Source organism: Ensifer sp. GW823-FHT05D09, assembly GCF_058795755.1.
In genome coordinates this window covers 170274-226902 of record NZ_JBXAIA010000010.1, presented here as the reverse complement: position 1 = coordinate 226902, position 56629 = coordinate 170274, and the positions used below count along the sequence as shown (strand labels likewise).

The following is a 56629-nucleotide window of genomic DNA, read 5'->3' as shown; positions in this document are numbered from 1 at the left end:
AGGGAAAGATAGAGCGTTGCCTGCTCGACGCCGACAGGCGCCTCGCGCCGCCCGGAGAGCATGGCGACGAAGGGATCGCCGCTGCTGGTATGCAACTGGACGGCGAAATGGCGCGCCATTTCCGGATGCGCCAGAAGCCGGTGCACCATCGCCGCGTCGGCCGGCTTGCCGGCAACGTCGAGCAGTTCGGCACCGCCGACGACCGGCAGCTTGGTGTTGCGCAGCCGCTCGACCAGCACGCTCGACTGAAAGGTCTCGCAGGCGTCGTACTGGCGCACCAGCTCGGACGGCCAGTTACTCAGCACCAGGCGCTCGGAGAAGCGCTGCTGCTCGGCCAGGGGCAACCGCGCTATCATGAAATGGCCGAAGCCATAACGCGCGATCAGCCGCCGCAGCAAATGCAGAAGTTCATACTCGGTGCGCACGGCAGCCGTATCGATTTCGGAAATCATGTCCGCCGTCTCAGCCTCGCGTAGCAAGGCTGGTTCATTCGATTCCTTCATCTCTGATCACCACATCACCGGCGCCAACGCACCTGGTCGAGAGAATACAAACCGCCCCGAGAATCATCCGGCGCATGAACTTCACCCGGCAGCCAGAATACAGCCACCCTCTCCGGCATGCCCGCGAAAGCAACGCGACCGGTTGTGAAAATATGACGATGCACCAAGAATGAATCGGGAGCGCACAAACGTCGCTCATCCTTTATTTCGGCGTCTCGTTACCAAGAATTTTAGTTAAAGTGAAATGTGGTAATTGCATGGCTCCCATGTAAAATCCGCGATAATCCAAAGCTTTCCGGGCAAATTGACGGCTATTGTCGAACGCGACGGGCGTCGCGATCGCCGGGGCGATGTTGCGGAAGTGATCGAGGGAGCGTGCGGAAGTATTTAAAATTATGAGCAAATTGTTACCGACGGCTTAGGCAAATGTTAAATGTGGCGGGCTAAGGTCAGCCACATATGGTCTTGAGTTTGTGTAGAGAGTCCCATGACCGAAATGATGCGACCACGCGTAAAATATGTCATCGGCCCCGATGGCAGTCCTCTGACGATTGCGGATCTGCCGCCGGCGAATACCCGGCGCTGGGTTATCCGCAGGAAGGCTGAGGTGGTTGCCGCAGTACGCGGTGGCCTTTTGAGCCTTGAGGAAGCGTGCGAGCGCTATACCCTCACTGTCGAGGAATTCCTTTCCTGGCAGTCCTCCATCAACGATCACGGTCTGGCCGGTCTGCGCACGACACGCATCCAGCAATATCGCCACTAAGAGCCCACGACAGGGCCATAGGTGGAACGGCGGCTCCGGCTTTCCGGTGGCCGCCGTTTTCGTTTTCCGCCAAACCACGCCGCCCCTTCCTGTCGGCGACATTTCGGCGACAGTGCGTTTCACCTTCGCGTACGTCAAACCGGTTCCTGTTGCCGCAGTCATGCGATAGCATCGTCGACAACACGCAAACGTTGAATACGAAGGGATGCTGAGATGGATATCACCCACGAAGAAACCGGCTCGCACGGCCGCTACTCGACATCCCTCGAGGGATATACCGGCGAGATGACCTATTCGCGATCGTCGCCGAAACTTGTTATCGTCGATCACACCCTGGTTCCCGACGAACTTCGCGGCAAGGGCGTCGGCCAGGCGCTGGCAAAACATGCGATCGACGAAGCGCGCAAGGGCGGCTGGAAGATCATTCCGCTCTGCCCGTTCATGCGCGCGCAGGCGCTGCGCCATCCCGATTGGCAGGATGTCATTCAGGCGTGATCCGGCAGGCGTGATCCGGCAGGCCTGACTCGACAGGCACGATCCGGACATCACCGCTTCAGACAGTCTCGAAATGAGAAAACCCGCCCGACAGCCGAACTGTCGGGCGGGTTTTTATGCTTGTGACAATCGTGCCGGATCGGGCCATGCCATCGGCATCGCCCGACAAAGAATGAAAATCATATGCCTCGAAACGCCGAGGGGCTTACGCCCTCAGACGCGTCGTCGTGTCCCGTTCCTCGAGCGCCGCCGCCTTCGCATACTCGGCCTGCACTTCTTCAAGCGCGAGTTCGGCTGCGTCCTGCTGCATCTTCAGTTCACGAATGGAGACCTGAAGATTGTCGGCTCTTTGACGCGCAGCCTTGGCGAAAGTGGGATAGGCAAAATGCGAGGGATCGGAAATGCCCGACTTCTTTTCCTCGAAAACAATCTGATTTTCCAGATCCTTGGTCATCCGTTCGAACTCAGCCATCATCATCTGAAGCTGGCTCAGCTGACGCTGCTTCTCCCTGACCTGAAATTCCTTCAGGCGGACAAGGCTCTCACGTGCTTTCATACGCAATACTCCCGTGGATAACGAGACCCCGGTTACTGATTTGGCCCGTCGAGCCTGCCCCAACAGGCAGAAAACGAAAAATCGACAGCGATATTAACAAAAGCCTACCGCTGGTAACCTTTCGTTTACGGGCATCGTTAATCATAGGGGTGATGATTTAAGGCTCCGTAAATGCTGAGGCACGAAATATGACGGCCCCGGCATTAACGAGTCAGAAGAGTCAGATAGCGGCATTTCCTCATGTTTCGCATGAAAAGTGCCATTTTGGATTCACGTTTGAAATCAGGGAACTGCTAAAAATATTTAACAATCTCGATACACCTTGCCAGAGTGAATCAGAATTTGTTAACCATTTGATGGCAGCCTCCAAATCAGGCAACGACTGGATCCGTATCGCGTAAGGGGGCCACGATGACCTTGGGCGGCGGAAAAGGGGAAGAATATGCGGGTTCTACTAATTGAAGACGACAGCGCAACAGCTCAGAGCATTGAGCTGATGCTGAAGTCCGAGAGTTTCAACGTTTACACCACCGATCTCGGTGAAGAAGGCGTCGATCTCGGCAAACTCTATGATTACGACATCATCCTTCTCGACCTCAACCTTCCGGACATGTCCGGTTACGAGGTCTTGAGAACACTGCGTCTTTCCAAGGTGAAGACGCCGATCCTCATTCTCTCCGGCATGGCCGGAATTGAAGACAAGGTTCGCGGCCTCGGCTTCGGCGCCGACGACTACATGACCAAGCCGTTCCACAAGGACGAGCTGGTGGCACGCATCCATGCGATCGTCCGCCGTTCCAAGGGTCATGCCCAGTCGGTCATCTCGACCGGCGAACTGATCGTCAATCTCGATGCCAAGACGGTGGAAGTCGGCGGACAGCGCGTCCACCTCACCGGCAAGGAATACCAGATGCTAGAGCTGCTCTCGCTGCGCAAGGGCACGACGCTCACCAAGGAAATGTTCCTCAACCACCTCTATGGCGGTATGGACGAGCCGGAACTGAAGATCATCGACGTCTTCATCTGCAAGCTGCGCAAGAAACTTGCCAACGCTGCGGGCGGCGCCAACTACATCGAAACCGTCTGGGGCCGCGGCTACGTTCTGCGCGAGCCGGATGGTGCGGAATACGCCGAAACCGCCTGATTTCAGGCTCTCGTCCGGGCGCGGCATGGACCCGCATATCCAGGCATGACGCCAACGGACGCCTTTTCGAAAAACCCGCCCTTCGAGGCGGGTTTTTTCGTTGTAGCAATGGCTCCTCGACCGGAAATCGCGCGGCCCCTCCCCCACTTCCTCCGACTGTCGAATGCCTGGTGAAGCTGCCGACCCGCCATCGGGCAAGCGGCGGCAAGGCCTGGAGGAATTGGCGACGAGTATGCCCTGGCCTTGCTTTCCGGCGCCACGCAAGGCCGTGAAATCCGGGCAGCAAAAAGCCGCAGCAATCGCCGCGGCTTGTTCAATCCGAATGAGGATACGTCGGGCGTCAGGCCGCCATAGACTGGCTGGCAAAAACGCTGGTCAGGATCTTGCGATCGAACGGCTTCAGCAGGAAATCGTCAGCGCCGGCGCGCTTGCCCGCCATCATCTTCTTCAGATCCGCCTCGACGACACAGTAATAGATGCGCACCGAAGCACCGTTCGGCAGCCGTCGGATATTGGCAATGAGATCCAGAGCGCCTTCCAGGCCGGCATCGACCACGAGAATGTTCGGAAGCTCGGCTTCACAGCGCACCAGCGCCTCAAGGCCGCTGGGCGCTTCGTAGACAAGGAAGCCCATGCCGGACAGGATACGTTTTCCAACCTTCCTGACGACATCCGAGCCGTCGGCAATCATCAAGCGCCGCATGTCCAACTCCTTCATGCCTTACCTATACGCGCATTCGCACGCTTGAAACAACCCTATACAAATTTGGCAAAGATTTCGTTACGGAGCTTGCTTAACGCCATCTTTCGGATGACTTTTAAAGCGCTGAAAACATTAATTTTTCGGCAAACCGGCGAAAAGCCCGGATTACGGGGCGCCTAAACGGCGACCACGCAAAAAACCGGCGCAGGGGCCATGGCCACACCGCGCCGGACATGTCTCAAATCGGAAAAGACCGGTCCCCGTCTTAGGCGTCGGCAGGCGCCATGCGCGCGGTGAAGATGATCTCTTCGCCGGTGGAAACCACGTCGATCGCCATGCCGGATTCTTCGCCGAGCAGCACCGTGTAATACGGTTGGATCGAGTGCGCATCGACCGCTTCGGCCGGCGTGCCGGACAGAAGTTCGACCAGGCGCGGGGGCACCCGCATCATGCGGCCCTTGCAGACCAGCGTGAACACGGCGTCGAGCTCGGGATTTTCGAGCGTGATGTCGATGACACCGCCGCGCGGGATCGCGCCATAGGCGATGAGGAAGAGGTTCAAGAGCAGCTTGACCCGGTTTTTGGCAATGATGGCACGCGGGCCGTGCCAATTGACCTCGGTCTTCTTCTCGGCGGCGGCAAAATCCTTGGCCGCCCTTTCCGCTTCGCCGGTGTCGATCGACGCTCCGACCGAGCCGGACGCGCCGAAGGCAAGACGCGCGAACTTCAAGCGGACCGAGGCGTTGAGAGCGCTGGTGCGAATGAGGTCCATGGCGTCGGCGTCGGCGCCGCCCTCGTCGAGAAGTTCCAGGCCGTTGTTGATGGCGCCGACCGGCGAGATAACGTCGTGGCAAACCCGGCTGCACAGAAGCGCGGCCAGATCGGGTCCCGTCAATGTCAGGTTCGGATTCGTTGCCATCGTCGTTCCTTGTTCGGTTCCATCGGCATGCAGACATGAGGCACGCGCTCGAGCAGAGCCGGTAAAGCCTCAGACGCGCAGACGCAAGTCATGGGCTGCCCGGCGCAGCCGTTCATCAGTGGATCATAATGACACCACATTTGGTAAACCGATTGTTAAGACCATCGGTTCAAATTGCAGGGAAATGGTCCAGACCCCCGCTGGCCGTGTCATCGATGTTGATGCCGGCCATAGCAAACCCGCAAGCGAGTGATTTTCGCGCCTGACGGAGGAAACGATGCAGCAGATCATGATGGCAGCCAAAACGGCCAGCCGCGCTATCCTGGCGACGATGTTCCTGATGGCAGGCGCCATATCCGCCGCCCAGGCCCAGCAGGCAAACAGCCAATACTCGATGCAGGAGATCGTCGATGCCGGTCACGGCTTCTTCGGCGAAACCTCCGGCGGCCTCGCCAAGGTGGTGGAGCGCGCCTTTGAGCGCTACGGCCTGCCGAACGGCTACATTCTCGGACAGGAAGGTTCCGGCGCCTTCATTGCCGGCCTGACCTACGGGGAAGGCGAACTCAACACCAAGAATGCCGGCCAGCACAACGTGTTCTGGCAGGGCCCGTCGCTTGGTATCGACTGGGGCGGACAGGGCAGCCGCACGATGATGCTGGTCTACAACCTGCCAAGCGTGCCGTCGCTCTACAAGCGCTTCGGCGGCGTCTCCGGTTCGGCCTATGTCGTGGCCGGCGTCGGCATGACCGTGCTGACCGACGAACAGATCGTCGTCGTTCCGATCCGCACCGGCATCGGTGCCCGGCTCGGGGTCAACGTCGGCTATCTCAAGATGACCCAGAACCCGACCTGGAACCCCTTCTGATCCACTGCATGTTTCCTTGGATCCCATCCGATTCAAGGATGAAAACATGCGGCAGTTCAGTGTGCTACAGCGACCTTTGCGCGTCTGATAAGACGCGCGGCACTGTAGACGGCGGGTCCGCTTCGGCGAAATCCCGCCTCAAATACTTGCAGCGCATGAAACGTCATGTTTAGTGCAGGTAAGTAATATGAAGCGCCTTGCCCTGACCGTTACGGTCGGGTGGGGCGTTTGCTTCCGGTCCAGCTTTGAAACGGCCAGCTCGTGATTGAATTCTCGCTCCTTTTTGCCTTGGGCTTCCTGACCGCGATCATCATCGGCCTTCTCGTCGCGCCGGCCATTCACCGCCGCATCGTGCGCTTTGCCGAGGACCGTTTGAAGGCCACCATGCCGCTCAGCCCTCAGGAAGTGCGTGCCCAGAAGGACGCCGCCCGTGCCACTTACGCTGCCGAGAACGCGCGTACACTTCAGGCCCTGAAACGCGAGCGCGACAAGGGCGTGTCGCTGATGCTCGGCAACGAGAGGACGCTGCAGGAAGCACGGCGCCTCAGCGGCGAGAATGCCGACCTGCATGCCCAGCTTGCCGACATGAACGTCGAGGCCGCCGACATGCGCTCGGCGATCCGCCAGTTCGAGCAGCGGCTGGAGCGCATGAAGGCCTCGCTCGAGACCGTTGAGCGCGACAACGCCGCCAAGGCCGAGACGATCAAGGCACTGACCAACCAACTGGCGCAACATGCGGGCGATATCGACAACCTGCGCCTCGATCTTGCCGCACGCGAAACCGAGCTCGAAAACCACAAGAGCCGGATTGCGACGCTCCGCGACGAGCGCGAGGCCCTGCGTTTGGATCTGAAGACCGAAAGCGCGCACGCCAAGGAAATGGAACTGCGCCTCGCCCGTGACGACAGCCGTCTGCAACGGCTGGAGGACAAGCTCGCGCGCGAACTGGCAGCCGGTGCCGATCGCGAAAGCGCGCTCGAGCGGCGCGCCGATGAAATCGAACGCTTGAAGACCAAGGTGAAAGACGTGAATCAGGACATGCGGGATGCGGCCAAGGCGCTACGTGCGGCTGGCGTGGCCTTCCCGGCGCGCAGGGATCGTCGCGCGATCGGCAACGAGCCATCGCCGAGCGTTGCGTCCCTCTCCGCCCCCCTCACCGATCAGCCCGTCGTGCCACCCTTGGAAACCACAATGCTCTCCGATGACCTCAAGAACCGCGCAACTGCCCTGTCGGAGCGGCTGATCAACTCCAGAACCTCCGCCCATGACGACGCCTTGCGCGAGGAAGTGGCCGAAATCGCCGCCGGCATGGTGGCGCTGACCGCAACACGCGAAGGCGCTACCTCGCCGATCCCAGGCCTGCTCGCAGGCGAAGCGCCGAACGGAGCTCCAGGCCGCAAGAGCCTGGCAAAGCGGGCAAAGCAAATCCTGTCGAAAGAATAGAGCCTATCGCGCAGGCGCGTTTTCCGGCTTTGCGCAACCTGCGCAAAGCCGAAAGCCTTCGGCGCAGCAGGTGAACGCCGGAAAGCGCGGTACGTTTGACGCTCAGGTCAGATCCGGTCGTTGATCAAGGCGACCTGGTGCAGCGCGATGCCGGCCGCCATCGAGACATTGAGGCTGTCGAGCCCGGGCCTCTGACGAATGCGCGCGGTGCGGATCGATTTCAGGATGGCAGGCGGCAAACCCTCACCTTCGGTTCCGACAAGCAAGGCGGTGCGCGCCGCCGGTGGTATTCCGCCGATATCGGTTTCGCCGGCCGGCGACAGGCCCCAAATCGCAAAGCCCTCATGCTGCAGCCGTTCGATCAGCGCCGCCGCCGACCCCTCGCGCGCAAACGGCACGGTCAGCACCGAGCCGACGGAAACGCGGATCGCCTTGCGATACATCGGATCGCAGCTCGTCTCGTCCATCAGCACCGCATCGACGCCAAAGGCGGCAGCATTGCGAAACAACGAGCCCATATTGTCGTGATTGGAGATGCCGCAGGCGGCGAGCACAAGGCTTGAGGCGGGAAGCGAGGCGATGAGCGCGTCCCGGCCGAAGACGCCGTCCCGCCGCCCAAGCGCCAGTACGCCGCGGTGCATGTTGAAGCCGGCAATGGCGTCGAACACCGGTGCGGCCGCAACATAGACGGGCACCTCGGCGGGAAATTCCGCCAGAATACCCTCGACGCCGGCCACCCGGCTTTCGAGAAGCAGGATAGCCTCGGCCGCAAGCCCGCGGCCGGAGTGGTGCGCCGCCGCCAGCATGCGCAACACGACCGTGCCTTCAGCGATGAAGCGCCCCTGCCGCCCTGTCAGGTCGCGCTCCTTGATCGACACGAACCCGGCGATACGCGGGTCTGCCGGATCGTCGATGCGGATCGGGGACGGGGCGCTCGCAGCCATGCCGTCAGTTGGTCCTGACGGTGATGTCGGCAACGATGCGGCCGGCGGTAATGTCAAAGACGATGGCACGCGGCTCGGCGCCCGGCAGATTGCCGTAGAACAGCACCTGCGAGCCCGACAGCGCGACGTTTGTCACCGTGAAGCCGGCCGGAAGGGCGGCGACAGCATTGACCGGCGCTTCACTCGGAACGGCGATGGCTGCCGATTGCGCCGGCGCCTTCTCGTCCGTGCGGGTCACCTTGTAGACAATCGTTGCGAGGACAGCCATAAGCATGACCAACATCACGCCTACCGAGACGAGCTGCAGCTTCACCATCTTGCGGCGGACATTTTCCATCGCCGGGTCTAGCGGCTTGTCTTCCTGGTCATCGGGCGCGGGCGCGGTCATGATTGGCCTTTTATCGGATTTAAAACGGAATGAACGACCCCTTTAAACAAGCAGCAGCCAATAGGAAAGTCCTGACGGCGGGCGAGGACGCCGCAGGGCGGCTCGATTCCTTCCTGACCGAGGCGCTTTCGGGCGAATTTTCGCGTAATCGCATCAAGAGCCTGATCGAACAGGGCGCCGTTTCGATCAACGGCAAGCCCGTGACCGAAGCGAAGAAGAAGGTCCAGCCAGGCGACCGCTTCGAGATCGACCTGCCCGAACCCGAAGATCCGGAGCCGAAGGGCGAGGATATCCCGCTCGACGTTCTCTATGAGGACGACCATCTGATCGTCCTCGTCAAGCCGGCCGGCCTCGTCGTGCATCCGGGCGCTGGCAACTGGACGGGCACGCTCGTCAATGCGCTGATCCACCATTGCGGCAACAGCCTCTCGGGCATCGGCGGGGTCAAGCGCCCCGGCATCGTGCACCGGCTCGACAAGGAAACGAGCGGCGTGATGGTCGTCGCCAAGAACGACGCGGCCCACCGCCACCTGTCGGACCAGTTTGCCGACCATGGCCGCACCGGTCCATTGGAGCGCGCCTACCGCGCCGTCGTCTGGGGACGCCCGCGCCAGCTGAAGGGCACCATCGACGCGCCGCTCGGCCGCGCCGGGGACCGCACCAAGCGCGCCGTGAAGCGCGAGGACAGCGACGACGCCCGCGAAGCGATCACCCATTACGAAGTGGTCGAACGCTATCTCGAAAAGCCTGATGGCACGAGCCTGGCATCGACAGTCGAATGCCACCTCGAAACCGGGCGCACCCACCAGATCCGGGTGCACATGGCGCATATCGGCCATCCGCTGATCGGCGATCCGGAGTATGGCGCGGCCTTTCGCACCAAGGCCAATCTGCTGCCCGACGCGGCAAAGGCCGTCGTCAGCCAGTTCCACCGTCAGGCCCTGCATGCCTTCATGCTGCAGTTCGAACATCCGGCAACCGGCGAGACCATGCACTTCGAAGCACCGATGCCCGACGACATGGCGGCCCTGGTCGAGGCCTTGCAGGCCGCGACGTAACACAACCTCTTGAATTTTGGGCGCGGAACTCCAATCTTGACTGCGCCTCTATTCGTGATCTGTCTTGCCTCCGGCGTCACATGTTAGTGAAACCGGACTCCTTGAATCATGCTTTCGCCGTACTTATTTCATAGCCTCGTGGGGTCTTGACGAAGACCCACATGCCCGGCCTGCCGCCCGGAGGCCGGAGACTATAAAGGGGGGTGCTTCATGGCCCGAAACAATTTACCGTCCATTGCCGCTGGTGAAGGCGGCCTCAATCGTTATCTCGACGAAATCCGCAAATTCCCGATGCTCGAGCCGCAGGAAGAGTACATGCTCGCCAAGCGGTATCAGGAGCATGACGACCGCAATGCCGCTCACAAGCTCGTCACCAGCCACCTGCGCCTCGTCGCCAAGATCGCGATGGGTTATCGCGGCTATGGCCTGCCGATCGGCGAAGTCGTGTCTGAAGGCAATGTCGGCCTGATGCAGGCCGTCAAGAAGTTCGAGCCCGATCGCGGCTTCCGCCTCGCGACCTACGCGATGTGGTGGATCAAGGCTGCCATCCAGGAATACATCCTGCGCTCCTGGTCGCTGGTCAAGATGGGCACCACCGCCAACCAGAAGCGGCTGTTCTTCAACCTGCGTCGCCTCAAGGGCAAGATCCAGGCACTCGACGAAGGCGACCTGAAGCCGGAGCACGTCAAAGAAATCGCCACCACGCTGAAGGTCAGCGAGGAAGAGGTCATCTCGATGAACCGTCGCCTGTCCGGCGACGCTTCGCTGAACGCGCCGATCAAGGCGAGCGAAGGCGAATCCGGACAATGGCAGGACTGGCTCGTCGACGACCACGACAACCAGGAACAGATCCTGATCGAGCAGGACGAGCTCGACAGCCGCAAGGCTTTGCTCGCAAACGCCATGAAGGTTCTCAACGATCGTGAACGCCGCATCTTCGAGGCACGCCGCCTCACCGAAGATCCGCTGACGCTGGAAGACCTGTCGAGCGAATTCGATATCAGCCGCGAGCGCGTGCGTCAGATCGAAGTCAGGGCCTTTGAAAAGGTCCAGGACGCCGTCCGCAAGGCAGCGCTGGAACGTGCCCAGGCTCTGCGGGTCGTCGAAGGCGCATAATCCAGAACGGATGCAATAGAAACGAAAAACCCGGCGAGGTTCTCGCCGGGTTTTTTGTTGTCTTTCCGCTTTACCCAGTCCTGGCCTATTGCCCGGTCGCTGCCGTGCTGCCTGACGATCCCCAGGCACGCATGGCCTGGCTGAACGCCTCGTTGCCGCTCTGCCCCTTTTCGAGCGTCAGCAGCGCGCGGCGGCCGTTGCGATAGGTCAGCGGGATGTCGATCCAGCCGCGGCTGCGCAGCAGCTCGGTGTTGTTGCCGACCGCTTCTGCAAAATCGTTGAGCGCGATCATGTGGAAGTCGTCGGTGATCTTGGCGGGCACTGCGATCAGTGCATCGCCGCGATCCTGCTCCGTCCGCTTCATCGAAACGCGCTGCACGCCGTCGATAGCGCCGCCTTCGAAGTTCTGCGGCAGCGAGAAGACGAACTCGATCACGTGGCTCGCCGGCAGCGACGGATCCGCATTGCGCTTGATCGTCATCAGGGCGGTCAAGCCACGGTCAGGCACGTTGATCTGGGCCTGAATTGCCGGCTCCGGCTTGGCGTCGCCACCTGGAGATTCCTCCTTGACCGACCATGCGACCGTTCCCGGAATGGCCGTCGGAGAGGATTGGCCGAGCCGCTCCTCGTAGAGGAACATCTTTTCGCCACTGGCGACGGCAACGTCCGGCTGAGCCGGCTGTGCGCTTGGTTGCTGGCCGGTCGCAGGCGTTCCGGCTTCAGCACCTGGCGTGGCGGCTGCATCTTCCTGCGGCCTTCCCGCTTCAGTCTGCGGTGCGACCGACTTGCCTTCCTGCGCAACGCTTTCACCGTTCACCACGGCCGGGCCGGCATCCGTCTCCGAGCCGTCAGCCAGAAGACGCTGGGTAAATTTCGTCGATGTGTTGGCAGGAACGGCCGTGTCGTCATGCGCGCCGGGCTGTTGTTGCGTGGTGGCCTCGCCAGTCTGCGCCGGGGGCGTGCTCTGTTCAACGGGCGTCTCGCCCGTGCCGGAAACAGCCGAGGTGACCGACGCCACCATGCCGGAGATCCAGGCATTGCCCGCTTCCCGGTTCTGCCAGTAGGCAAATCCGCCGCCACCGAGCAAGAGCAGCAAGCCAGCGGCAATCACCACACGTTTGACGCTGAAGCGCGAAGGCTTCGGCGTCGTACGGTACGACGTTGGCCGCGAAGGGGCCGCAGCCGGCATCTCGACGCCGCGATCTGTATCTTTGGCCGTTGCAACTCCCGCTGCAGCACCTGCAGCAGTGGTCGCGCCGCCTTCCATACCCAGAAGATCGTCAATATGATCCCAGGCAGTAACGGCGCGCTCCTGCTGACTTGCAGGCTCGGTCACGTTCGCAGCCGTCGCTGGCGCCGACTTTTCGACCGGCCACGACCAATCGGAGATTTCGGCGTCGCTGGCCTTCGGCGCAGGGCGCTCGGTAATAGAAGCAAAGGGGTCGTCGTCGTCGAACGACCAAGACCGGCTGGCGTCCGCTTTTTGAGCCGCCGGTTCGATTTCGACAGGATTTTCCTCAACCGGATGCATGCCGAGCAACTCCGGCGTGCCGGCGTCGTCGACCACGTCGTGCAACCCTGCATCCAGCGAAGCGGATGCCGGAGCCGGCTTTGTGTCTTCCCAGTCGGGCAGTTCCCATTCCGAACGCGCCGGCGTTTCCGCGACAGGCTCGACAGCGGGCGTATCCCAGGTCGCTTCCTGAACCGGTTCGGGTTCAGGCTCGATTGGCGTTGCACCGGGAGCGTGATCGTAGATCGCGTCCGCGATCGGCTCGGCGCTCGCGACGATTTCCTCGTCATGCGGCAGCACGGCTTCTGGCCGCTCGTCCTCGACGGGAGGCTGCCAAGCAGCCTCGGCCGGTTCTTCGGTCGCCTCGACCTGTTCGGCTACGGTCTCGACATATTCAGCGGGCGCTTCGACCGGCAAGGGTTCAGCGTAGACTTCCGGCTGCTCATGAACCTCGACAGGCGCATCGGCGTAGACAGCGGCGGCATCGTCAACGATTTCGGGTGCCGGTTCTTCGGCGGCGGCCGTTACCGGTTCGCTCTCAACCTCGGGCTCCGGCTCGACCGGCTCGACAGCGGTCTCTGCGACGTCGACCGGTTCCGGCTCCACCGCAACGGGCACGACCGCGTCGACGGCTTCAGCCTTCGGCTCGACGTCGTCGATCGCCGGGAGCGCTTCAGCATATTCGCTGTCGACCTCGACGATCGCGTTTTCGAGCTTCGCCAACTGGCGATTGATCATGTCGTCCGACGGACGGGGATTCATATTCTCGAGCTGGCGACGCACGGCGGCGCGCGCCTTCTCGAAGACCTTATCCCGCATTTCAGGTGTGTTTTCCGACAGGCCGTCAACGGTCCTGCGAATAACTGCAACAAAATCCGCCATCAGAACTTTCTCATACGCTCAGGCATGTGTTTGCGATCACGACGCAATGTCAGTCCGCCGACACTAGTCCTCAAAGGGGTCCGTCACAAGTATCGTGTCGTCCCGCTCCGGGCTGGTCGAAAGAAGAGCCACCGGTGCACCGATGAGTTCTTCGACCTGGCGAACATATTTGATCGCCTGTGCCGGAAGATCTGCCCAGCTGCGTGCGCCGACAGTCGATTCCTTCCAGCCTTCAAGTGTTACATACACAGGCTTTGCCGAAGCTTGCTGCGCCTGGCTGGCCGGAAGATGATCGATCTGCTGTCCGTCGAGAGTATATCCGACGCAGATCTTCAGTTCATCGAGGCCATCGAGCACGTCGAGCTTGGTCAGCGCGATGCCGGTGATGCCGTTGGCGGCAACCGACTGGCGCACCAGCGCCGCATCGAACCAGCCGCAACGGCGCTTGCGTCCGGTAACCGTGCCGAACTCGTGGCCGCGTTCGCCCAGGAACTGACCGATCTCGTCATGAAGTTCGGTCGGGAACGGTCCCTCGCCGACGCGCGTCGTGTAAGCCTTGGTGATGCCGAGGATGTAGCCGAGCGAGCCCGGGCCCATGCCCGAGCCGGCAGCGGCCTGGCCGGCAACGGTGTTCGACGAGGTGACGAACGGATACGTGCCGTGGTCGATGTCGAGCAGCGTGCCCTGGGCGCCTTCGAACAGGATGCGCGCACCCTTGCGACGCGCCTTGTCGAGCAGCACCCAGACGGTGTCCATGAACGGCAGGACCTTGTCGGCAACCGAAGACAGCTCGAGCATGATCGCATCATGGCTGATTTCCGGCTCGCCGAGGCCGCGACGCAGCGCGTTGTGGTGCGTCAGCAGGCGATCGACCTTGGCCGGCAGGGTTTCGAGATCGGCAAGGTCCATCACGCGGATCGCGCGGCGACCGACCTTGTCTTCATAGGCCGGGCCGATGCCGCGGCGGGTGGTGCCGATCTTGGTGCCGCTGTTGGAGGCGGCGTCTTCGCGGAAGCCATCGAGTTCGCGATGCAGCGAAAGAATGAGCGTGGCGTTGTCGGCAACGCGCAGGTTCTCCGGCGTGATCGTCACGCCCTGCTTGCCGAGCTTGTCGATTTCAGCGATCAACGCATGCGGGTCGATGACGACGCCGTTGCCGATGACGGCGAGCTTGCCGGGACGCACGACGCCGGACGGAAGCAGCGACAGCTTGTAGCTGACGCCGTCGATCACCAGGGTATGGCCGGCGTTGTGACCGCCCTGAAAGCGCACGACGATGTCAGCGCGCTCCGAGAGCCAATCTACAATCTTGCCTTTGCCTTCATCACCCCACTGGGATCCGACCACCACGACATTCGTCATAATTCTCTTCCTGTTGACGGGCGCAAGCGGGGTTGCGCTGTTCTCAAAACCCGCGCATCTATACTGTGTTGTCTCCGGGAAAGCGACCCCGTTATGACGGGCGTTCCGGCCTTTTTGCATGACAAGCGCGGGATTTAGCGCCTATATCTGGCGTCTCCCTCGCCCTTGCGGCCATCGATCCCCGTCATCCCAGCAGGTTGCAGCATCGTGAATTCCAGGGCCTATTTCTATCTCTGCGTCACAGCACTCTTCTGGGGCGGCAATTCCGTGGCCGGAAAAATGGCCGTCGGGCATGTCAGTCCGATGATGCTCACGACCCTTCGCTGGGTGTTCGCGCTCGTCATCATCCTCGTGGCGATGACTCCGCAAATCCGCCGCGATTGGCAGAAGATAAAGCAGCATTGGCTGCAGCTGCTGGCCTATGGCGTGATCGGCTTCACCACCTTCAACGCCCTGCTCTACTCCGCGCTGAAATATACGAGCGCGATCAACGCGGTCATCCTTCAGGCCGGCATCCCGATGTTGATCTTTCTGTTCAACTTCATGCTGTTTCGCACCCGCGCTTCGATCGCGCAGGTGATCGGCTTCACCGTGACGCTGATCGGCGTTCTGATCACCGCCGCACACGGCGACATCGCCAGTCTCATGCAACTGGAATTCAACTTCGGCGACGCCCTGATGATTGCCGCCTGCATCGTCTATGCCGCCTACACGGTGGCACTTCGCTGGAAGCCCGCCATGCATTGGCAGAGCTTCATCGCCGCCCCCGCCTTCGGCGCGCTCATCAGCGCCGTTCCGCTGCTGTTCTGGGAAATCGGCAACAGCACGGCGATCTTTCCTGATATGACCGGCTGGATCATCGTCCTCTACGCCGCCATCTTCCCATCCTTGATGTCGCAAGTGCTCTATGTGCGCGGCGTCGAGATGATCGGCGCCAATCGGGCCGGCCTGTTCATCAATGCTATTCCCGTCTTCGGCACGTTGCTGTCGGTGATGCTGATCGGCGAGACATTCCACACCTTCCATCTCATCGCCCTTCTGCTCGTGCTCGGCGGTATCGCCATTGCCGAAAAGGGGCGACCCAAGCACTGACCGTGCGCGCCTGCGTAGTGAAGCCTCGCCAATGCAATCCCTAGACCTAGGGAGGCGCCTTAAGGCTTGGTTAGCAGATGAATGTTTCTGTCCGACCCAGATTGTATTCCTGGGGCTAAGGCTGTGAAAAATATTAGAATTTCGACACGTATCTACTTATTGACGGCGATGGCGCTGATCTTCATGGCCGCAGCGATGGCCTACAAGACGCAGGTCGCCAACGCCGAAGTGAGCCAAGAGCGCCAGCAGATGCTGCGCAACGTCACCGAAGCGGCGATCTCGGCGATTGCAAGCTTCGAGGAGCAGGAGCGCAGCGGTGCGCTGACCCGTGAGGAAGCGCAAAGCCGCGCCATCGCAGCCGTCATGGCCATGCGCTTCGGCCAGGACGGCTACTTCTTCATCAACAGCTTCGACGGCATGATGGTGGCGCACCCGCTCGCCAAGAAGCTTGTTGGCACCGATATCCGCGGCCTCAAGGACGCCAACGGCAAGGCATTCAACGTCGAGCTGATCGCGCTTGCGCAAAATCCGGGCAACGGCATCGTCAACTACTATTGGGACAAGCCAGGCTCGGAGGAGCCGGTCGAGAAGTACTCCTACATCCAGGGCTTCAAGCCATGGGGCTGGGGCGTCGGCACCGGTGTTTACGCCGACGATCTCGCGGCAAAATACAATGCTTCGCTGATGATGACTGTTATCATCACCGCGATTGCCGCCATCGCCACGCTTGCCGCCGCGATGGCGATCGGCCGGTCCATCAGTCTCCCGATCAACCGGCTCAAGGACGTCATGCTCGAAGTCTCGCGCAACGAAACCCGCTCGGATGTCCCCGATACCGGCCGCCGTGACGAGATCGGCAACATGGCCGATGCGCTGGTGCTGCTGCGCGCTTCGGTGATCGAACGCAATGCGCTCGAAATCCGCCAGCGCGAGCAGCAGAAGGTGCTCGACAGCGAACGTAATGCCAACGAGGAAATGCAGCAGACGACCTCACGTACCCAAGCCCATGTGGTCAGCACCATCGGCGGTGCACTGGAACGACTTGCTAGTGGCGACCTGACAATCGACGTCCCCGAACTCGGCGTCGAATACGAAAAGCTGCGCAAGGACTTCAACACCGCCGTCGACGCGCTGCGCTCGACGGTGAGCGCGATCGCCGACTCGACCTCGGTCGTCAACGGCAACGCCAATGAGATCAGCAAGGCAGCCAACGACCTGTCGCAGCGCACCGAACAGCAGGCGGCCTCGCTTGAAGAGACTGCGGCTGCGCTCGACGAGATCACCTCGGCCGTGCAGAACTCCACCAACCGTGCCGAAGAGGCAAGCCGCATGGTGGCCGATGCCCGCAAGGGAGCCACGGCATCGAGCGAGGTCGTGCGCGACGCGATCACCGCCATGGGACGCATCGAAACCTCCTCCTCCAAGATCGGCGAGATCATCGGCGTCATCGACGATATCGCCTTCCAGACCAACCTTCTGGCGCTGAACGCAGGCGTCGAGGCCGCACGCGCCGGCGATGCCGGCAAGGGCTTTGCCGTCGTTGCCCAGGAGGTTCGCGAACTGGCGCAGCGTTCGGCAACTGCTGCCAAGGAGATCAAGGGCCTTATCACGGCATCGAGTGTCGAAGTATCCGCCGGCGTGCGCCTGGTCGAAGCGACGGGCACAGCCCTCGGCGACATCGAGCACCGGGTCAACGAGATCAACGACCGGATCGTGGCGATTGCGACCGCAGCCCGCGAACAGTCGGTCGGGCTTCGCGAGATCAACACCGCCGTCAACCAGATGGACCAGATGACGCAGCAGAACGCCGCCATGGTGGAGCAGACATCGGCTGCAAGCCAGACGCTCGCTTCCGAAAGCAGCGTTCTTGCAGGCCGGTTGGCGCATTTCACCGTCGAGGAAAAGCAGTGGCGGCCTGCGGGCCGACGCGCAGCCTGATCCGGTAACGACACAAGCAAGCCGAGACAGGGGCGCCGGCCGAGCCGGCGCCCCTGTCGTTTCAGGTCAGTGCGCGCTCCATATAGACCGCATCCTCGCCGTAGCTCGCAAGCTTCGATGCCAGCCGCTCGTCCATGCGGACGGAAAATCCCTGCCGCTCCCAGAAGCCGCGCGAGCCGTTGACCGAGACCAGCGACATGGAGCGATAACCTTCCGATCGGGCGATATCGGCAAGCAACGGCACGACATTGCCCCCTGCCCCGGACCCGCGCGTCTCAGGCAAAAGCGCCAGATCATGAATATACCAGGTGTCGGCAGCGTCCGGGATCTCGCCCAGCATCGAATTCAGCGAAGGCGGTGCGCGCCGGACCCAGGGGTGGCTCAGCACATAGCCTTGCGCGATGCCGCCGACCTCCAGCATGAAGCAGCCCTCCGGGCTTAGTTCCAGCCGATCGGCAAGAACGTGGTCGTCCTCGGGGAACGCCTCGTGCACCACCAGCTGAATTTCGGAAACCGAAACGAGGTCGGGAAGGCTGGCCTCGCGCCAGCGGAACGTCTGTCTTGCCATCGCTGCCATCAACACTTCAAACCGAAAAACGCACCGGCTTGCCCGATGCGTTTCTGGTCGTTCTCGAACTTAATTCTGATCCGCTTTCAAAAAGCGAACCATTTTCTGGGGCATAGACCGGAAAATCATGGCCGATTTGCGCCCGCATGCCTTGCCCGGAAATGGGCGGACAAGACTGCCTTGTCGGCGATCAATCGATGTTGAACACCAGCGGCTTTGCCTGACGGATCGCCGCGTTGGCGCGCAGCTTGTCGAGCACGTCCTCGGAAACCGGGCCGTCGACATAGAGTAGCGCGATGGCGTCACCGGCTTCCTTCTCGCGACCGAGCTGGAAGTTGGCGATGTTGACACCGGCATTGCCGAGCGTCGTGCCGATGAAGCCGATCATGCCGGGTACGTCGGTGTTGGTGATGTAGACCATGTGGCTGCCGACATCGGCGTCGAGATTGATGCCCTTGATCTGGATGAAGCGCGGCTTGCCGTCGGAAAACACCGTGCCGGCGACCGACCGCGTCTGATTGGCAGTCTTGACCGTCAGCTTGATGTAGCCGTCGAAGACGCCGGTCTTGTCGCGCTTGACCTCGGACAGGATGACACCCTTTTCCTTGATCATGATCGGCGCCGAAACCATGTTGACGTCGGCAACCTGCGGCCGGATGAGGCCGGCGAGCACGGCGCTGGTCAGCGCCTTGGTGTTCATGCCAGCAGTCGCGCCGTCGTAAAGGATCTCGATTTCCTTGATTGCGCTTTCCGTTACCTGGCCGACGAAGGCGCCGAGCACATCGGCAAGCCGGATGAAAGGCTTCAGGATCGGTGCTTCCTCAGCGGTGATCGAGGGCATGTTGATGGCGTTGGAAACGGCACCCTTGACGAGGTAGTCCGACATCTGTTCGGCCACCTGCAGGGCAACGTTTTCCTGCGCTTCCGTGGTCGAGGCGCCGAGATGCGGCGTGCAGACGACGTTCGGCAGGCCGAAGAGCGGGCTCTCGGTTGCGGGTTCGACCTCGAACACGTCGAAACCGGCGCCGGCGACGTGACCCGACCGGATCGCGTCCGCAAGCGCCTTCTCATCGACGAGGCCGCCACGGGCGCAATTGACGATGCGCACGCCCGGCTTGGTCTTGGCGAGCGCTTCGGCATTGAGGATGCTGCGCGTCTTGTCGGTCAGCGGTACGTGCAGGGTGATGAAGTCGGCCTGGGCCAGCAGTTCGTCGAGCTCGACCTTGGTGACGCCCATTTCCTCGGCGCGCTCCTTCGACAGGAACGGGTCGTAGGCGAGCACGTGCATCTTCAGGCCGATGGCGCGCGAGCAGACGATCGAGCCGATGTTGCCGGCGCCGATGACGCCGAGCGTCTTGCCGGTGATCTCGACACCCATGAAGCGGGACTTCTCCCACTTGCCGGCCTGCGTCGAGGTATCGGCGGCCGGAAGCTGGCGGGCGACGGCAAAGAGCAGGGCGATAGCGTGTTCGGCTGTCGTGATCGAGTTGCCGAAAGGCGTATTCATGACGATGATACCGCGGCGCGAGGCGGCCGGGATGTCGACATTGTCGACGCCGATGCCGGCGCGGCCGATGACCTTGAGGTTGGTCGCAGCCGCGATCAGCTTTTCGGTCGCCTTGGTCGCCGAGCGAATGGCAAGGCCGTCATAGTTGCCGATGATTTCGGCAAGCTTGTCCTTGTCCTTGCCAAGCTTCGGCTGGAAATCGACTTCGACTCCACGGTCGCGGAAGATCTGGACGGCAGTTTCCGACAGTTCATCGGATACGAGAACGCGAGGTGCCATGATGGCCTCCTTGAAAAGATCAGGTCTGAACTTGAATGCGGTACAAGGGCTTCGCTCCCTTTAGGAGCGAAGCAAACGCTTGGAGTTAGGCCGCTGCCTGCGACAGCGTCGCCTTCTGGGTCTCGAAAGCCCAGGTCAGCCAGGGCATCAGCGCTGCCATGTCGGATGCTTCGATCGTCGCGCCGGCCCAGATCCGGAGACCGGACGGAGCATCGCGATAATGGCCGATGTCGAACGCGACACCTTCCTTTTCGAGGAGAGCGACAACGCCCTTGGCAAAAGCCGCCTGTCCGTCGGCATCAAGCGCTGAGACGTCCTTGTCGACGATCTTCAGGCAGACCGACGTATTGGAGCGGGTCTCGTCCTTGACCGCCAGGTTGGCGATCCAGCCGTTGGCGTCGACGAAGTCGAAGATCACCTGAGCATTGGCATCGGCGCGCGCCATAAGGCCCTTGAGCCCGCCGACCTTCTCGGCCCAGACCAGCGCATCGATATAGTCCTCGACGCAGAGCATCGACGGCGTGTTGATAGTCTCGCCGGTGAAGATGCCTTCAATCAGCTTGCCGCCCGAGGTCATGCGGAAGATCTTCGGCAACGGCCAGGCCGGCACATAAGTCAGCAGGCGTTCGACGGCGCGCGGCGAAAGAATGATGACGCCATGTGCGCCCTCACCACCGAGAACCTTCTGCCAGGAGAAGGTGACGACGTCGAGCTTGGTGAAATCGAGGTTCTGCGCGAAGGCGGCAGAAGTCGCGTCGCAGATCGTCAGGCCCTTGCGGTCGGCCGGGATGAAATCGGCGTTCTCGACGCGAACGCCGGAGGTCGTGCCGTTCCAGGTGAAGACGACGTCACGGTCGAAATCGACCTTGGAGAGATCTGGAAGTTCGCCGTAACCGGCTTCGAACTTGCGCACGTCGGCGAGCTTCAGCTGCTTGACCACGTCGGTCACCCAGCCGGCGCCAAAGCTTTCCCAGGCGACCATGTCGACGCCGCGCTGACCAAGCAGCGACCAGAGCGCCATTTCGACGGCGCCGGTATCAGAAGCGGGCACGATGCCGATGCGGTAATCGGCCGGCACTTCAAGAATGTCACGGGTAAGATCGATGGCCTGCTTGAGCTTCGTCTTGCCGACCTTGGCGCGGTGCGAACGACCGAGCGGAGCATCGGAGAGAGCATCGAGCGACCAACCGGGGCGCTTCGAGCAAGGTCCAGAAGAAAAATGGGTGTTGTTCGGACGGAGGTCCGGCTTGGCAGGCTTCGTCATGTGCTATCCTTCCAGATAGATAGCCCTTCGTTGGGGAAGGGTGTCCCGCCGTCGGAAATATTGCGGGTCTGGAAGGAAGTCAAGCGACTTGTGTCGCAATCGAGAAAATTTATGGCGGGTTAGGCAAGATCAGCAAAGACGGGACCGCCGCCGCCGACCGATTGTTACCAGAAAGCGAACCGCAGGCCGGCTCTGATCTCGTGACGCGAAAGACCGTCATCGAAGCCCTTCGCCCCGCTTGCGCCAGCAAGCGCCTCGGCACCGAAGCCGAACATCTCGCCGTCGCCGATGTGCGAATAGCGGTAGCCGACATCAAGCTTCAGACGATCGCTGAGGTCGTAGGAGACACCGGCCATCAGCGCATAGGTGAAGCGCCAGCTGTCGTGGCCGTCGAACGATGGGGTGGTCGGGCCGCCGGCACAGGCGCCGCCGCCGGCAACGCAGCTTTCGCTGGCAAAGGCGGTGTTCCAGCGCAGATTGGTCGCGCCGATACCGGCACCGAGATAGGGCGTGAAGCCGGCGAGCGTTCCGAAATCGACATAGGCGTTGGCCATCAGGCCCAGCGCGGAAAAATCCGCAGTCGTCGACAAGGCACAGGACGTGCCGGCTCCCTGCCCCACACACGGGCTTGCACCAAGGGCCGAGCCGTCGAAACGACCCTCGAAATAGTCGGCCGTGAGATCGGCGCGCAGAGTGTCGGTGATCTGGTAACCGAAGCCGATCGCGCCTGAGAGCGGCTTGTCGAAGCGCGCGCCGTCGAACGGGGTCGTGCTGTAGCTGCCGGTGCCCGCATCGAAGGTGCGGTAGAAGGGATCGCCGGCGTCGCGCCAGCCGGCATACCCGATGTCGCCGCGGATGTAGAGGCCGTTGCTGCCGGTCGCTTCCTGGGCAATGGTGATTTCCGGCGCGTCGATCAGGGCCTCGTCAGCGGCAAGCGCCGCACCTGAGGCAAGCAGGCCGATACCGAACGTGGCTCCGCAGATCCCGTTTCGCCATTCCATGCCCATGCCCTTTCGCTGCAATTGCCGTCGCCGGACGGGATCCACCCATCGGCTGCTTCGTTCGGCGTTAACTATTGCAGACCGAGGTTAACTGTCGGTTAACCATGATCCTTAAGCCCTCGCCCATCGATGTTAACGATCTCCAGAGGTACCTCCTTGGGAATGGATGCACTCGACCTGCCCAGCCGAAAAAAAATGCCTCCGCAGAGCGCAGACGTTTGCGGGCGGCCTGGAACGCCACGAAAGATGGTGGGGGCGCATAACGCGAAAAACCCGCCGAAAAATCGACGGGTTTGTCAGCGGACCGGGGGCGGCGCGGAGCCGCCTTTGAAAGGCAGTCGCTCGGCGAACTCTGTCTATTGCAGGGCGTAACGCATGCCGAGTTTGAAATCGTGCGACGTGATGTCCTTGAAGTTCATCGGGGCATTCACGACCGTGTCGTCGTAGGTGCGAATGTTGCCCGTCTTGGCATCGCCCAGATTCATATAGCTGTAGCCGAAATCCACAGTCAGCCTGTCAGTCGCCTTGTAGCCGACACCGGCATGCAGCGCCCAGGCGAAATTCCAGGAGGCATCGCTATCAGCCCAGGCGACGCCCTGCGTCGGTACGTTAATGTCCCGGAACCCGGAAATGCTGTTGCGCGAGGCACCGATACCGGCGCCGATATAGGGAACGACGCCGTTCCAGTCGGCGATATCGACATAGGCGTTGGCCATCAACAGCCATTCGGACTTGGCCCCATCATAGTCGTTTGTACCATCCCAGATGGGACCGGTCGGGCCACTGTGACCATAGCGGTCAAGTGCTGCGAAATCGGCCTTGCCGCGATACTCGACGATACCGTCCATGCGCAGCCAGTCGTTGAACTGGTAGCCAGCGCCGATGCCGACGAGTGGCGCGCTGTTGAAGCTGCCCTCGTCCACCAGTTCGTGATACTCGACCGCGCCGAACAATTCGTGCTGCAACTCACCGAGCCTCTGGTTGCTCATGCCGATATGGCCGCGCAAGTACCATCCACCTGTCGGAACAATCACTGGCGCCGGATCCTCAATATAAAGGTCAGCCGCAGTGGCCGGTGCCGCCAATGACAGCGCAACGGCAACGCCAAAAATATACTCTCTCATCTTATGACTCCATGAATATCGGCAATTCCTGGATACGGGCGAACGCCCACAGGCTCAGCGTTTCTTGCGCCAGATATCGCATGTCCCAGTTAACATTGGATTAAGCATAAGAATTTACCAGGAATCTTTACTATTCCCATTCTTCCGCCGGCTTGCTGGCGTTACAAAAAATGCCGGCCACCACAGGTGCCGGCATTTCGTTTCTACCCGTAAACCGACGTCACGATGCGCCGGCAAAGTTGCGGCTAGGCCGCGGCGTGGCGCACGCTGCCGATAACATTGATAAGCTCATCGACAATCCGTTCGACCTGGCCGCGATCGTCACCCTCGGCCATCACCCGGATCAAAGGCTCCGTGCCCGACGGACGGATCAGCAGGCGGCCGGACTTGGCAAGCTCGGCTTCGGCATCGGCGATCGCCTGGCGCACCGTTGCGTCTTCAAGCGGCTTGCCGGCGGAAACGCGCACATTCTTCAATACCTGCGGCACCGGCTCGAAGCGGTGGCATACCTCGCTCACCGGCTTGCCCAGGCGCTTGACGACTGCAAGGATCTGCAGGGCCGCCACGAGACCATCGCCGGTCGTGCCGAAGTCCGAAAGCACGATATGGCCGGACTGCTCGCCACCGACGTTCAGCCCCTCCTGGCGCATCTGCTCGACAACGTAGCGGTCTCCGACCTTGGTGCGGTGCAGCTCGATGCCACGGCCCTTGAGGTACCGTTCCAGACCGAGGTTGGACATGACCGTTGCGGCGATAGCATTGCCGCGCAGCGTGCCGTCCTCAGCCCAGCTGTCGGCGATGACGGCCATCAACTGGTCGCCGTCGATGACGGTACCGTTCTCGTCGACAATCAGAACCCGGTCGGCGTCGCCGTCGAGCGCGATGCCGATATCGGCCCGCACCTCATGCACCTTTCTGGACAGGGCTGCCGGATGGGTCGAACCGCAATCGAGATTGATGTTGACGCCATTCGGCTCGGTCCCGATCGTCACCACTTCAGCGCCGAGTTCCCAGAGGGCCTGGGGGGCGACCTTGTAGGCAGCGCCATTGGCGCAATCGATGGCAATCCGCAGGCCCTGAAGGGTGACATCGCGCGGCAGGGTGCGCTTGGCATGTTCGAGATAGCGGTAGATGTCGCCGTCGACGCGCTTGGCACGGCCGATGTCTTCCGCCTTGGCCAGCTGGCCGGACAGGTCCTGGTCGAGCAACGCCTCGATCCTGGCCTCGATATCGTCCGAGAGCTTGTAGCCATCGGGGCCGAACAGCTTGATACCATTGTCCTGGAAGGGATTGTGCGAGGCCGAAATCATCACGCCGATATCCGCGCGCAGCGAGCGCGTCAGCATGGCAACGCCCGGGGTCGGGATCGGCCCGAGCAGAAACACGTCGAGACCGGCTGCCGTGAAACCGGCAACCATGGCGTTTTCGAGCATATAGCCGGAAAGGCGCGTGTCCTTGCCGATCACCACTCGATGGCGATGGGCGCCGTTGCGGAAGATCGTGCCGACGGCGATGCCGACCCGCATCGCAAGATCCGGCGTCATCGGGAAGATGTTGGACTGGCCGCGGATACCGTCCGTGCCGAAATACTTGCGCTTCATAAGAACTCCATCGTTCTGCTGGGTCAATGCAGGCTTTGCCTGCTTTACCTGTCTGCGTGTTCCGCGACTGGGTTTCATTGACCAGACCTCATATCATTCCGGCTGTTGCCGTTGCTCCCGCGCTATAACAGCAAAACAAGGGCTGGGAGCTTTCGAATCTTCTTTGACACAAAACCAATGCAAACGGCAGCAACCGTAGCATCAGAAATCATTACATCCCGTTACCAAGTGCAATCCTGCGCCGGCGCAACAAAAAGCCGCCGCACCCTCCGGCGCGGCGGCTTATGAGATAAGCGTCTGAACCGGAGCCGTTATTGCGGCTGCGGCTCGAACCCACCTTCGGATTCTTCGCCCTTGTTGCCGGACGAGCCCTCTTTCTTCACACCGGCGGAAGGCACGGCGGAGCCGCGGTGCGGCGGGGTGTCGTCGCCCAGATCACGCGCCGGCTTTTCGCCGCGGATGAGCGCCTTGATCTCGTCACCGGTCAGGGTTTCGTATTCGAGCAGCCCTTCCGCCAGCGCCACGAACTCGTGGTTCTTGTCGGTCAGGATCTTGCGGGCGGTCTCGTAGGCCTCATCGATCAGGCGACGGATTTCGTTGTCGATCTTCTGGGCGGTCGCTTCCGACACGTTCTTCTGCTGGGCGACCGAGTGGCCAAGGAACACTTCCTGCTGGTTTTCGCCGTAGGACACCTGCCCGAGCTGGTCGGAGAAGCCCCACTGCGTCACCATCGCACGGGCAAGCTTGGTTGCCTGCTCGATATCCGACGAAGCGCCGGAGGTGATGTTCTCCTTGCCGAAGGTCAGTTCTTCGGCAACGCGTCCGCCCATCATGATGGCAAGCCGCGAGACCATCCACTTGTAGCTCATGGAATAGCGGTCGCCTTCCGGCAGCTGCATCACCATGCCAAGCGCCCGTCCGCGCGGAATGATCGTCGCCTTGTGCAAGGGATCGGCCGAGGGAACGTTGAGCGCCAGGATGGCGTGACCGGCTTCGTGGTAGGCGGTCAGCTTCTTTTCGGCTTCTGTCATGGCGGAGGAGCGACGCTCCGCACCCATCATGATCTTGTCCTTGGCGTCTTCGAACTCGAGCATGGTGACGACGCGCTTGTTGCGGCGCGCAGCCATCAGGGCCGCTTCGTTGACGAGGTTCATCAGGTCGGCGCCGGAGAAGCCGGGTGTACCGCGGGCAAGAACCTTGAGATCGACGTTCGGCGCCAGCGGCACGTTGCGAACGTGCACCTTGAGGATGCGCTCGCGGCCATTGATATCGGGGTTCGGCACGACGACCTGGCGGTCGAAACGGCCCGGACGCAGAAGCGCCGGATCGAGAACGTCGGGACGGTTGGTCGCCGCGATCAGGATGATGCCTTCATTGGCTTCGAAGCCGTCCATCTCGACCAGCAACTGGTTGAGCGTCTGTTCGCGCTCGTCGTTACCACCGCCGAGACCGGCGCCACGGTGGCGACCGACGGCATCGATTTCGTCGATGAAGATGATGCAGGGTGCGTTCTTCTTGGCCTGCTCGAACATGTCGCGCACACGGCTCGCGCCGACGCCGACGAACATTTCAACGAAGTCCGAACCGGATATGGTGAAGAACGGAACATTGGCTTCGCCGGCAACCGACCGCGCAAGCAGCGTCTTACCGGTACCGGGAGGACCGACGAGCAGCACGCCGCGCGGAATGCGTCCGCCGAGACGCTGGAACTTCTGCGGGTCGCGCAGGAATTCGACGATTTCTTCCAGATCCTGCTTGGCTTCGTCGACGCCAGCGACGTCGTCAAAGGTGACGCGGCCATGCGCTTCGGTCAGAAGCTTGGCCTTGGACTTGCCGAAGCCCATGGCGCCGCGCGAACCGCCCTGCATCTGGCGCATGAAGAAAAGCCAGACGCCGAGGATCAACAGCATCGGCAGCAGCGTACCGATATAGCTCAAGAACCCGGAGGAGCCATCGGTTTCCGGACGAACGGTCACCGTCACGTCCTTGGCTTCCAGACGCTCGGTGAGCGCGGTGTCCACCGAAGGCGCGTAGGTCTGGAACGTCGCGCCGCTTTCAGAATAGCTGCCGATGACCTTGGAGCCGGTGATCACGACTTCCTTGACGCGGCTTGCATCGACGTCCTTGAGGAACTGCGAGAACGGAATCTCACGCGAGCCGGTGCGCTCGGTCGGCTGCTGAAACATGCTAAACAGCGCGATCAGCAAAAGCGCTATGATTGCCCAGAGGGCAAAATTACGAAAATTAGGGTTCATCGAACTCCCCGGAACCTGTCACGACCCGCACATTTCGCCGGGCCGCTTTCTTGCCCCTAACATAGGGTTCTGGCGACGCCTTGCCAAGGCAAACCGCCAACTACCGTTCCATTTCTGTCAACAGATCGTGAACCGGCGACCGAACATAGGGCTGACGCCCGAACAATCCGGCAATCATGTCTGCCATGATCAGGTCGAAACCCGGCAAAAAGGTGTCGTAGGGGCAAATGCGCGGCTCGACGTCGGCGTTCGCGACGCAATTGTCGTCTGTGGATACAACATGCGGCGCGGAAAGCGATGCCCGCCTGGCAACGCCCGGTGGCACTCCTGCGGCAATAAGTCTCTGCTGTTGCAGCCCGCGATCGTCGCGAACACCGACCTTCACCAGACCATTTCCGACATTCCGAACGGCAAAGCGGCCATCCCAGATGCTGGCTTCGCCCGGCCCCAGGGTGAGAAACGGAAGATCGCGCGCCTCGCGATAGAGGTAGAGACCCGTCCCGCGCCTGTCGAAAACGACCCGTCCTGCGGTCAGCCGCCCCAACTCGCTGCGCTCAAGGAACGCCATCACGCGCTCAGCGGTGTCGGCGGCCAAGGGATGCGTTCGTCCGCCGACGACACCGGCCATTGTCAAGAGCGCGCGCCGGCAGTCGATATCGGCGCATGTTCCGACGGCAGTTTCGGCAATGCTCACGACAAGGTTCTCATGAACGCGCGCATGAAGCCTCAACCACTCAGCCGCTTTGACCGAGGAGCGCGCGCGCGATGCGGCGTCCCATGTGGTAGCCGCCTCAGCGCCCGTTTCAGCGAGGTGCTTACGGGTCCGCACCCGTTCGAAATGCATGTTCGCGTTGCTTGGATCGTCAAACCAGCCCACGCCCTCCGCCGCAAGAAAGGCCCTGACATCGGCGCGACGCAGCCCGAGGAAGGGGCGCAACACCCAGAAGCGCCTGTCGTAGAGCACGTCGGCCGCCATTCCTGCGGCGCCGGGCCCCTGTCCGCGCTCGGACCGCATCAGGATCGTCTCGCGCTGATCATCCAGCGTGTGGCCGGTGACGATGCAGGTGGCACCGAGTTCATCGGCAGCGGCGGCCAACAGCTGATAGCGCTTTTCGCGTGCGGCGGCCTGAATTCCTGCCGTAGGCTTTTCGCCGTCCCAGGGTTTGACGACATGCGTGATGCCGAGCCTGGCGCAAAAACAGGCCACAGCCTCCGCTTCAGCGGCGGAGCCCGGCCTCAAGGCGTGGTCGACCGTGCAGGCTGCAAGAGAAAGATCGGTTTTGCCGGATGCCTCGATCGCCTGGGATAGGGCGAGAAGCAGTCCCTTGGAATCGCTGCCACCGGACACGGCTACGAGCACTCGGGCAGGCCGATGGAGGGATGAAAGAAATCGTTTCGCCGCTTCGAGAACGGCCAGGCTGGCCTGCGTCTCAGCAGCCAAAGCGGCTTTGCTCGCTCGTCACCTTTGCGCGCACGGCCGGTGAGGCCTTCGGGTAGCGCTTGTTGACCTCGCGCAACGTGGCGCAGGCGGTTTCCTTGTTGTCGAGAGCGCCGAGCGACATGCCGAGCTTCAAGAGCATTTCCGGAGCCTTCGGTGATTTGGCGTGCGCCTGGTGCGCATTCAGGAACGTCTTGGCCGCGTCGCTGTACTTGCCCTGCGAATACTGCGCCTCGCCCATCCAGAAGCTGGCATCGGCCGCCTTCTCGCCTTGCGGGAAAACGTCGAGATAGTCGCGGAACTCCTGTTCGGCGGTGCTGTAGTCGCCGGACAGCACGTGTCCATAGGCCGACTGATAGAGATCGCCGGGATTGTCGAGCGCTGCAGTCTGCTGCTCGCTGTCCGGGTTGGCGTTGAGCCCGCCGTTGTCGCCCGGAAGGGCCACGCCGGTGTCGACGCCGGGCGGCGTTGCGTTGGCGCCAGGCTGGGCGTCGGTCGTGGTCGAAATCGGATTGCCGCTCTCGTCGAAGACGATCTGGCCAAGCGTCGTTGGAGGCGCGGCACCGGTTGCGCCCTGATCGGCGCCCGATGCGGCCATGCCGGTGCCCGGATCGGCAGGCGCCATCGTCTGGCTATCCGTCACCCCCGGGGTGACGGACGCCTGATCGCTGGACTTCGGCGTCTGCAATGCGCCGCTCTTCTTGGGGGAGGCCTTGCCGCTTTCCAGATCCTGGAAGCGGAACTCGTTGTCCTCCTGGAACTTCCGGATCTGCTCCTGCATCTGCAGAAGCTGGAAGCTCATTTCTTCGATACGCCCGTTGAGCGAGCGGATCTGTTCTTCAAGCTGGCCGATCCGCGTGGTCTCGGACGCCTGTACCTTCACGACGGGAAGACTGTGCGAGCCTGCCGTGTCGGTCTGTGTCGTTCGGGCCAGGAGCCCGGAAAGCGGCATGGCATTTACCGTCTGGCCAAGGCCCGAAAGGGCCGCGAGACCAAGCAGTCCAGCCACGACAAATTTCTTCATGTCTTTGTCCTGTTCGAATACCGGTTTTCCCACCCTGGAATCGGGGCCCGCAATACATCTCGCCGATTCATCTGGATGATTGCCGCACAGTTTTCCAATTACCCTGAAAAAGCAACGGAGTTCGGCCAAAGTGTGGTAAAAAAGCAAAGGGCGGCACAAGGCCGCCCTTATAATTTAGCGATGCGTGATCGTAAGATCACATGCCGGCGCCACCGAGAACGGTCACTGCACGGCGGTTCTGCGACCAGCATGAGATATCGTCGCAAACGGCGACCGGCTTTTCCTTGCCGTAGGAGATCGTCTTCAGGCGGTTGGCCGGAACGCCGCGAGAGATCAGATAGTCCTTGGTGGAAGCAGCGCGACGGGCGCCGAGAGCCAGGTTGTATTCGCGCGTGCCGCGTTCGTCGGCATGGCCTTCGACCGTGACGGCATAGTTCGGGTACTTGGCAAGCCACTGAGCCTGGCGGTCGAGCGTCTGCTGGGCATCGGCGCGGATCGACGTCGAGTCCGTGTCGAAGAAGATGCGGTCGCCGACGTTGACGGTGAAGTCCTGCTGCGAACCGGGAGTTGCCGAACCGGCGCCGCCGAGGCCAAGCTCGCCGGCACTGCCCGGAAGGTTCTTCTTCGACGCGCAGCCAGCGATGGCAAGGGTCATGACGAGTGCGATCATGACCGGGTTGCGAGCGATGGTCTGCATGCGGCCTGCGGCCGGGGTGTCAATTCGGCTCATGCGCCGGTCTCCTTGAGAAGTGTCTGAATTCACGGTTGCCAGACTGTAACCGGAAGCGGTTAATCGCTATTCAACAGTTATGGTTAACAAATCGATAATTTAAGCTCGACGCCTGCTAGACCAGCACTTTGCGGCGAGAAAGCGGCATGGTTGCCACAATCCCCGCCGCAAATGAGAGCCTACTATTCAAGCCGCGGCGACCAGGCCGGGTCGGAGGCAAAGCCCTGGGTGGGCACCGGCTGCTCGTTGTAACCGCTGAGGTCGATCGAGTAGAGTTGCGGTCCACCGGCACCGGCGTTCTGACGGAAGAACATGAGCACGCGGCCATTCGGCGCCCAGGTCGGGCCTTCATTGTGGAAGCCCGTGGTCAGGATGCGCTCACCCGAACCGTCTGGCTTCATCACGCCGATCGAGAACTTGCCACCCGATTGCTTGGTGAAGGCGATGAGGTCACCGCGCGGAGACCAGACCGGCGTCGAATAGGAGCCGTCGCCGAAGGAGATGCGGCGCTGGCCGGAGCCATCTGCACCCATGACGTAGATCTGCTGGCGGCCGCCGCGATCGCTTTCAAAGGCGATCTGGCTACCGTCAGGCGAATAGGACGGCGCGGTATCGATCGCCGCCGTGCTGGTGAGGCGGGTCGTCGTACGCGAGCGCAGGTCCATCGTGTAGATGTTGGCATTGCCCTCCTGCTGCAGGCTCATGATCACGCGCTGACCATCCGGCGAGAAGCGCGGCGAGAAGGTCATGCCCGGGAAATTGCCGACCACTTCACGCTGTCCGGTCTCCAGCTGCAGCAGGTAAACGCGCGGCTGGTTGTTTTCGAACGACATGTAGGTGACTTCCTGACGGTTCGGCGAGAAGCGCGGCGTCAGGACGAGATCGTTCGAGTTCGTCAGGGCGCGGGCATTTGCCCCGTCCTGGTCCATCATCGCAAGCTGGCGCTTGCGGGCGGTCTTCGGGCCGCTTTCGGCGACGTAGACGACACGTGTATCGAAGTAGCCCTTTTCGCCGGTGATACGCTCATAGATCGCATCGGCGATGATATGGGCGACGCGGCGCCAGTTTTCAGGCTGGGTGAAGAACTGCTGGCCGGTCATTTGCGTACCCGCAAACGTGTCCCAGAGCCGGAACTCCGCCTTCAGGCGGCCGTCGGCCTCCTGCGTCACGCGACCGGTGACCAGCGCCTGGGCATTGATGACCTTCCAGTCTTCAAACCGCGGCGCGGCATCGGGGTTGCTGATCTTCTCGATGAAGGCGCCCTTGTCGATCGGCTTGAACAGACCCGAACGCTTGAGGTCGGCAGCGACCACGTCGGAAATCTTCTTGCCGAGTTCCCCTTGCAGGAAGTCGGTGATCGCGATCGGCAAAGGCTCGACGTTGCCCTTGTTGATGTTGATTTCGACGACCGCATTCGCCGGTGTCGCCGCCACAAAGGCGGCCAACAGACCCGCTGCCACCATCAGGGCGCGGAAAAAAGAGCTCTTGATCATAGAGACAAGCCTTTCAGCTTAGTACGAAGGGTTTGCAGGGTTGGTTTGCTATCCGGCATAAGTTCCAATCCCGGCAGCTCTAGAGTGCGAATTCCGAAGGGTCGAAGTTCAGCACGAGGGTATTCCATCCTTTTTCGCCGTCATATTTTTCAGGCGGCAGATTCTGTAGCGGCGCCGAGCGACGGATCGCGCGAAGCGTGCTGCTTTCAACGGCGCGGCGCGTGCCTTCGGGGCCGCCGGTCGCGGTCACTTCCGGCGTGCCGACGATATTGCCCGACGGGTCGAGCTGCACGCGGACCGTCACACGGACTTCCTCGACGCCGGTCAGGCCGGCGATCAGCGACCAGTTGCCCTGGATCTGGCCTTTCACGCCGTCGATCTCGTTGGCGCTCAAGCCCACGCCGATGGTTTTCTTGCCGCCGAGAGCCGCCTCCTGCGTCGAGCGCTTGGCACCACCGGCAGACGGGTCCTGCCGGTTGAGCAGGGCAGCAATCTCATCCGCGTTGAACTTGCTTTCCTCCGTGGAGGCCTGCTTCTTCTGTTCTTTCGGTGTCTGTTCGTTCTTGCGGTCGGGTGTCTTTGCGGACTGTGCCGGCTTTTCCACCTTGGGCTTGGCCGCAGGCGTCGGCACCTTTTCCGGCAGCGCTTCGGCTTCGGGATTTTCGGCCGGCTTTTCTTCGGCCGGCGCCGGTTCCGGCTTGGTCTCTGGCTTCACTTCCTGCTTGGCTTCCGGCAGCGCCGCCACTTCGGTTGCCGGTTCTGAAGCCGGCTTGGTCTCCTCGACCTTCTTGATTTCCTGCTCGACCGGATCTGGCGTCGGTTCGGGCTTATCGTTCTTTTCCGGCGAGGCCGTGGCTTCGCTCTTCGACGGCTTGGCGTTCGGCGTCGGCGGCGTCTTCAGGTCCGTGTCGTTGTCGCCGACGTTCTCGGCTGGCTGGTTCGTTTCCGGACGCTTGGTCGGAACCGGCGACGACGTCTCTTTCTTCGGCGCCTTCTTGTCGCCCTGCTGAACCTGCGTCATTTCCGAATAGGGGACGATGTCGACCGGCAAAGCCTCGACGTCGGCGACCTGGAAATCAGCCGGGCTGCCGAGCGAAACCATCGCCCAGGTGAGAACCAGAGCGTGCAGCAGACCAGATGTGGCGAGACTGCCCTTCATCGTGGACGATCACTTTTCCTGTTCTTGCAGCGTCACGAGACCGAGGTTCTTGAACCCGGCTGCCGAGATGCGCGCCATGACCTTCATCACCGTGCCGTAGTCGGCATTGGTGTCACCTCGAACATAGATGCGTTCGTTGTAGCCGGTGGTGGCGATGGCCTCGAGCTTCGGCACGACCTCGTCGATCGCGATCGCGGTCTCCTGCAGGTAGATTTCACCTGCCGGGTTGACCGAAACGGTTATCGGCTGCGTATCGGAGTTGAGCGCCTTTGCCTGCGTTTCCGGCAGGTCGATCGGCACGCCGACCGTCATCATCGGTGCAGCGACCATGAAGATGATGAGCAGCACAAGCATCACGTCCACGAAGGGCGTGACGTTGATCTCGCTCATGATCGCTTTCTTGCCGCCGCGGCGACGACGACCGCCACCCGAACCTTTGGCTCCGCCAACCGACATACCCATCAGCTTGGTCTCCGTGCTCTCTGGCGATTACTGCGCCGCCTGGCGCGGGTTCTGCAGCTTCTCGTCGATCTGACGCGACAGGATCGCGGAAAACTCGTCGGCGAAGGCTTCCATGCGCGCCGACAGCTTGCCGGCATCGGCCGAAAACTTGTTGTAGGCGATAACGGCGGGGATAGCGGCGAGCAGACCGATGGCGGTTGCCAGGAGCGCTTCAGCGATACCCGGCGCCACGACCGCGAGGTTGGTCGACTTCGAACCGGCGATCGCCTGGAACGAGGTCATGATACCGACGACGGTGCCGAAAAGACCGATGAAGGGTGCCGCCGAACCGATGGTCGCGAGCGAGCCGAGGCGCGCTTCGAGCGATTCCGATTCACGGGCAAGCGTCACGTCCATGGCGCGGTCGATGCGCATCTGTAGACCGATCGGCGAACGCGCGCCGCGCTCGAAGCTCTTCTTCCATTCGCGCATCGCCGACACGAAGATCGCGCCCATGCCCGCCGTCTGGCGGTCGGAGAGGGTGCGGTACAGCTCTTCCAGCGACTGACCCGACCAGAACACCTGCTCGAACCCGTCGAGCTGGCGACGGACACGACCGTAGTTAAGCGTCTTGTCGACGACGATCGCCCATGTCCACACCGAAGCTGCAATCAGCCCCAGCATGACCAGCTTCACGACAAGGCCCGCCTGCATGAAGAGCGACCAGAGGCTCACATCGTGTGTGGCTGCGGCCAATCCAACCTGTTCCATCGTTTTCAGTCCCCGAATCCAAACACCCGGCAAGAGCGGCTCATGCTCGTGACCGGGTAGCCCAAACGTCCTGTTGCAAGAGTGCCCCGGCGCCGCCGCTGGTCGCACCATCGCGACCTTAATTAGCTTATGGTTGCCTTCTTGCCGTCAATTTTGGTCAAAGGATGACGTGCGCTGCACAAATCCTGATGGGCTGATTAAGACACCATTATGGTTAAGGGAGTGTTACCGCGACTGTGTCTTTCCGGCCGCGGTCGGCTGCGCGTGCCCATCGCGGAACTTCCCCGCGCGGCGGACGTTTTCGGGGCATGAGCACGCAAGCGACACGACACCGCGACCGGCGAGCAGCCCCGCAGCACTTCGATCAGCGCGACCGCCTGATCCTCGCGCTCTATGCGCAGCTGAAGGCCGAGCGCGAAACGCGCGCCGCCCTCGAGGAGGCACTCGCCAACGGCGTGTTGTCGAGCGAAGTGCTGCAGGCCATCGTCGCCGATCCCATCCCCGCCATTACCAGCGAAGACATCGCAGGCATCGAGCAGGCCCTCGCCGACGATGCAGCCCGCGCACAGACCGCCAAACCATTGAACGGAGAACGCTGATGTCTTCCCGCGCGCTCTGGAAGGGCCAGCTCCGGCTTTCCCTTGTCTCGATCCCGGTCGAGCTTTTCAGCGCCACACGCTCCGGCGCCAACGTCTCGTTTCGCCAGATCCACGAGCCGTCGGGCAAGCCCGTGCACTATGAAAAGGTCGTCGACGGTATCGGACCTGTGGACCCCGACGACATCGTCAAGGGTTACGAATACGAACCCGGCAAATACGTATTGCTGGAGCCGAAGGAAGTGGATTCGATCAAGCTGGAGACGAAGAAGACGCTGGAGCTCGTGCAGTTCGTCGGCGCCTGCGACATATCACCGATCTATTTCGACAAGCCCTATTATCTCGTGCCGACCGACGACCTTGCCGAGGATGCCTATCGGGTTGTGCGTGATGCCCTGCGGGCTGCCTCCAAGGTCGGGCTCGGCCAGCTGACTCTGCGGGGCCGGGAGTATCTCGTTGCGGTCAAACCCTGCGGCGACGGTCTCCTGCTGGAGACGCTGCGCTACGCCGACGAGCTGCGCAAGGCGGACCCGCTGTTCTCCGGCCTGTCAGGCAAGAAGGCGGACAAGGAGCTGCTTGATGTCGCAACCGCGCTGATCGACCGCAAGACGGCGCCGTTCGATGCCGCCGTCTTCAAGGACAACTATACCGCCGCGCTGACAGATCTGGTCAAGCGCAAGATGAAGGGCAAGGTGGCCCGCGTCTCGGTGGATGAAGACGAACGGCCTTCATCTGGAAGCGACAACGTCATCGACCTGATGTCGGCCCTGAAGAAGAGTCTCGAAAGCAGCGGCAAAAAACCGCCCGCGAAACCTGCCTCCACCGCCCGCCGCCGCAAATCCGCGTGAGGTGACCAATGGCTGCCCGCCAGAACCCGCTTTCCGAATACAACCGGCGCCGCGATTTTTCCAAGACAGGTGAGCCCGTGGGCAAGGCTGCACCGGCGCGCAAGGGCCAGAAGCGTTTCCTCGTACAGAAACACGATGCAACCCGGCTGCATTACGATTTTCGCCTGGAGTGGGGCGGTGTCCTGAAGAGCTGGGCGGTGACCCGCGGACCGAGCCTCAATCCGGACGACAAGCGGCTGGCGGTGCGCACCGAGGATCACCCGATGGCCTATGGCGATTTCGAAGGGACGATCCCGGAAAAGCAGTATGGCGGCGGCACCGTGATGCTCTGGGACGCCGGCTGGTGGGAGCCCGACAACGATCCTGACGAAGGGCTGCAAGAAGGCAAGCTGAAGTTCCACCTGCATGGCGAGCGCATGCGAGGCGGCTGGGCGCTGGTGCGCATGCGACCGCGTCCGGGCGAAAAGCGGGAAAACTGGTTGCTGATCAAGGAGACCGACGAAGTCGCCTCCGACGATGGCGAAAGCCTGATCGAGAACCACATGACCAGCGTCTTTACCGGCCGCACCATGACGGAGATTGCCGACGGAAAAGGCGAAAGCAAGAAACACGTCTGGCAGTCTGAAAAGAGCGCCGCCGCCAACGTGAAGGCTGGTGCAATCGCCGAGGAGCGCCCGAAACGAATGACGCAGAAGCGATCAGGCAAACCACCGCCCTTTCAAAATCCGCAACTTGCCACGCTTGTCTCAGCGCCGCCTGAGGGCGACGACTGGCTGAACGAGGTGAAATTCGACGGCTACCGGCTGCTCGTGGCGGTCGGTGGCGGCGAGGCCGTGTGCTACACGCGCACTGGGCTCGATTGGAGCGAGAAGTTTCACACGATTGCCGACACGCTGGCAGAACTCGACTGCAACTCGGCTCTGCTGGACGGCGAGGCAGTGGCGGCAGGCGGTGAAGGCTCGTCGTTCTCGGCACTGCAGAAAGCGCTGAAACACGGCGGCGACATCCGCTTTTATGCCTTCGATCTCTTGGAGCTGAATGGCCGCGACCTGCGCAAGACGCCGCTGGTCGAACGAAAGCGTGAGCTGAAAGCCTTGCTCGATGCCATGGGCCCGTCCGGCACGGTGCTCTACAGCGAGCATGTGCGCGGCAACGGCGCCGAGGTCTTTGCCGCCATGTGCAAGTCCGGCCAGGAAGGCATCATTGCCAAGGAAGCGGACGCCCCATACCAGAACCGGCGCACGCGCAGTTGGCTGAAGATCAAATGCACGAAACGCCAGGAATTCGTGATCGGCGGCTATTCTCCTTCCGCGAAAAAGGGACGCGCCTTCGCCTCGCTGCTCGTCGGAACGTTCGAAAATGGCAAACTTGTCTACCAGGGCCGGGTCGGCACTGGTTTCGACGAGGCGCGGATGGAAGAGCTTGCCGACGCCTTTGCCAAACGCCGGCGCAAAACGCCACCTTTCGCGACAGTGCCGGATGAGATCGCCCGAGACGCAATCTGGTTGACACCCGATCTGGTCGCCGAGGTCGACTTCGCCGAATTCACCGACGACGGACACATTCGTCACGGCGCCTTCGAAGGGCTGCGCCGCGACAAGGAGGCAAAGACCGTGACACTCGAAAGACCGAAGGTAACGAAAGAGCCCAAAGCGCGTGCCGAACACACACCAGACACCGCCAAACGCGCTTCGGGCAAAGCCCAGCGTGCTCGGGGCAAGACATCGCGCGAGGCGAACCGCGATGCGGACGACACCGTTCTCGGCATTCGCATCACGCATCCGGAGCGTGAGCTGTTCGAGGGTGAGCGCATCACCAAACTCGATCTCGCCCGCTACTACGCGGTCGTGGCCGAGAAGATGCTGCCCTTTGCAGGCGGTCACCTGCTCTCGCTGATGCGTTGCCCGCAGGGTGGTCGCGGCCAATGCTTTTACCAGAAGCATGCCAGCGAGGGTTTTCCGGGCGAAATCCATGAGACGCCTGTGAAGGAATCCTCCGGCGATACCGAGAATTACATGTATGTGCGCGACGCCAAGGGGCTTGTCGCCGCGGTTCAGATGGGAACGCTCGAATTCCACATCTGGGGATCGCCCGTCGACAAGCTGGAGACGCCGGACCGGCTGGTGTTCGACCTCGACCCCGATCCGAGCGTCGGCTTTACGACCGTCAAGAAGGCAGCATTAAGCCTCCGCGCTGCGCTCGACGAGATCGGCCTGAAATCGGTGCCGATGGTGACCGGCGGCAAGGGCGTGCATGTCATCGTTCCGCTGACGCCCCGCGCACCCTGGGACGAAGCCAAACGCTTCGCCAAGGCCTTTGCCCAGGGGTTCGCCGATCGCGATCCGGACCATTTCATCGCCACCATGTCAAAGGCGAAGCGCAAGGGCCGCATCTTCATCGACTGGCTGAGGAACGAGCGCGGCGCCACCGCGATCGCCCCCTACTCCACCCGGGCCCGCGCCGGCGGGCCGGTGGCGACGCCCGTCAGCTGGAGCGAGCTTTCAGATCTCGACTCAGCCAACGGTTTCCACATTCCCGAAATCCTTGAACGGATCGAAAGCGGCGTCGACCCCTGGTCCGACCTTGGCGACACCAGGCAGTCCCTGACCAGAAAGATTCTGGACGCGCTGCCCGAGTAAGCGCTTAGGCTCGTTTTTTAAGCGGCCTTCCGGCAACAAAAGCGCCCTTCGAAACGGACGCTGCGATGCTCGCAACGGGACCGACTTAGCCTGCGCTTTGCCTTGCCCGTGTAAACTTTGTCGCCAGCGCTTCGGGCAGCCGGCGGGGGCGGCCCTGGCCATTGATGACGGCGATGATCACCTTGGCGGCGATCAGTAGCTGGCCATCGCGCCGGATCTCCTGCAGAAGCACCATCTTGGCGCCGCCGGCTTTCTCGGTGACCGTGCCGATCGTCAGGATATCGTCCATGCGCGCCGGCGCCTTGAAGTCGATCTCCATGCGATGCACGACGAAAACGAGCCCTTCGCTGTCCCCTTCGATCGCCAGCGTCGCCTGCTCCACACCCAAGAGCCGCAGAAAATCCGTCCGGGCACGCTCCATGAAATGCAGGTAGCGGGCATGGTAGACGACACCGGAAAAATCGGTGTCTTCATAGTAGACACGCTGGACCAGCCGATGGCCGTCTTCGGTCAATTCGCCAGCAAGCGAGATCAGGGACATGCTTCTCTCCGACTAGAATTTCCCAGATCCTGTGCAGGAACAAAAACGCATTTGCAAGCATTGCAGCCCTGTCACAATCCTATCCTACACGTGGCACAGCTTTCCTTCCTGATCAGGAGATCCGTGCATGAAGATTGCGATCCTCGGCGGCGATGGTTTCGTCGGCTGGCCAACGGCCCTTCATCTCTCCGATGCCGGCCACGACATTCACATCCTCGACAATCTCTCGCGCCGCTGGATCGACACGGAACTTGGTGTTCAATCCCTGACCCCGATGGATTCGATCCAGGAGCGCACCCGCATCTGGCATGCAGAGACCGGCCGCCGCATCCACTTCAACCTGATCGATCTTGCCCGCGACTACGATCTCTTAAAGAACTGGCTGGCGGACCATCGCCCCGACGCGATCGTGCATTTCGCCGAACAGCGCGCCGCGCCCTATTCGATGAAGAGCGACCGGCACAAGAACTACACCGTCAACAACAACGTCAATGCCACCCACAATCTGCTGAACGCATTGGTCGAACTCGAACTTGACGCGCATCTGGTCCATCTCGGCACCATGGGCGTCTACGGATATTCCACCGTCGGCGCGGCGATCCCCGAGGGCTATCTGCCCGTGGGAATCGAGACGATGGCAGGGCAAACCGTGAGCCAGGAGATCCTCTACCCCTCCAATCCAGGCTCGATCTACCACATGACCAAGTGCCTGGATCAGTTGCTGTTCCAGTTCTACGCCAAGAACGACGGCCTCAGGATCACCGATCTGCACCAGGGCATCGTCTGGGGCACCCATACCGAACAGACCCGTCGCCACCCCCAGCTGATCAACCGCTTCGACTACGACGGCGACTATGGCACCGTCCTCAACCGCTTCCTCATCCAGGCAGCGATCGGCTATCCCCTGACCGTTCATGGCTCCGGCGGCCAGACGCGCGCCTTCATCCACATCCAGGATTCCGTTCGCTGCATCGAGCTGGCGCTGAAGCAGCCGCCGGCCCGCGGCAGCCGTGTCGAGATCTTCAACCAGATGACCGAAACCCATCGTGTGCGCGATCTCGCCGAAATGATCGCTGCAATATCCGGCTCGCAGATCGCCTGGTTGCCCAACCCGCGCAAGGAAGCGGCGGAAAACGAGCTGGTCGTGCACAACGAAAAGTTCCTGTCGCTCGGCCTTGATCCGACCCGCCTCCGAGATGGCCTCTTGTCCGAAATCGTCGATGTCGCCAAAAAATTCGCCTATCGCGTCGATCGCGCGCGCGTCCCGGCCATGTCCGCCTGGACCAGGGATATCGCCACGCGCATCAACCATGATCCCGAGGGCAAGCGGCTGAAATCCGTTTCATGACATCGTTCGAAGACCAACTGGAGGGGCTCCGCCCCTCTTCCCCCGCCGCCTCCAACCATGCGTTCGTGACGCTCGTCACCAACGAGGATTATGCGCTCGGCGCCCGCGCGCTCGCCCGCTCGATCCGTCTGACGAAGACCCCGGCCGATATCGTCGTCCTCCACACGGGCGGCGTGTCGGCCGAGGCACTCGCGCCGCTCTCGGCCTTCGATTGCCGCCTTGTCGAAACCGATCTGCTGCCGCTCTCGCATGCCTTCAACGAACGCCACACCCGCCGCAACGTCCACGACAAGGCGCCGTTCACCAAGGGGCGCAAGCCGGCCTTTCACTCACCGCTCGACAATTTCTGCAAACTGCGGCTCTGGCAACTGACGGCCTACCGTCGCTGCGTGTTCATCGATGCGGACGCCATCGTTCTCAAAAACATCGACCGACTCTTTCACTACCCGGAGTTTTCCGCAGCGCCGAATGTTTATGAAAGCCTTGCCGATTTTCACCGCCTGAACTCCGGCGTCTTCGTTGCCGAGCCATCCCCCGCGACGTTCCGCGCCATGCTCCACAGGCTCGATGCACCCGAAGCCTTCTGGCCGCGCACCGACCAGACGTTCCTGCAGACCTTCTTTCCCGATTGGCACGGCCTGCCGGTGACCATGAACATGTTGCAATATGTCTGGTTCAACCTGCCCGATCTTTGGGACTGGTCGTCGATCGGCGTGCTGCACTATCAGTATGAAAAGCCGTGGGAGAAGGATCACCCGCGGGCCGGGCAGCTTCAGCCGCTGATCGATCTCTGGTTCGCCTATCTGACCGGCGAGGGCATTCCGGACATCGCAACTCTTGCCAATCCGGCCCCGTCATGAGGCGCGTGCTCGTCACCGGCGGCACCGGCTTTGTCGGACGCTTCATCGTCGAGCATCTGCTGGCGAGGGGATACGACGTGGTTGTCGGCGGCCGCACGCCGCCCGCTCCCGCCTTGTTTTCGAAACCCGTGGCCTTCGTTGCGCTGAAACTCGACCCGGATATCGACCAGAGTCCTGCCTTCCGCCACGTCGACCACCTCGTCCACGCCGCCTTCCAGCATGTCGAAGGCCGTTATCGTGGCGGCGAAGGGAGTGACCCGGAAGGGTTCCGCCGCAGCAATCTCGATGGCTCGGCCAGCCTGTTTCGAACCGCGCGCGACCAGGGGATAAAGCGGTGCGTCTTCCTGTCGAGCCGCGCCGTCTACGGCAAGCAATCGCCGGGAGCAGACCTCTTTGAAGAGACGCCCTGCCACCCTGACAGCCTCTACGGCGCCCTCAAGCTGGAAGCCGAAAACGAACTCGCCAAGCTGAACACGGACGGTTTCAAGGCGGTGAGCCTGCGCGTGACCGGTGTCTACGGACGGCCAGGTCGGGGCGGCTGTCACAAATGGCAGTCGCTTTTCGATGATTATCTTTCGGGTGGTGCGATTGTTCCGCGCGCCGGCACCGAGGTGCATGGTGACGATGTCGCCGCCGCCGTGCGCCTTGTCCTCGAAACACCATCGAGCAGCCTGCCGGACGGCGTGTTCAACGTCTCCGATTTCCTCATAGACAATCGTGCCATCCTGGCATTGGTCAAGAATATCAGCGGAAGCCCTCATGCCCTTCCCGCCCCGGCCGTGCTGACGGCGTTCAACACCATGAATACAGAGAAGATCCGCGCACTGGGCTGGCAGCCGGGCGGGCTGAAACGGCTCCAAGCAAGCGTGGCGAGCCTGCTCGCCTGACGCTCACCTGTTCGCCACGGCCATTCGCACCGCCCAAAGCAGAAAGGCCCGGCGTCGTGTGCGACGCCGGGCCTTTCCTTTCGGTCACGGGTCAAATTCAGACCCGTGATCCCCCAAAATCAAGCAACAGAGGGCAGACCCATCATCGGCTCGACCCGCGTTTTCATCTGCACGGCCGGCTTCTTGTCCGCCGGAAGCACGAAGAGAAGGCTGTGCGAGATGACGATCGCCGCTGCGAGCAGCACGCCATAAGCCATCAGGATCACCGTCATCGGAACGACGAAGTTGAGCTGCGGCAATGCGCCGAGCATCAGCGGCACGTACCAGGAGGTTGCCGATACGGCACCCGAGATGAGGAAGGTGCTGCGCTGTTTGGTCGACATGCCTTCCATCAGCGAACGGCCGATCTGCATCTTCACCTTCGGCAGGATCACCGCATGGATGAAGGCGCCATTGACCGTCAGGATGGCGACAATGGTCATTTTCGCCCAGACCTTTTCATTGCCGAGTTTGATCGGTTCGAAAAAGCCGTAATAGGCAAGGAAGCCGAAGCCGGTGACCCACAGAAGGATCAGTCCCCAATTCACGATCTTCGACCCGAAGTGGAACACCGCCCAGTGTTCCGGGGTCACTTTCCCCTTGATGAAGAACCGCACGATCATCAGATCGAGAACGGTAGCAGCGCCCAATCCCAGCGCCAAGCCGATGAAATGGAGTATGCGAAGACCCGTCTTGAGTGCAGCGACTGGATCGAGGCTCAGCGTATTGATCAGAAACATGAGACCCATTGAAAGTACCTTTTCGATATCGGCAGCATCACATGGGAACAGCGCCACCCCGAATGGCGCACCCTAAAAATTCCCTCAGACTGAATGAAATCTACGCTGAACTATAACCGCTTCTGTCTGTCCCTGGACGGCATGTGATACTGCTAATGCCCTTAATCGCCCGGCGTCTTGTTACTGTCGAAATCGGCTCAAAGCGCGGCGCAGATATGGCTAAAATAAGAATACAATAAAGTAGACATACTCCATACACAGATATTCAGCATCTTCCTTGGCGATATAGCCTCGAGATCGTGACGGCAACGGCAGTGACGATCCTAGCCGATGTCGATGGCAACGATCTCCGGCGGCGATCCGATCCGGATCGGCAAGTTCGAAAGCCCTAGTCCACCCGAGACGATCATGTGCCGGTCCCGCTCGATGATATGTCCGTAGGCATAACGGTTGCCGTATCGCGACGGGACGAGCGGTGAATACCCCAGGAGCCTCACCTGGCCGCCATGGGTATGACCTGCGAGTGTCAGCGAAACACGCGCGGGCACGTCGACGAAGATGTCCGGCTCGTGGGCCATGAGAATGATCGGCTCGTCGCCCTCGATACCCGCCAGCGTACCCGGCAAGTCATCCAGCCCCGGGATCATGCCGGAGCCATCGGGGGCCGGATAGCTCGGCTCGAGTTGATCGGCGAGACCCGCGAGCCAGAAGGATCGTCCGTCCTTTTCCAGGCGCAGTGCACGATTGTCATAAACGGGAATACCGACGCCGGCGAGCGCCCTGTGCGCGAGCGTCGGACCATGCCCCACTCGGCTGGCAACCGGATCGTTGAGCCAATCGTGGTTGCCCATGATCGCATGGACGCCGAGCGGCGCCTTCAGCCGCGCCAATGCATCGGCCCAACGGGCGGGCTCGACGAAACCGGTCAGGCGCAGGCTGCTCATGTAGTCGCCGAGCAAAAGGATGATGTCGCCGCCAAGCGCACTGGCCTGATCGCAGATGCCGGCTATCCGGCTCACCGGCATCCAGGGCTCGCAGGCATGGATATCCGCCAGAACGACGATCCTCAGCTTCAGCCCTGACGGCCAATTGGCGGGTCGCAAGGCGTAGGACGTCACAAGCGGCCGCTTCAACGGCTCTACGCCGACGGCATAGGCGCTGGTGCCGAACCCAGCCATCATCAATCCGCCGAGAAGCTTGAGAAACCCGCGCCGCGCCAGCATGCACTCTTCCCTTCGATGGATGGATTTCGAATTGCCGCCGCCATCATGAAAGCGGTTGAGGCAACGGGACACGCTCGACGAGCGTCGACGGTCGGCTCTTTCCTTGCCGGATCATAGCGGGCACGCGGCAACGCCGAAATACGTCATTCGGCCACGCGCCTAAGCCATGCGGCCGGGAGCCTATCAGCCGAGATCAATGACCAGGATCTCCGGCGGCACGCCGAAGCGGACCGGCGCAATCGAGCAGCCGAGCCCGCCAGAAACAATCAGACTGCGATCTCCCTCGACCACATGGCCGTAGGCATAACGATCGCCGAAACGGGAGGGCACGACGGGAGCATGGCCGAGAAACCGGACCTGCCCGCCGTGGGTATGGCCTGATAGAGTCAAGGCGACGCGCGACGGCACCTTCGGGAAAATATCCGGTTCGTGGGCAAGCAGGATCACCGGTGCGTCGTCGTCGACCTGCGCCAATGTGCCGTCGAGATCGTCGAGGCCTTGCATGTATTTGCGCATCCACTTTTTGCCCGGCACCAGCGCAAGCTGGTCTTCAAGGCCGGCGAGCCAGAAGCCCATCCCGTCCTTTTCAAGCCGGATGGCGCGGTTGCTGTAGACATTGATGCCGACGTCGGCGAGCGCCTTGTGGCCGAAGGTGAGACCGCCGCTGTTCTTCTGCGCGGTCCTGTCCTCCCACCAGTCATGATTGCCCATGACTGCATGCACCCCGAGCGGCGCTTCGAGTGTTGCCAGTGCCTTCGACCATTCGCCGGAGTGCACGTAGCGCGTCACCAGGTTCATGCCGGCTGCGTAGTCGCCGAGAAGGACGGTGATATCGCCACCGAGCGCATTGGCCTGCCGGCAGATCGAGGCGATGCGATTGGCCGACATCCAGGGTTCGCAGGCGTGGATGTCCGCCAATGCCACCACCCGCAGCTTCAGGCCCGGCGTCCAGCCAGGCGGCGTGAGCGCATACCGCGTCACGTTCAGCCGGGCGAGCGGCTCGATGGCAAAGGCATAACCGCCGAGTGCCGCCATGCTGGCGATGCCGCCGCCGAGAAACTTCAAAAGCCCGCGGCGGGTGATCATTCATTCGTCCTCAAGCGTCAGCCGGAACTGCGCCGCCTCAACCTCTTTCGGCGGATTGAGGCCGATATGTTTCCAGGCATTGGCGGTGAGCACCCGACCGCGCGGCGTGCGCTGGATGAAGCCCTGCTGGATCAGATAGGGCTCGATGATGTCTTCGATCGCATCGCGCGGTTCGGAAAGACCCGCAGCGATGGTTTCGATGCCGACGGGGCCGCCGGCGAAATTCTGGGCGATCATGAAGAGATAGCGACGATCGAGCTGGTCGAGCCCCATATTGTCGACGAGCAGCCGCGTCAGCGCCTCGTCGGCAATTGTCTTCGTCACCGCCTCGGCGCGAGCCACTTCGGCAAAATCGCGCACGCGGCGCAGCAGGCGACCGGCGATGCGCGGCGTGCCGCGCGCCCGTCGTGCAATCTCGCGCGCGCCGTCATCAGTCATGCCGAGCCCCATCAGCCGGGCGCCGCGGCGCACGATCGATTCCAGTTCCTCGACCGTGTAGAAATTGAGCCGTACCGGAATGCCGAACCGGTCGCGCAGCGGCGTGGTCAAAAGGCCGAGGCGCGTGGTCGCCGCCACCAGCGTGAACTTCGACAGGTCGATCTTCACCGAGCGCGCCGCCGGCCCCTCGCCGATGATGAGGTCGAGCTGAAAGTCTTCCATCGCCGGATAAAGGATTTCCTCGACCGCCGGGTTGAGGCGGTGGATTTCGTCAATGAACAAAACGTCGCGCTCTTCAAGGTTGGTCAGAAGCGCTGCCAGATCGCCCGCCTTGGCGATAACGGGGCCGGAGGTCGAGCGGAAATTGACGCCGAGTTCCTTGGCCATGATCTGCGCCAGCGTCGTCTTGCCGAGGCCGGGAGGCCCGACGAACAGCACGTGATCGAGCGCCTCGCCGCGGTTCTTGGCCGCCTCGATGAAGATCTTCAGGTTGGCGCGCGCTTCCGCCTGGCCGGTAAATTCGTCCAGCGACTGCGGACGCATGGTCGCATCGAGATCTTCGCCGCGCTTATCCGGCGTTATCAGGCGTGCGGCATCAGTCATCCATCCGTTCCAATCGATCGGGCATTCGTATGCATGGTGTCAAAGAATATGGCCGTTTTGCATCGACCGGCCCGACAACGCAAGCCGTCATCGCGCCAGTTCCTTGAGACCCAGCCGGATCAGCTTGGCGCTGTCGGCATCCTCGCCACCATTCTTCAGCGCCGCGGCAACCGCATTTGCGGCCTGATCGCGCGAATAACCGAGATTGGTCAGTGCCGATACGGCGTCGGAGACCGGCGCCGAGGCGACACCTTCGCCCAGTTCCTGCTTGAGGCCGATCGAGCCGGACATCTCGCCGGCAAATGCCGGCGCCTTGTTCTTCAGCTCAGTGACGATACGGACTGCGACCTTCGGACCGACGCCCGGCGCACGTGACACCGAGGTCTTGTCCTGCAGCGCAATCGCGTTTGCGAGCTCGCCCGGCGTCAGCGTCGACAAAAGAGCGAGCGCCACCTTGGAACCCACGCCCTGGACGCTCTGCAAAAGCCGGAACCACTCGCGCTCCAGCGCGCTCAGGAAGCCGAACAGCTTCAGCTGGTCCTCGCGCACATAGGTTTCGATGAACAACACCGCCGCCTCGCCCGCCGAACCGAGCTTCGACAATGTGCGCGCCGAACAATGGGCGACATAGCCGACGCCATGGACGTCGAGAACGACATGATCCTCGCCGATTTCGTCGATGGTACCCTTCAATTTGCCGATCATGTGGCGTCGTCTCTCATGGATGGATTGCGGGACGGTCGGACCGACCATCGGAAATTAATGGCAGAAGCGCAACTACCCCATCAGGGCCGCAAGCCGGCTGGTCACCGACAAGCGGTTGTGCGCGTGGCAGATGGCGATCGCCAGCGCGTCGGCAGCGTCGTTGCCCTTGAACTCGGCCTTCGGCATCAGGACCTTCAGCATCATGTGGATCTGCTGCTTCTCGCCATGACCGACACCGATCACGGCCTTCTTGACGGCGTTCGGCGCGTATTCAGCAACCCTCAGGCCCGCACGTGCCGGCACCAGCATGGCGATGCCGCGGGCCTGGCCGAGCTTCAGCGTCGCCGTCGCGTCCTTGTTGACGAAGGTCTGCTCCACCGCCGCCTCGTGCGGCTGATAGCTGTGCACGACTTCGGCAAGGCCGTCATGCAGCTGGCAGAGCCGCGAGGCGAGATCCATGTCTCCGTCCGACGTCACCGTGCCGGAAGCAACGAAGCGCAGCGAATTGCCGAGCGTCTCGATGATGCCCCAGCCGGTACGGCGAAGGCCCGGATCGATGCCGATGATGCGAATCGTGGTCTGCATGAATTTCACCCTATGCTGCGTGTCGGGACGCTGCCAGCAAAAAGTGAACAAAACAAAAACATCCACATGAGGGGAGTGCCCCGGCGGGAAATCTCGACCAGCGCCCTTGGATTGAGGAATTTTGACCTTACATAGGCATTCAATCAATTTTGCTCAACAAAGGCCTTGCTCATGGCGTCGTTCTCCGTCCTCGATCTCTCCCCGATCACCGAAGGCGGCAGTGTCGCCCAGTCGCTGGAAAACTCCAGGCTTCTGGCGCAGGCGGCCGAAGAAAACGGCTACAAGCGCTTCTGGCTGGCCGAGCACCACGGCATGAAGGGCATCGCCAGCGCGGCGACCTCCATCGTCATTTCCCATGTGGCGGCCGGCACGAAGACGATACGCGTCGGCTCCGGCGGCATCATGCTGCCGAACCATTCGCCGCTGGTGATTGCCGAGCAGTTCGGAACGCTCGCAGCGCTCTATCCCGGCCGTATCGATCTCGGGCTTGGCCGCGCGCCCGGCACCGACATGCGCACCGCCCAGGCGCTCCGCCGCAACATGGAGGCGAGTGCCAACAATTTCCCCAACGACGTCGTCGAGCTGCAGGCACTGCTTGGGCCCGTTGGCGACAATCAGGCGATAATCGCGGTTCCGGGCGCCGACACCAATGTTCCGATCTGGCTTCTCGGTTCGAGCCACTACAGCGCGCACCTTGCCGGCATGCTCGGCCTGCCCTTTGCCTTTGCCTCGCATTTCGCGCCCGACATGCTGCTGTCGGCGCTCGAAATCTATCGCGAACGCTTCACGCCGTCCGAAACGCTCAACAAGCCACATGTGATGGTCGGCGTCATGGGCGTGGCAGCGGAGACAGACGAGGAGGCGAACTACCTCTTCACCTCGATGCAGCAATCCTTCGTCGCCCTTCGACGCAATGCCCGCGGCCGGTTCCCCGCACCTGTCGCATCAATGGATGGCTTGTGGAGTTCGGATGAGAAGATCTTCGTTGACCACGCGATGTCCTATGCCATCGTCGGCGGCCCTGAAACGATCCGCCGGAAGATCGGGACATTCCTCGACCAGACGAAGGCGGACGAACTGATCATCTCCATGCCGATCTTCGACATGGAGGCGCGGCTGAAATCGCTGCGGCTCTTCGCCGAGGCGCAGCAGCAGCTTTCAAAAGCCGCGTAACCTTTCAGCCCTTCGCGGCCCGAAAGGCCGGCAGGATCTCGTCCATGCGATCGAAGAAACGATCCGGTCCGAGCGATCTCAGAAACGCCGGGTCGGCATAGCCCCAGCCGACGGCGCCGGCGGAGATGCGTGCCTTGCGGGCGGCCTCGATGTCGCGGGCCTCGTCGCCGATTGCAAGAACGTGCAGCGGGTCGATGCCGGCGAACTTGACGACCCGCTTGAAATGCTGCGCCTTGCCGAACAACGTCGCGCCGCACTCAAAAAGGTCTACGGCAGTAGCGGTCTCACCCAGCGCCGTGCGAATGGCCGCTTCGCCATTGGAGCTGACAACCGCGATACCGATGCCGGCCGCCTTCAATCCCGTCAACATGTCCGACACGCCGGGGAAAAGCCGGGTAGACGGCGCTTGGGCTGCCATCTCCTGACGCATGAACGTCGCGATCCGCGGCAGCTTCCACATTGGCACGCGCATATGGGCGATGATCTCGCGGCTACTCATGGCGCGCAGCCCCTTGAACTCCTCCAGGGAGAGTTGGCGGAAGCCGAAGCGCGTGGCCGCGATGTTGCTCGCCGCCATGAACCCCTCCGCGGTATCGGCGAGCGTGCCGTCGAAATCGAAGATCGCGAATTCATACGTCATCGGTGACATCCCGTCGGCGATATCCAAAGAAAAACCCGCGTCCAGCAGGACACGGGTAGATCGCACCATCCACAGCGTCCGCGCCCTATCGGATGCGCAAAGGTCGCTGCGGCGGTCTGCATTGCCGCATGTTTTAGCCCTTGGACCGGATAGGATTTAAGGGAACATGCAGGACAGATAGAAGAGTATCAGGCGGAAAGCTTCGCCATGACCTCGTCGGAGACTTCGAAGTTCGAGTAGACGTTCTGGACGTCATCGTCGTCTTCGAGGATGTCGATGAGCTTCATCAGCGACTGTGCCTTCTCCTCGTCCACCGGCACGGTGTTCTGGGCCTTCCAGATCGCCTTGACGGTTTCGGCTTCGCCGAGCGTGTCTTCGAGCGCCTTGGAGACTTCACCGATCGCTTCGAAACCGCAGATGATCGTGTGGCCTTCCTCGTCGGTGGTCACGTCGTCGGCACCGGCTTCGATGGCCGCATCCATAACCTTGTCGGCTGTGCCGACCGAAAGCTTGTAGGTGATCTCGCCGACGCGGTCGAACGAGAAGGAAACCGAGCCGGTTTCACCGAGTGCGCCGCCGGCCTTGGTGAAGGTCGAGCGGACGTTGGAGGCGGTGCGGTTGCGGTTGTCGGTCAGCGCCTCGACGATAACGGCGACGCCGCCCGGGCCGTAACCTTCGTAACGCACTTCTTCGTAGTTTTCGGAATCGCCGCCGGAGGCCTTCTTGATGGCGCGCTCGATGTTGTCCTTCGGCATCGACTGCGCCTTGGCGTTCTGGATCGCCAGACGCAGGCGCGCGTTCATCGAAGCGTCGGGCATACCGGTCTTCGCCGCAACCGTGATTTCGCGCGCGAGCTTGGAAAACATTTTCGAGCGCACCGCATCCTGACGGCCCTTGCGGTGCATGATGTTCTTGAACTGTGAATGGCCAGCCATGGCACCCTCTGCATGCATGAATTTGAATGGAATGGGGCGCCTTATAGTTTTATTGCCGCTTTCCGTCCAGCAGGGGGCGTTTCTTTTCAGTTGGCGGAGATGCTGGCGCGGCTGAGAACGAAGGCATGGCCGTCGTCGCGACGGCAGGAAAGGCCCGTCCGTTCCGAGGTGCAGGAATAAGGTCCGCCCGACCACGTCGCGCCGTATTCAAGCACCGGCGCGGCGGAACAGCAGCTGGGATCGCCGACCTCGCGATTGATCGTCGCGGCACCCGACCGTCCAAGTGTTGCCCTGACGTAACGCGGCGCGATGATATCGCAGGATAATTCCGGCCCGTCGTCGACAGGCTGATAGGTCGCCGTACCGCCGGCCGGCGTATAGATGCAGCCGATATTGCCGGATGGCATCACGAACTCTTCCTGCTCGGCGGCGGGTATTGCCGTTGCTTGTGGCGTGGCTTGGGGCTGTTGCGTGTCGGGCGGTGGCAAACGCGGCGGCGGCGCGCCGCCGGCGAGAGCCGTGGTTGCCTGGGCTACGATCGAAAGAAACACAAATGCAACGACGCCGACCACTGACAACTTCATTGGGCAATCCCGATGTTCAGACGCCCTGGAGAATATAAATCAGCGGTTTGCTTGGCAAGGAACGCAACGAGACTTTGACACTCGTCCCTGTCGCAAAGCTCTTGTCGAAATCGTCGCCGAACATGTCGAGGAAGGCGTTGATCGGCGGACCGCGCCGATGCATCGGCAGGATCAGCGCTGCACGCAGACGCGACACGACGCGGCTCATGCTTTCGGCCCCCATGGTCAGCCCGCCGTCGACCGGCACCATCAGGACGTCGAGCCTGCCGATCTGCCGGTAATGGCTGTCATCAAGCTCGTGATGCAGATGACCGAGATGGCCGATGCACAGGCCCGCCACCTCGAAGATGAAAATGGAATTGCCATCGTGCTCCATCGTCATCGCACCGGAGCGGATGTCCGTTGTGACGTTGCGGATATAGGCATCGCCGACGACGACATCGTGCCGTGCCGGCTCGCCGTCATCACCCCAGCCATGCAGCACTGTGCGGATCGCCGGATCCGGTGTCAGCGTGTAGTGGCTGGAATGGGCCTTGTTCATCGTCGCCACCGTCGGCGGCGCTTCCGGGCGGAACCAGCCGTTGTAATCGGTGGCGATCGATACGCCGCCCGGCGTCTCGATCAGAAAGGTCGAGTGGCCGAGATAGCTGATTGTCACCTCGCCGGCGGCGGTCTGTCCCGTCGTGGCAGCAACCGGCGTAAAACTGGCAAAGGTCGCCTTGGGCAAGGTCTCGGCGATCGCCTGGCATTGGCTCACCTGCGCGGGTGCCGCCTGCGCATGGGCGACCGAGGGCCAGAAGACATGCAGAAGCCAGATGGCGGCAAAAGTGTAGGCAAGGTAGCGGAGCATCATCCTTCACCTTTCACACCTCGCACGCATGACCTGAGCCCAAGTGCAATCCGACTTGGGTACAGATCGTGCGGCCGTTTCACGGTACCTGCAGCGAACGGTCCCCTTTCGAGAAACGCCGCCATCACGGGCGAGAGGAGGATTGTTCAAGCACGCCGTTACGTCCAGCCGCAATGGGCGAGCGGGCGCTCACGTTTGCGTCATTGTGCTGGCATTGCGAACAGTACCGGCAGGCCCGTTCACAACCAAACGCCCCGGCGCTTCCGCCGGGGCGTTAAATCACAGACAGCGATGCGTTCGCGTCACTCGGCCGGCGTCGGCTCCGGTTCACCCGCCGCAGCCGTCTTGCGCCGGCGCACCGAGCGAAGCGCAACGTAGAAGACCGGCGTCAGGAACAGGCCGAGGAAGGTTACGCCCAGCATGCCGGAGAACACCGCGGTTCCGAGCGATTGGCGCATTTCGGCACCGGGGCCGGTGGCGATCATCAGCGGCACGACGCCGAGGATGAAGGCGAAGGCGGTCATCAGGATCGGCCGCAGGCGCAACTGGCTGGCCTCGACCGCCGCCTCGATCGGCGTCTTGCCCTCATCTTCGCCCTGACGCGCGAACTCGACGATCAGGATCGCGTTCTTGGCCGCAAGTCCGATCAGAACGATCAGCCCGATCTGGGTCAGCACGTTGTTATCGAGCCCGCGGATAAACACCCCGACGAGCGCTGAGAGCACGCCGAGCGGCACGATCAGGATGATCGCCAGCGGCAGGACCCAGCTTTCATACTGCGCCGCCAACGCCAGGAACACGAAGACGACCGACAGTGCGAAGATGAAGACCGCGGTGTTGCCGGTCTGGCGTTCCTGGAAGGCGAGCTCCGTCCACTCGAAAGTCGTTCCCTGCGGCAAGATCTGGGCAGCGAGCGCCTCCATCTTGTCGAGGGCCGTGCCGGTAGAAACGCCGGGCGCAGGGTTGCCCTGTATCGGCACCGATACGTACATGTTGTAGCGCTGCACGAGGGCGGGACCCGCCGTGTCGCGGATCTCCACCAGCGTGCCCATCGGCACCAGGGCGCCAGTGGCCGAGCGGACTTTCAGCGCCAGAATATCGTCCCGCTCCAGACGATATTGCTGGTCGGCCTGCGCCCTCACCTGGTAGACACGGCCGAAGGCGTTGAAGTCGTTGACATAGGATGTGCCGAGGTTGATCGACAGTGCCTCGAAGATGTTCGGGATCGGCACGTTCAAGGTCCTCGCCTTGTCGCGGTCGATCGCCAGGAAGTATTGCGGGCTCGACGCCGAGAACGTGGTGAAGACCCCGGTCAGCCCGTCGGTCTGATTGGCGGCCCCCATCATCTGGTAGGCAAGCCCCAACACCCGGCGCATGTCGGAACTCTGCCGATCCATGATCTGCATCTTGAAGCCGCCTGAGTTGCCTATGCCACGCACAGACGGCGGCGGAACCGCGATGATGAAGGCCTCCTGGATGCTCTGCAGGCTGCCATAGAGCTGCCCGATGATCTGGTTGGCCCCCTGGCCGTGTTTCAAGCGCTCTTCGAAACTCTCGAAGGAGGCAAAGATCACGCCCGAATTGGAGGCGTTGGTGAAGGTCGCACCGTTGAAGCCGGCAAAGGCGACGGCGTTCTTCACGCCGGGCACCTCCTGGATGATCTTCGAGGCGCGCCTGACCACCGCATCGGTACGATCGAGCGAAGCCCCATCCGGAAGCTGGATGACGACGATGGCGTAGCCCTGGTCCATGGTCGGCACGAAGCCGCTCGGCACGATCTGCGCCATGTACCAGGTGGCCCCGAGAAGGCCGACGAAGACGATGAGCGCCGCAGCGAGCGCCGTTTTAGTCGAAACCAGCTTGCGCACGATCCAGGCATAGCCTTCGGCCATGCGGTCGAAACCATTGTTGAAGCCGTTGGCCAGCGAGCGGCCAAACCGGGTGAGCGGGTTGCGGCTTTCGTGGTGATTGTTTTCGTGCGGTTTCAACAGGATCGCTGCAAGTGCCGGCGAGAGCGTCAGCGAATTGAAAGCAGAGATCACCGTCGCGACAGAAATCGTGACGGCGAACTGCAGATAGAACTGGCCGGCAATCCCGGGGATGAAGGCCGTTGGGATGAAGACGGCGGTCAACACCAGCGATATCGCGATGACCGCGGCTCCCACTTCATCCATGGTCACGTGCGACGCCTCGCGCGGGGTCATGCCGCGCGCCAGGTTTCGCTCGACGTTCTCGACCACGACGATGGCGTCGTCGACGACGATGCCGATCGCCAGCACCAGGCCGAACAATGTCAGCATGTTGAGCGAGAAGCCGAAGGCATAGAGAAATGCGAAGGTACCGATCAGCGACACGGGGATCGCAACGATCGGGATGATCGCCGTGCGCCAGGATTGCAGGAAGACGAGAACCACGAGCGCCACCAGAATGGCGGCTTCGCCGATCGTCTTGTAGACCTCGTTGATCGACTCGGAGATGAACTCTGTCGGATTGTAGACGATCCGGTATTCGAGACCGTCTGGAAAGTCCTTCGAAACGTCCGTCATCACCTTCTGGATCGCGGCGGCCGCGTCCAACGCGTTGGTGCCCGGCCGCGAGAAGATGCCGAGGGCCACGGCCGGGCTGCCGTCCAGATAGCTGTTGTTGACATATTCGCGGGCACCGAGCTCGATGCGCGCCACGTCCTGCAGCTGCACCAGACGCCCGCTTTCCGTCGCCTTGACGATGACATAGCGGAACTGCCGGGCATCGCTGAAACGGCCGTCGGTCGTGACGGTGTATTGAAATGCGCTGTCGCCCGGTGTCGGCGGCGCGCCGATCGAGCCGCCCGAAACCTGGACGTTCTGCTCGCGCAACGCCTGCACGACGTCGCCGGCTGTCATCGAGTAGGCCGAGAGTTTTTCCGGATCGAGCCAGACGCGCAGCGCATATTCGCGCTCGCCGAACAGGATGACGTCGCCGACGCCGTCGAGACGAACCAGCAGATCGCGGATCCGGGTACGGGCATAGTTCGACACGTAAAGCTGGTCGTAGCGCTCATTCGGCGACAACAGATGCACGACCATCATCAGGTCGGGCGAGCTTTTCGCCGTGGTGATGCCGATGCGGCGGACTTCTTCCGGCAGCCGCGGTTCGGCGATCGAGACGCGGTTCTGCACCAGAACCTGGGCCTGATCGAGGTCGGTTCCGAGCTTGAAGGTGATCGTCAGCGCCATCGAGCCGTCGGCGGTCGAATAGGAGGACATGTAGAGCATGTTCTCGACGCCGTTGACTTCCTGCTCCAACGGCGTTGCTACGGTGTTGGCGATGGTCTCGGCGTCAGCGCCCGGATAGGCGGCGCGTACGACGATCGTCGGCGGGGCAATTTCCGGATACTGCGCCACCGGCAGCTGGACGTAGGCGATGCTGCCGACGATCAAGAGCACGATCGAAAGCACCGATGCAAAGATCGGCCGGTCAACGAAAAAGTGCGCAAATCTCATTGAGCCGTCCCCGCTGCTTGAGCTTCGGGAGGCAACTCGACGATCTCGGCCTTGACCTTGGTGCCGGGTCGAGCCCGCATCAGACCGTTGACGACGATGATTTCATCGCCGGTCATGCCGCTGCGGATGACGCGGTAGCCGTGCAGTTTCGGGCCGAGCCGCACCGATTTGGTGACGACGGTGCCGTCTTCGCGCACCTCGTAGACGATGCGTTCGTTCTGGTCGGCGCCGATAGCTTCATCTGGAATGAGCACCGCCTTATAGGAGTTTGAGCCCTCGAGCTCGGCACGGCCGAACAGGCCCGGCTGCAGCACGAACTTGGGATTGTCGAAGCGGGCGCGCACCCGCATCGTGCCGCTTGCCTGATCCAGCCGGTTTTCTGCGAAATCGAGCTTGCCCTTGAACGGCGCCTCATTGGCATCGGCGATCGTGACCATGACCTCGAGCGAGCCGCCGCCCTCCTGCAGCGCGCTGCCGCGTTCGCGCGCAACACGCGCATAGGAAAGCAGACGCCGCTCGTCGACGTCGAAATAGAAGTCGATCGGATCGAGCGAAACAATCGTCGTCAGCACGGTCTGGTCTGCCTGAACCAGGTTGCCGGTCGAGATCAGCCGGCGATCGACGCGGCCGGTCAGCGGTGCCGTTATCGTTGTATAGTCGAGATCGAGCCTGGCGCGCTCGACCGCCGCTTCCGCTCCGCGCACGCTGGCCTGGGCCGAGAGCAGTTCACGGCGGTGATCGTCAAGGGTGGAGACAGAGAGCGTGCCGGTCCCGGTCAGGGATTCCGTGCGCTTGAACTGGGTCTCGGCAAAGGCGAGAGACGAGCGCGCCGATTCGAGCGCGGCCTCGGCCTGCGACAGCGCGGTGCGGTAAGGGCGCTGGTCGATGACGAAGAGCTTGTCGCCCTTCTTCACCAGGGCGCCGTCGGTGAAATTCACTTCGTCGAGATACCCCCCGACGCGGGCGCGGATGGCAACTTCGTCGACCGCTTCGAAGCGGCCGATGAACTCATCGCTATCGATCACATCGCGCACAACAGGCTTGGCGGCCGTGACTGTGGGAAGCTGCGCATCCTGCGCCGCCACGTTTGTCGCCGAGAAAAGGGAAATTGAAGCGCCGACAATCATCGGCAAATGCCACTTTGAAAACATGCACGCTCTCCAAATGCACCGACAGCGCCACGCTTCAAACAGAGCGCGGAAAGAACGCTGTCACGCTTGAAACTCGCTGCACAATTGTCTCCGATCGACGCCGATCCAGGCAATTTGCAGTAGAAATAGAGAACGCCCGGCATGGGACATTGGTCGTCCGTATACCTGCGGCGACATTTCGAACCCGCAATCCTGTGCTGCGGATGGTACTTCAATGTGGAAGACTTGCGGACGTCGGCCGCGTCCAAAACGGTGCTGACGTGAGGTTAACCTGCCATCATTTTGCCAGGTTGTCACCTTGAAAAAAATCAATTCCGCGAAGGTGATACGCGTATAATCC

At 61.9% G+C, this 56629-nt stretch carries 51 protein-coding genes (1 of these 51 running past the window's edge); 16 read left to right on the top strand and 35 right to left on the bottom strand.

Going from position 1 to position 56629, the window contains the following annotated elements; all coding sequences use genetic code 11:
* Nucleotides 1-503: the 5' portion of a helix-turn-helix transcriptional regulator gene (locus AC1Q80_RS25300; protein ID WP_492362198.1), read on the bottom strand. 247 nt of this gene lie to the left of the window's left edge; only the first 503 of its 750 coding nucleotides appear in the window; the start codon lies at nt 501-503; its stop codon lies off the left edge, out of view.
* Between the two features lie 487 nt (nt 504-990).
* Between AC1Q80_RS25300 and sciP the strand changes: the two genes are divergently transcribed.
* Together sciP and AC1Q80_RS25290 are read left to right on the top strand one after the other, a co-directional pair.
* Nucleotides 991-1266: a CtrA inhibitor SciP gene (gene sciP / locus AC1Q80_RS25295; RefSeq protein WP_003527546.1), complete on the top strand. Its 276-nt coding sequence runs from the start codon at nt 991-993 to the stop codon at nt 1264-1266.
* Nucleotides 1267-1479: 213 nt separating this feature from the next.
* Entirely contained in the window at nt 1480-1761 is a 282-nt protein-coding gene (locus tag AC1Q80_RS25290; RefSeq protein ID WP_492362197.1) for a GNAT family N-acetyltransferase, read from the top strand.
* A 205-nt stretch (nt 1762-1966) separates the two neighbouring features.
* Here AC1Q80_RS25290 and AC1Q80_RS25285 read toward each other — a convergent pair whose 3' ends face one another.
* Nucleotides 1967-2317 (bottom strand): flagellar export protein FliJ, encoded by a 351-nt coding sequence (locus AC1Q80_RS25285; RefSeq protein WP_077502815.1) that lies wholly within the window; start codon nt 2315-2317, stop codon nt 1967-1969.
* A 442-nt stretch (nt 2318-2759) separates the two neighbouring features.
* Between AC1Q80_RS25285 and ctrA the strand changes: the two genes are divergently transcribed.
* Nucleotides 2760-3461, top strand: a complete 702-nt coding sequence (gene ctrA / locus AC1Q80_RS25280; RefSeq protein WP_025424706.1) for a response regulator transcription factor CtrA — start codon at nt 2760-2762, stop codon at nt 3459-3461.
* 340 nt (nt 3462-3801) lie between these two features.
* On the opposite strand, the gene AC1Q80_RS25275 is transcribed toward ctrA, so the two are convergent.
* Together AC1Q80_RS25275 and chpT are read right to left on the bottom strand one after the other, a co-directional pair.
* Nucleotides 3802-4164, bottom strand: a complete 363-nt coding sequence (locus AC1Q80_RS25275; protein WP_025424707.1) for a response regulator — start codon at nt 4162-4164, stop codon at nt 3802-3804.
* Nucleotides 4165-4429: 265 nt separating this feature from the next.
* Nucleotides 4430-5083, bottom strand: a complete 654-nt coding sequence (chpT, locus tag AC1Q80_RS25270) for a histidine phosphotransferase ChpT (RefSeq protein ID WP_077500727.1) — start codon at nt 5081-5083, stop codon at nt 4430-4432.
* Between the two features lie 277 nt (nt 5084-5360).
* Here chpT and AC1Q80_RS25265 point away from each other — a divergent pair, with 277 nt between their 5' ends.
* On the top strand, nt 5361-5948 hold the full coding sequence (locus tag AC1Q80_RS25265) for a DUF1134 domain-containing protein (RefSeq protein WP_173423565.1): 588 nt from the start codon (nt 5361-5363) through the stop codon (nt 5946-5948).
* A 261-nt stretch (nt 5949-6209) separates the two neighbouring features.
* The gene (locus AC1Q80_RS25260) at nt 6210-7391 is read left to right on the top strand and encodes a hypothetical protein (protein ID WP_492362196.1); all 1182 of its coding nucleotides are present in this window, start codon (nt 6210-6212) and stop codon (nt 7389-7391) included.
* A gap of 107 nt (nt 7392-7498) precedes the next feature.
* Here the strand turns inward: AC1Q80_RS25260 and AC1Q80_RS25255 are convergent, their stop codons facing one another.
* The gene (locus AC1Q80_RS25255) at nt 7499-8335 is read right to left on the bottom strand and encodes a TrmH family RNA methyltransferase (RefSeq protein WP_492362195.1); all 837 of its coding nucleotides are present in this window, start codon (nt 8333-8335) and stop codon (nt 7499-7501) included.
* Between the two features lie 4 nt (nt 8336-8339).
* Nucleotides 8340-8723, bottom strand: coding sequence for a hypothetical protein (locus AC1Q80_RS25250; RefSeq protein WP_173423568.1), 384 nt, complete (start codon nt 8721-8723; stop codon nt 8340-8342).
* Nucleotides 8724-8752: 29 nt separating this feature from the next.
* Here AC1Q80_RS25250 and AC1Q80_RS25245 point away from each other — a divergent pair, with 29 nt between their 5' ends.
* On the top strand, nt 8753-9781 hold the full coding sequence (locus AC1Q80_RS25245; protein ID WP_492362194.1) for an RluA family pseudouridine synthase: 1029 nt from the start codon (nt 8753-8755) through the stop codon (nt 9779-9781).
* A gap of 210 nt (nt 9782-9991) precedes the next feature.
* The gene (rpoH, locus tag AC1Q80_RS25240; protein WP_077500721.1) at nt 9992-10897 is read left to right on the top strand and encodes an RNA polymerase sigma factor RpoH; all 906 of its coding nucleotides are present in this window, start codon (nt 9992-9994) and stop codon (nt 10895-10897) included.
* 85 nt (nt 10898-10982) lie between these two features.
* Here the strand turns inward: rpoH and AC1Q80_RS25235 are convergent, their stop codons facing one another.
* Both AC1Q80_RS25235 and AC1Q80_RS25230 read right to left on the bottom strand, forming a co-directional pair.
* A complete protein-coding gene (locus AC1Q80_RS25235; protein WP_492362193.1) occupies nt 10983-13289 on the bottom strand; it encodes a RodZ family helix-turn-helix domain-containing protein in 2307 nt (768 codons plus the stop codon).
* Between the two features lie 63 nt (nt 13290-13352).
* Nucleotides 13353-14651: an adenylosuccinate synthase gene (locus tag AC1Q80_RS25230; protein WP_173423571.1), complete on the bottom strand. Its 1299-nt coding sequence runs from the start codon at nt 14649-14651 to the stop codon at nt 13353-13355.
* A 207-nt stretch (nt 14652-14858) separates the two neighbouring features.
* On the opposite strand from AC1Q80_RS25230, the gene AC1Q80_RS25225 reads away from it, so the two are divergent.
* Complete coding sequence (locus tag AC1Q80_RS25225) at nt 14859-15743, top strand: EamA family transporter (protein WP_173423572.1); 885 nt, start codon at nt 14859-14861, stop codon at nt 15741-15743.
* Between the two features lie 123 nt (nt 15744-15866).
* Entirely contained in the window at nt 15867-17681 is a 1815-nt protein-coding gene (locus AC1Q80_RS25220) for a methyl-accepting chemotaxis protein (RefSeq protein ID WP_492362192.1), read from the top strand.
* A gap of 61 nt (nt 17682-17742) precedes the next feature.
* On the opposite strand, the gene AC1Q80_RS25215 is transcribed toward AC1Q80_RS25220, so the two are convergent.
* The 14 genes from AC1Q80_RS25215 to tolQ form a co-directional block, all read right to left on the bottom strand.
* Nucleotides 17743-18249: a GNAT family N-acetyltransferase gene (locus tag AC1Q80_RS25215; protein ID WP_173423574.1), complete on the bottom strand. Its 507-nt coding sequence runs from the start codon at nt 18247-18249 to the stop codon at nt 17743-17745.
* Between the two features lie 190 nt (nt 18250-18439).
* A complete protein-coding gene (serA, locus tag AC1Q80_RS25210) occupies nt 18440-20035 on the bottom strand; it encodes a phosphoglycerate dehydrogenase (protein WP_173423575.1) in 1596 nt (531 codons plus the stop codon).
* Nucleotides 20036-20120: 85 nt separating this feature from the next.
* Entirely contained in the window at nt 20121-21299 is a 1179-nt protein-coding gene (locus AC1Q80_RS25205; RefSeq protein WP_492362191.1) for a phosphoserine transaminase, read from the bottom strand.
* Between the two features lie 164 nt (nt 21300-21463).
* Nucleotides 21464-22300 (bottom strand): outer membrane protein, encoded by an 837-nt coding sequence (locus AC1Q80_RS25200; RefSeq protein WP_492362190.1) that lies wholly within the window; start codon nt 22298-22300, stop codon nt 21464-21466.
* Nucleotides 22301-22656: 356 nt separating this feature from the next.
* Nucleotides 22657-23424, bottom strand: coding sequence for an outer membrane protein (locus tag AC1Q80_RS25195; protein ID WP_209791675.1), 768 nt, complete (start codon nt 23422-23424; stop codon nt 22657-22659).
* A gap of 245 nt (nt 23425-23669) precedes the next feature.
* The gene (gene glmM / locus AC1Q80_RS25190; protein WP_492362189.1) at nt 23670-25025 is read right to left on the bottom strand and encodes a phosphoglucosamine mutase; all 1356 of its coding nucleotides are present in this window, start codon (nt 25023-25025) and stop codon (nt 23670-23672) included.
* Nucleotides 25026-25336: 311 nt separating this feature from the next.
* Complete coding sequence (gene ftsH, locus AC1Q80_RS25185) at nt 25337-27280, bottom strand: ATP-dependent zinc metalloprotease FtsH (protein WP_173423580.1); 1944 nt, start codon at nt 27278-27280, stop codon at nt 25337-25339.
* A 100-nt stretch (nt 27281-27380) separates the two neighbouring features.
* Nucleotides 27381-28721 carry a tRNA lysidine(34) synthetase TilS gene (tilS, locus tag AC1Q80_RS25180; RefSeq protein WP_492362188.1) on the bottom strand — a complete coding sequence of 447 codons (1341 nt, stop codon included), beginning with the start codon at nt 28719-28721 and terminating at the stop codon, nt 27381-27383.
* Complete coding sequence (gene ybgF, locus AC1Q80_RS25175; protein WP_492362187.1) at nt 28711-29742, bottom strand: tol-pal system protein YbgF; 1032 nt, start codon at nt 29740-29742, stop codon at nt 28711-28713. The genes tilS and ybgF overlap by 11 nt, the downstream gene beginning before the upstream one ends.
* Nucleotides 29743-29938: 196 nt before the next feature.
* Nucleotides 29939-30472, bottom strand: a complete 534-nt coding sequence (gene pal, locus AC1Q80_RS25170) for a peptidoglycan-associated lipoprotein Pal (protein WP_176354903.1) — start codon at nt 30470-30472, stop codon at nt 29939-29941.
* Between the two features lie 182 nt (nt 30473-30654).
* Complete coding sequence (gene tolB / locus AC1Q80_RS25165) at nt 30655-31965, bottom strand: Tol-Pal system beta propeller repeat protein TolB (RefSeq protein WP_173423583.1); 1311 nt, start codon at nt 31963-31965, stop codon at nt 30655-30657.
* Between the two features lie 79 nt (nt 31966-32044).
* Nucleotides 32045-33124 carry a hypothetical protein gene (locus tag AC1Q80_RS25160; RefSeq protein ID WP_173423584.1) on the bottom strand — a complete coding sequence of 360 codons (1080 nt, stop codon included), beginning with the start codon at nt 33122-33124 and terminating at the stop codon, nt 32045-32047.
* A gap of 9 nt (nt 33125-33133) precedes the next feature.
* On the bottom strand, nt 33134-33586 hold the full coding sequence (gene tolR, locus AC1Q80_RS25155) for a protein TolR (protein WP_173423585.1): 453 nt from the start codon (nt 33584-33586) through the stop codon (nt 33134-33136).
* Between the two features lie 27 nt (nt 33587-33613).
* Nucleotides 33614-34336, bottom strand: a complete 723-nt coding sequence (tolQ, locus tag AC1Q80_RS25150) for a protein TolQ (protein ID WP_077500707.1) — start codon at nt 34334-34336, stop codon at nt 33614-33616.
* Between the two features lie 308 nt (nt 34337-34644).
* Here tolQ and AC1Q80_RS25145 point away from each other — a divergent pair, with 308 nt between their 5' ends.
* The 3 genes from AC1Q80_RS25145 to ligD are packed head-to-tail and all read left to right on the top strand — an operon-like array spanning nt 34645 to nt 38419.
* Complete coding sequence (locus AC1Q80_RS25145) at nt 34645-34935, top strand: hypothetical protein (RefSeq protein ID WP_492362186.1); 291 nt, start codon at nt 34645-34647, stop codon at nt 34933-34935.
* Nucleotides 34935-35780: a non-homologous end joining protein Ku gene (gene ku, locus AC1Q80_RS25140; RefSeq protein WP_492362185.1), complete on the top strand. Its 846-nt coding sequence runs from the start codon at nt 34935-34937 to the stop codon at nt 35778-35780. The genes AC1Q80_RS25145 and ku overlap by 1 nt, the downstream gene beginning before the upstream one ends.
* An 8-nt stretch (nt 35781-35788) precedes the next feature.
* A complete protein-coding gene (gene ligD, locus AC1Q80_RS25135; RefSeq protein ID WP_492362184.1) occupies nt 35789-38419 on the top strand; it encodes a DNA ligase D in 2631 nt (876 codons plus the stop codon).
* Nucleotides 38420-38504: 85 nt separating this feature from the next.
* On the opposite strand, the gene ybgC is transcribed toward ligD, so the two are convergent.
* Nucleotides 38505-38960 carry a tol-pal system-associated acyl-CoA thioesterase gene (gene ybgC / locus AC1Q80_RS25130; RefSeq protein ID WP_077500703.1) on the bottom strand — a complete coding sequence of 152 codons (456 nt, stop codon included), beginning with the start codon at nt 38958-38960 and terminating at the stop codon, nt 38505-38507.
* A gap of 127 nt (nt 38961-39087) precedes the next feature.
* On the opposite strand from ybgC, the gene AC1Q80_RS25125 reads away from it, so the two are divergent.
* Genes AC1Q80_RS25125 through AC1Q80_RS25115 form a run of 3 tightly spaced genes read left to right on the top strand, consistent with a single transcriptional unit; the run spans nt 39088 to nt 42055 of the window.
* Nucleotides 39088-40308 (top strand): NAD-dependent epimerase/dehydratase family protein, encoded by a 1221-nt coding sequence (locus AC1Q80_RS25125; protein ID WP_209791660.1) that lies wholly within the window; start codon nt 39088-39090, stop codon nt 40306-40308.
* Nucleotides 40305-41168, top strand: a complete 864-nt coding sequence (locus AC1Q80_RS25120; protein ID WP_492362183.1) for a glycosyltransferase — start codon at nt 40305-40307, stop codon at nt 41166-41168. The genes AC1Q80_RS25125 and AC1Q80_RS25120 overlap by 4 nt, the downstream gene beginning before the upstream one ends.
* Complete coding sequence (locus tag AC1Q80_RS25115; RefSeq protein ID WP_492362182.1) at nt 41165-42055, top strand: NAD-dependent epimerase/dehydratase family protein; 891 nt, start codon at nt 41165-41167, stop codon at nt 42053-42055. Before AC1Q80_RS25120 ends, AC1Q80_RS25115 begins: the two co-directional genes overlap by 4 nt.
* Before the next feature lie 119 nt (nt 42056-42174).
* On the opposite strand, the gene AC1Q80_RS25110 is transcribed toward AC1Q80_RS25115, so the two are convergent.
* The 6 genes from AC1Q80_RS25110 to ruvC all read right to left on the bottom strand — a co-directional run bounded on the left by AC1Q80_RS25110 (nt 42175) and on the right by ruvC (nt 47474).
* Nucleotides 42175-42843 (bottom strand): hypothetical protein, encoded by a 669-nt coding sequence (locus AC1Q80_RS25110; protein WP_176354913.1) that lies wholly within the window; start codon nt 42841-42843, stop codon nt 42175-42177.
* Nucleotides 42844-43157: 314 nt separating this feature from the next.
* On the bottom strand, nt 43158-44057 hold the full coding sequence (locus AC1Q80_RS25105; RefSeq protein WP_492362181.1) for a metallophosphoesterase: 900 nt from the start codon (nt 44055-44057) through the stop codon (nt 43158-43160).
* Nucleotides 44058-44240: 183 nt separating this feature from the next.
* A complete protein-coding gene (locus AC1Q80_RS25100; protein ID WP_492362180.1) occupies nt 44241-45143 on the bottom strand; it encodes a metallophosphoesterase in 903 nt (300 codons plus the stop codon).
* Nucleotides 45144-46184 (bottom strand): Holliday junction branch migration DNA helicase RuvB, encoded by a 1041-nt coding sequence (gene ruvB / locus AC1Q80_RS25095; protein WP_209791652.1) that lies wholly within the window; start codon nt 46182-46184, stop codon nt 45144-45146.
* Between the two features lie 87 nt (nt 46185-46271).
* On the bottom strand, nt 46272-46889 hold the full coding sequence (gene ruvA / locus AC1Q80_RS25090) for a Holliday junction branch migration protein RuvA (RefSeq protein ID WP_173423597.1): 618 nt from the start codon (nt 46887-46889) through the stop codon (nt 46272-46274).
* A gap of 72 nt (nt 46890-46961) precedes the next feature.
* The gene (ruvC, locus tag AC1Q80_RS25085; protein WP_053249697.1) at nt 46962-47474 is read right to left on the bottom strand and encodes a crossover junction endodeoxyribonuclease RuvC; all 513 of its coding nucleotides are present in this window, start codon (nt 47472-47474) and stop codon (nt 46962-46964) included.
* A gap of 171 nt (nt 47475-47645) precedes the next feature.
* Between ruvC and AC1Q80_RS25080 the strand changes: the two genes are divergently transcribed.
* Entirely contained in the window at nt 47646-48647 is a 1002-nt protein-coding gene (locus tag AC1Q80_RS25080) for an LLM class flavin-dependent oxidoreductase (protein ID WP_492362179.1), read from the top strand.
* A 4-nt stretch (nt 48648-48651) separates the two neighbouring features.
* On the opposite strand, the gene AC1Q80_RS25075 is transcribed toward AC1Q80_RS25080, so the two are convergent.
* The 6 genes from AC1Q80_RS25075 to AC1Q80_RS25050 form a co-directional block, all read right to left on the bottom strand.
* Nucleotides 48652-49314 (bottom strand): HAD hydrolase-like protein, encoded by a 663-nt coding sequence (locus AC1Q80_RS25075; RefSeq protein WP_492362178.1) that lies wholly within the window; start codon nt 49312-49314, stop codon nt 48652-48654.
* Nucleotides 49315-49475: 161 nt separating this feature from the next.
* Nucleotides 49476-50222 carry a YebC/PmpR family DNA-binding transcriptional regulator gene (locus tag AC1Q80_RS25070; RefSeq protein WP_173423599.1) on the bottom strand — a complete coding sequence of 249 codons (747 nt, stop codon included), beginning with the start codon at nt 50220-50222 and terminating at the stop codon, nt 49476-49478.
* Between the two features lie 86 nt (nt 50223-50308).
* Nucleotides 50309-50806, bottom strand: coding sequence for a DUF6636 domain-containing protein (locus tag AC1Q80_RS25065; RefSeq protein WP_492362177.1), 498 nt, complete (start codon nt 50804-50806; stop codon nt 50309-50311).
* Nucleotides 50807-50822: 16 nt separating this feature from the next.
* Nucleotides 50823-51659, bottom strand: coding sequence for an MBL fold metallo-hydrolase (locus AC1Q80_RS25060; RefSeq protein ID WP_209791646.1), 837 nt, complete (start codon nt 51657-51659; stop codon nt 50823-50825).
* Between the two features lie 299 nt (nt 51660-51958).
* Nucleotides 51959-55138 (bottom strand): efflux RND transporter permease subunit, encoded by a 3180-nt coding sequence (locus tag AC1Q80_RS25055; protein ID WP_492362176.1) that lies wholly within the window; start codon nt 55136-55138, stop codon nt 51959-51961.
* Nucleotides 55135-56289: an efflux RND transporter periplasmic adaptor subunit gene (locus AC1Q80_RS25050; RefSeq protein ID WP_492362175.1), complete on the bottom strand. Its 1155-nt coding sequence runs from the start codon at nt 56287-56289 to the stop codon at nt 55135-55137. Before AC1Q80_RS25050 ends, AC1Q80_RS25055 begins: the two co-directional genes overlap by 4 nt.
* Nucleotides 56290-56629: the final 340 nt, after the last annotated feature.

What these genes read in the sequence shown, in the direction of transcription:
- sciP (WP_003527546.1), top strand. Translation starts at nt 991, where the DNA reads ATGACCGAAATGATGCGACCACGCGTAAAATATGTCATCGGCCCCGAT.
- AC1Q80_RS25290 (WP_492362197.1), top strand. Translation starts at nt 1,480, where the DNA reads ATGGATATCACCCACGAAGAAACCGGCTCGCACGGCCGCTACTCGACA.
- AC1Q80_RS25285 (WP_077502815.1), bottom strand. Translation starts at nt 2,317, where the DNA reads ATGAAAGCACGTGAGAGCCTTGTCCGCCTGAAGGAATTTCAGGTCAGG.
- ctrA (WP_025424706.1), top strand. Translation starts at nt 2,760, where the DNA reads ATGCGGGTTCTACTAATTGAAGACGACAGCGCAACAGCTCAGAGCATT.
- AC1Q80_RS25275 (WP_025424707.1), bottom strand. Translation starts at nt 4,164, where the DNA reads ATGCGGCGCTTGATGATTGCCGACGGCTCGGATGTCGTCAGGAAGGTT.
- chpT (WP_077500727.1), bottom strand. Translation starts at nt 5,083, where the DNA reads ATGGCAACGAATCCGAACCTGACATTGACGGGACCCGATCTGGCCGCG.
- AC1Q80_RS25265 (WP_173423565.1), top strand. Translation starts at nt 5,361, where the DNA reads ATGCAGCAGATCATGATGGCAGCCAAAACGGCCAGCCGCGCTATCCTG.
- AC1Q80_RS25255 (WP_492362195.1), bottom strand. Translation starts at nt 8,335, where the DNA reads ATGGCTGCGAGCGCCCCGTCCCCGATCCGCATCGACGATCCGGCAGAC.
- AC1Q80_RS25250 (WP_173423568.1), bottom strand. Translation starts at nt 8,723, where the DNA reads ATGACCGCGCCCGCGCCCGATGACCAGGAAGACAAGCCGCTAGACCCG.
- AC1Q80_RS25245 (WP_492362194.1), top strand. Translation starts at nt 8,753, where the DNA reads ATGAACGACCCCTTTAAACAAGCAGCAGCCAATAGGAAAGTCCTGACG.
- rpoH (WP_077500721.1), top strand. Translation starts at nt 9,992, where the DNA reads ATGGCCCGAAACAATTTACCGTCCATTGCCGCTGGTGAAGGCGGCCTC.
- AC1Q80_RS25235 (WP_492362193.1), bottom strand. Translation starts at nt 13,289, where the DNA reads ATGGCGGATTTTGTTGCAGTTATTCGCAGGACCGTTGACGGCCTGTCG.
- AC1Q80_RS25230 (WP_173423571.1), bottom strand. Translation starts at nt 14,651, where the DNA reads ATGACGAATGTCGTGGTGGTCGGATCCCAGTGGGGTGATGAAGGCAAA.
- AC1Q80_RS25215 (WP_173423574.1), bottom strand. Translation starts at nt 18,249, where the DNA reads ATGGCAAGACAGACGTTCCGCTGGCGCGAGGCCAGCCTTCCCGACCTC.
- serA (WP_173423575.1), bottom strand. Translation starts at nt 20,035, where the DNA reads ATGGCACCTCGCGTTCTCGTATCCGATGAACTGTCGGAAACTGCCGTC.
- AC1Q80_RS25205 (WP_492362191.1), bottom strand. Translation starts at nt 21,299, where the DNA reads ATGACGAAGCCTGCCAAGCCGGACCTCCGTCCGAACAACACCCATTTT.
- AC1Q80_RS25200 (WP_492362190.1), bottom strand. Translation starts at nt 22,300, where the DNA reads ATGGAATGGCGAAACGGGATCTGCGGAGCCACGTTCGGTATCGGCCTG.
- AC1Q80_RS25195 (WP_209791675.1), bottom strand. Translation starts at nt 23,424, where the DNA reads ATGAGAGAGTATATTTTTGGCGTTGCCGTTGCGCTGTCATTGGCGGCA.
- glmM (WP_492362189.1), bottom strand. Translation starts at nt 25,025, where the DNA reads ATGAAGCGCAAGTATTTCGGCACGGACGGTATCCGCGGCCAGTCCAAC.
- ftsH (WP_173423580.1), bottom strand. Translation starts at nt 27,280, where the DNA reads ATGAACCCTAATTTTCGTAATTTTGCCCTCTGGGCAATCATAGCGCTT.
- ybgF (WP_492362187.1), bottom strand. Translation starts at nt 29,742, where the DNA reads ATGAAGAAATTTGTCGTGGCTGGACTGCTTGGTCTCGCGGCCCTTTCG.
- pal (WP_176354903.1), bottom strand. Translation starts at nt 30,472, where the DNA reads ATGAGCCGAATTGACACCCCGGCCGCAGGCCGCATGCAGACCATCGCT.
- tolB (WP_173423583.1), bottom strand. Translation starts at nt 31,965, where the DNA reads ATGATCAAGAGCTCTTTTTTCCGCGCCCTGATGGTGGCAGCGGGTCTG.
- AC1Q80_RS25160 (WP_173423584.1), bottom strand. Translation starts at nt 33,124, where the DNA reads ATGAAGGGCAGTCTCGCCACATCTGGTCTGCTGCACGCTCTGGTTCTC.
- tolR (WP_173423585.1), bottom strand. Translation starts at nt 33,586, where the DNA reads ATGGGTATGTCGGTTGGCGGAGCCAAAGGTTCGGGTGGCGGTCGTCGT.
- tolQ (WP_077500707.1), bottom strand. Translation starts at nt 34,336, where the DNA reads ATGGAACAGGTTGGATTGGCCGCAGCCACACACGATGTGAGCCTCTGG.
- AC1Q80_RS25145 (WP_492362186.1), top strand. Translation starts at nt 34,645, where the DNA reads ATGAGCACGCAAGCGACACGACACCGCGACCGGCGAGCAGCCCCGCAG.
- ku (WP_492362185.1), top strand. Translation starts at nt 34,935, where the DNA reads ATGTCTTCCCGCGCGCTCTGGAAGGGCCAGCTCCGGCTTTCCCTTGTC.
- ligD (WP_492362184.1), top strand. Translation starts at nt 35,789, where the DNA reads ATGGCTGCCCGCCAGAACCCGCTTTCCGAATACAACCGGCGCCGCGAT.
- ybgC (WP_077500703.1), bottom strand. Translation starts at nt 38,960, where the DNA reads ATGTCCCTGATCTCGCTTGCTGGCGAATTGACCGAAGACGGCCATCGG.
- AC1Q80_RS25125 (WP_209791660.1), top strand. Translation starts at nt 39,088, where the DNA reads ATGAAGATTGCGATCCTCGGCGGCGATGGTTTCGTCGGCTGGCCAACG.
- AC1Q80_RS25120 (WP_492362183.1), top strand. Translation starts at nt 40,305, where the DNA reads ATGACATCGTTCGAAGACCAACTGGAGGGGCTCCGCCCCTCTTCCCCC.
- AC1Q80_RS25115 (WP_492362182.1), top strand. Translation starts at nt 41,165, where the DNA reads ATGAGGCGCGTGCTCGTCACCGGCGGCACCGGCTTTGTCGGACGCTTC.
- AC1Q80_RS25110 (WP_176354913.1), bottom strand. Translation starts at nt 42,843, where the DNA reads ATGGGTCTCATGTTTCTGATCAATACGCTGAGCCTCGATCCAGTCGCT.
- AC1Q80_RS25105 (WP_492362181.1), bottom strand. Translation starts at nt 44,057, where the DNA reads ATGCTGGCGCGGCGCGGGTTTCTCAAGCTTCTCGGCGGATTGATGATG.
- AC1Q80_RS25100 (WP_492362180.1), bottom strand. Translation starts at nt 45,143, where the DNA reads ATGATCACCCGCCGCGGGCTTTTGAAGTTTCTCGGCGGCGGCATCGCC.
- ruvB (WP_209791652.1), bottom strand. Translation starts at nt 46,184, where the DNA reads ATGACTGATGCCGCACGCCTGATAACGCCGGATAAGCGCGGCGAAGAT.
- ruvA (WP_173423597.1), bottom strand. Translation starts at nt 46,889, where the DNA reads ATGATCGGCAAATTGAAGGGTACCATCGACGAAATCGGCGAGGATCAT.
- ruvC (WP_053249697.1), bottom strand. Translation starts at nt 47,474, where the DNA reads ATGCAGACCACGATTCGCATCATCGGCATCGATCCGGGCCTTCGCCGT.
- AC1Q80_RS25080 (WP_492362179.1), top strand. Translation starts at nt 47,646, where the DNA reads ATGGCGTCGTTCTCCGTCCTCGATCTCTCCCCGATCACCGAAGGCGGC.
- AC1Q80_RS25070 (WP_173423599.1), bottom strand. Translation starts at nt 50,222, where the DNA reads ATGGCTGGCCATTCACAGTTCAAGAACATCATGCACCGCAAGGGCCGT.
- AC1Q80_RS25065 (WP_492362177.1), bottom strand. Translation starts at nt 50,806, where the DNA reads ATGAAGTTGTCAGTGGTCGGCGTCGTTGCATTTGTGTTTCTTTCGATC.
- AC1Q80_RS25060 (WP_209791646.1), bottom strand. Translation starts at nt 51,659, where the DNA reads ATGATGCTCCGCTACCTTGCCTACACTTTTGCCGCCATCTGGCTTCTG.
- AC1Q80_RS25055 (WP_492362176.1), bottom strand. Translation starts at nt 55,138, where the DNA reads ATGAGATTTGCGCACTTTTTCGTTGACCGGCCGATCTTTGCATCGGTG.
- AC1Q80_RS25050 (WP_492362175.1), bottom strand. Translation starts at nt 56,289, where the DNA reads ATGTTTTCAAAGTGGCATTTGCCGATGATTGTCGGCGCTTCAATTTCC.